The sequence below is a fragment of the Streptomyces malaysiensis subsp. malaysiensis genome, from assembly GCF_040653035.1.
Lineage (GTDB): Bacteria > Actinomycetota > Actinomycetes > Streptomycetales > Streptomycetaceae > Streptomyces > Streptomyces malaysiensis.
On the sequence record NZ_JBEZNG010000008.1, the window covers coordinates 216,634 to 274,304 of the forward strand.

Genomic DNA, 57,671 nt, shown 5'->3' on the forward strand with positions numbered 1-57,671 from the left:
GGGCCCCGGACCCCGCTCTTCGCGCCGGAGGGGTTGGGTGGCGGGGCTTGGCCCCGGACCCCGCTCTTCGCGCCGGAGGGGTTGGGTGGCGGGGCTTCGCCTCGGACCCCGCTCCTCGCGCTGGAGGGGCTGGGTGGTGGGGCTTCGCCCCGGGGGCCGGGGGCGGAGTCCCTGCCGCGCGGCGGAGCCGCATATCGGTGCTGCGGGAAGGGGCGGGGAGGGGGGAGTATCGATATGCGGCTCCGCCGCGTGGTCCGCCGGCCACCCGTTGGAGGGTCGCTCGTTAGAGGGAACAACGGGGCGGAGGAGCTCAGCGGTGCTCCTCCGCCTCGTTAGGCGAGGTCGTGAGTCAGAGAAACCGTGAGGGAAAGCGCGGCGCCCGAGAGCGCCTGCGGGAACAGCGCGAACGGGACCGGGCGCGCGCGAAGCGCAAGCGGACGCTGGGCGTCGTGGGGGCGGCGGTGGCCGTCCTCGCCGGGGCCGTCGGGGTGGGCATGGTCGCGTCCAGGACCGAGGACGACTCGGGGAAGTCGGGCAGCGCCCTGGTGCCGCCGCGCGGAGCGGTCGGCAAGGGACGTCTGGTGATCCCCTCGGGGCAGCACGGGAAGGACGGGAAGGCGGAGCAGGAGGGCAAGGCGGGGAAGGCCGCGAAGGCCGCGAAGGCCGCCCCGGTGACCCTGACGGTCTACGAGGACTTCCGCTGCCCCGGCTGCAAGCAGTTCGAGGACGTCTTCCGCAAGACCGTCCACCAGCTCCAGGACGAGGGCCGGATGAAGGTCGAGTACCACCTGGTGACGATCATCGACCGAAACCTCGGCGGCACCGGTTCGCTCCGCGCCGCCAACGCGGCGGCCTGCGCCCAGGACAAGGACCCCGCGATGTTCCGGGCGTACCACGATGTGCTCTACCGCCATCAGCCCCAGGAGACCCGGGACACCTACGCGAACAACAGCAGGCTGATCAAGCTCGCGGACCAGGTCCCTGGGCTGGTCACGCCCGCCTTCCGCACATGCGTCGAGGACGGCCGGCACGACACCTGGGTGCGCAAGTCCAACGATGTCTTCGCCCACTCCGGCTATGCCTCCACGCCGACCGTGCTGCTCGACGGGAAGTCCGTGTACGGCGATCCCAAGAAGCCGCTGAGCCCCAACAAGCTCAAGCGCATGGTCCTCGCGGCGGCCCGGGACTGATCCTTGTTACGCAGCCGTTGCCGGGTGGGTTGCCGTATCTCCCGCCCGGCACGGTAGCGTCGGTCCTGTCATGGACCTCCTCGCTTATATTCCCAGCCCGTCGTCCGGCGTGATCCATCTCGGTCCGGTCCCGCTGCGCGGCTATGCGTTCTGCATCATCATCGGCGTCTTCGTCGCGGTCTGGTACGGCGGACGGCGCTGGGTCGCCCGGGGCGGCCAGGTCGGCACCGTCGCCGACATCGCCGTCTGGGCGGTGCCGTTCGGCCTGGTCGGCGGCCGCCTCTACCACGTCATCACCGATTACGAGCTGTACTTCACCGACGGCCGTGACTGGGTGGACGCCTTCAAGATCTGGCAGGGCGGCCTCGGGATCTGGGGAGCCATCGCGCTGGGTGCGCTCGGCGCCTGGATCGGCTGCCGCCGCCGTGGGATCCCGCTCCCGGCGTACGCGGACGCCATCGCGCCCGGGATCGCCTTCGCCCAGGCGATCGGGCGCTGGGGCAACTGGTTCAACCAGGAGCTGTACGGCAAGGCGACCACACTGCCCTGGGCGCTGAAGATCGACGGCGACGCCGACGCGGGCCGGGTGGCCGGCACGTACCACCCGACCTTCCTGTACGAGTCGCTGTGGTGCGTCGGCGTGGCGCTCCTGGTGATCTGGGCGGACCGCCGCTTCAAGCTGGGGCATGGCCGGGCGTTTGCCCTCTACGTCGCGGCTTACACCGTGGGCCGCTTCTGGATCGAGTACCTCCGGGTGGACGACGCCCACCATGTGCTGGGGCTGCGGCTCAACAACTGGACGTCCGTCGTGGTCTTCCTGGCCGCGGTGGCCTATCTGGTGATCTCCGCGAAGAGGACCCCCGGCCGCGAGGAGATCGTGGAGCCCGCCGCGGTCGAGGACGGCGCGGCCGGAAGCGGCGCCGCACCGGCCACGGCCACCGAGGCGGGCCACGGCACCGCGGCCGAGAGCAAGGCCGGGAGCGGTGGCGCGGACGATGCCGCGGTGGCCGCCGAGGCGGAGTCCGCCAAGAAACCCTGACGCGCGCCCTGACGCGCGCCCTGGCGCGTCCACTGGGCCGCCGAACCCCTCGGGGTTCGGCGGCCTCTTCGCGTTTCCGCAGGTCAGCGAGGTAAGTTCGGCCTTCCTTGCTGGCGGAGCAGGGGAATTCGTGCGTACCTTCGAACCGTTGGGGTGAGGGCCGCATCGCCACACCCTTCTCGAAGGGAGCACATCTTCATATGTCCGTCATCGACACCGCCGAGTCCCCGCACATCGCCCACCGCGACAACCACACCCACCGTGATGTGAACGGCGGCTGGCTGCGGCCCGCCGTCTTCGGTGCCATGGACGGACTGGTCTCCAATCTCGCGCTGATGACCGGTGTGGCCGGCGGCGCCGTGGACCGGCAGACCATCGTGATCACCGGTCTGGCGGGCCTCGCGGCCGGTGCCTTCTCCATGGCCGCCGGTGAGTACACCTCCGTCGCCTCCCAGCGCGATCTGGTCCAGGCCGAACTGGAGGTGGAGCGGCGTGAGCTGCGCAAGCACCCCGTGGACGAGCTGGAGGAGCTGGCGGCACTCTACGAGTCGCGCGGGGTGGAGCCGGCCCTGGCCCGTGAGGTGGCCGAGCAGCTCTCGCGCGACCCCGAGCAGGCGCTGGAGATCCACGCCCGCGAGGAGCTGGGCGTGGACCCGGACGATCTGCCGTCGCCGCTGGTGGCGGCGGTGTCCTCGTTCGGCTCCTTCGCACTGGGCGCGCTGCTGCCGGTGCTGCCGTATCTGCTGGGTGCCACGGTGCTCTGGCCGGCCGTGCTGCTGGCGCTGATAGGGCTGTTCGGGGCCGGTGCGGCGGTGGCGCGGGTGACCGCCCGCAGCTGGTGGTACAGCGGGCTGCGGCAGCTGGTGCTGGGCGGTGCGGCGGCGGGTGTGACCTATGCCCTGGGCGCTTTGTTCGGAACGGCCGTAGGATGACACACATACGGCGAGCCGCATAATCACGCCGTTACCCCTCGGTTTCGATCCTTTTACAGGCGGGCATAAGCCCGAAGCGCTTGGGCAGTGTCGCCCGGTCAGCGCCATGGCGATGTCGGTCGCCCAGTGAACAATTGCCCGTACTGCCTGATGTCAGCCCACCCCCAGGGGCGTGATGTCACCCCACCCCGCCCTGGGGTGTCCGCATGGTGGAATGGAACTTCCGCTTCCCGAGATTCCGCCCATCATGTAACCTGCACGAAATTTCGCGGAGGGCCAACGTCGTCCCTCGGCACACGCAAGATGCCATGACGACGACGGGAGAGCCGATGCGTTCCGCATCCCACCCCGCCCGACTGGGGATGTACGACCCGCGCAATGAGCACGACGCCTGTGGCGTCGGCTTCGTGGCGACCCTCACCGGCGAGGCCAGCCATGAGCTCGTGGAGCAGGCTCTCACCGTGCTGAGGAACCTCGAGCACCGCGGAGCCACCGGTTCGGAGCCCGACTCCGGCGATGGCGCGGGCATCCTCGTCCAGGTTCCGGACGCCTTCCTGCGGGCCGGTGTGACCGGCTTCGAGCTGCCCGAAGCCGGTGCCTACGCGGTGGGCATCGCGTTCCTCCCCGAGGGCGGGACCGAGGGCGCCGCCGCGGCGGAGCACATCGAGCGGCTCGCCGCCGAGGAGGGCCTGACCGTCCTCGGCTGGCGCGAGGTGCCCGTCGCCCCCGAGCTGCTGGGCAATGGCGCCCGGTCCACCATGCCCGTCTTCCGCCAGCTCTTCGTCGCCGACGGCACCAGCACCGGTGTGGCCCTGGACCGCAAGGCGTTCGTGCTGCGCAAGCGCGCCGAGCGCGAGGCGGGGGTCTACTTCCCCTCGCTGTCCGCCCGCACCCTGGTCTACAAGGGCATGCTGACCACCGGTCAGCTGGAGCCGTTCTTCCCCGACCTCTCCGACCGCCGCTTCGCCACGGCCGTCGCGCTGGTCCACTCCCGGTTCTCCACCAACACCTTCCCGAGCTGGCCGCTGGCCCACCCGTACCGCTTCGTCGCCCACAACGGTGAGATCAACACCGTCCAGGGCAACCGCAACTGGATGCGCGCCCGGGAGTCCCAGCTGGTCAGCGATCTGTTCGGGGAGAAGGGCCTGGAGCGGATCTTCCCCGTCTGCACCCCGGACGCCTCCGACTCGGCGACCTTCGACGAGGTTCTGGAGCTGCTCCACCTCGGCGGCCGCTCGCTGCCGCACTCGGTGCTGATGATGGTCCCCGAGGCGTGGGAGAACCACCCCTCCATGGACCCGGCCCGGCGCGCCTTCTACCAGTACCACTCCACGATGATGGAGCCCTGGGACGGCCCGGCCTGTGTCACCTTCACCGACGGCACCCAGGTCGGCGCCGTGCTGGACCGCAACGGCCTGCGGCCCGGGCGCTACTGGGTCACCGACGACGGTCTGGTGGTGCTCTCCTCCGAGGTCGGCGTCCTGGACATCGACCCGGCCAGGGTGGTCCGCAAGGGCCGGCTCCAGCCGGGCCGGATGTTCCTGGTCGACACCGCCGAGCACCGCATCATCGAGGACGACGAGATCAAGGCCGAGCTGGCCGCCGAGGAGCCGTACGGCGAATGGCTCGAGGCCGGTCTGATCGGCCTGGCCGACCTCCCCGAGCGTGAGCACATCGTGCACACCCACGCCTCGGTCACCCGCCGTCAGCAGACCTTCGGCTACACCGAGGAGGAGCTGCGGGTCCTGCTCGCGCCGATGGCCAAGGCGGGCGCCGAGCCGATCGGCTCGATGGGCACCGACTCGCCGATCGCCGCCCTCTCCGAGCGGCCGCGGCTGCTGTTCGACTACTTCACCCAGCTGTTCGCGCAGGTCACCAACCCGCCGCTGGACGCGATCCGCGAGGAGCTGGTCACCTCGCTGATCTCCTCGCTGGGCCCGCAGGGCAATCTGCTGGAGCCGACCTCGGCCTCCTGCCGCAGCGTCACCCTGCCCTTCCCGGTGATCGACAACGATGAGCTGGCCAAGCTCATCCACATCAACGCCGACGGGGACATGCCCGGCCTCAAGGCCGCGAACCTCTCGGGTCTGTACCGGGTCGGTGGCGGCGGTCAGGCGCTCGCCGCCCGGCTGGACGAGATCTGCGCGGAGGCCGACCGGGCCATCGAGGACGGCGCCCGGCTGATCGTGCTCTCCGACCGGCATTCGGACGCCGAGCACGCCCCGATCCCCTCGCTGCTGCTCACCTCGACGGTCCACCACCACCTCATCGGCACCAAGCAGCGCAGCCAGGTGGGGCTGCTGGTCGAGGCGGGCGATGTCCGCGAGGTGCACCATGTCGCGCTGCTGATCGGCTTCGGCGCCGCGGCCGTCAACCCGTATCTGGCCATGGAGTCGGTCGAGGACCTGGTCCGGGCGGGGACGTTCCTGCCCGGTGTCGAGGCCGAGACCGCGATCAAGAACCTGATCAAGGCGCTCGGCAAGGGCGTCCTGAAGGTCATGTCCAAGATGGGCATCTCGACCGTGGCCTCCTACCGGGGTGCGCAGGTCTTCGAGGCCGTCGGCCTGGACGAGTCCTTCGTGGACAGGTACTTCCACGGCACCGCCACCAAGATCGGCGGCGCGGGCCTGGACGTCATCGCCAAGGAGGTCGCCGCCCGCCACGCCAAGGCGTACCCCGCCTCCGGCGTCCCCTCCGCCCACCGCACGCTGGAGATCGGCGGCGAGTACCAGTGGCGCCGCGAGGGCGAGCCGCACCTCTTCGACCCCGAGACGATCTTCCGGCTCCAGCACTCCACCCGGTCGCGCCGCTACGACATCTTCAAGAAGTACACCGATCGGGTGAACGAGCAGTCCGAGCGGCTGATGACGCTGCGCGGCCTGTTCTCCTTCAAGGGGGAGCGGCCCTCGATCCCGATCGACGAGGTCGAGCCCACGAGCGAGATCGTCAAGCGGTTCTCCACCGGCGCCATGAGTTACGGCTCCATCTCCCAGGAGGCGCACGAGACCCTCGCCATCGCCATGAACCGGCTGGGGGCCAAGTCCAACACCGGTGAGGGCGGCGAGGACTCCGACCGGCTGCACGACCCGGCCCGGCGCTCGTCGATCAAGCAGGTGGCCTCCGGCCGCTTCGGGGTGACCAGCGAATACCTGGTCAACTCCGATGACATCCAGATCAAGATGGCGCAGGGCGCCAAGCCCGGCGAGGGCGGTCAGCTGCCCGGCCACAAGGTCTACCCCTGGGTGGCCAGGACCCGGCACTCCACCCCGGGCGTCGGTCTGATCTCCCCGCCGCCGCACCACGACATCTACTCGATCGAGGATCTCGCCCAGCTGATCCACGACCTGAAGAACGCCAACCCCCAGGCGCGTATCCACGTCAAGCTGGTCTCCGAGGTCGGCGTCGGCACGGTGGCCGCGGGCGTCTCCAAGGCCCACGCCGATGTGGTGCTGATCTCCGGCCACGACGGCGGCACCGGCGCCTCGCCGCTCACCTCGCTCAAGCACGCGGGCGGCCCCTGGGAGCTCGGCCTCGCCGAGACCCAGCAGACGCTGCTGCTCAACGGCTTGCGCGACCGCATCGTGGTGCAGACCGACGGCCAGCTGAAGACCGGCCGCGATGTGGTGATCGCCGCGCTGCTCGGCGCCGAGGAGTTCGGCTTCGCCACCGCGCCGCTGGTGGTCTCCGGCTGTGTGATGATGCGCGTCTGCCATCTGGACACCTGCCCGGTCGGCATCGCCACCCAGAACCCGGTGCTGCGCGAGCGCTACAGCGGCAAGGCCGAGTTCGTGGTGAACTTCTTCGAGTTCATCGCCGAGGAGGTCCGCGAGCTCCTCGCCGAGCTGGGCTTCCGCTCCCTGGACGAGGCCATCGGCCACGCCGAGCTGCTGGACACCGCCCGCGCCGTACAGCACTGGAAGGCCCAGGGCCTGGACCTGGCCCCGCTGCTGTACGTGCCCGAGCTGCCCAAGGGCGCCGTCCGCCACCAGGCGGTCGAGCAGGACCACGGCCTGGCCAAGGCGCTCGACAACCAGCTGATCAAGCTGGCGGCCGACGCGCTGAACGCCGAGAGCGCCGAGGCCGCCCAGCCGGTCCGCGCCCAGATCGCGATCCGCAACATCAACCGGACCGTGGGCACCATGCTCGGCCATGAGGTGACCCGTAAGTTCGGCGGCGCGGGCCTGCCCGACGACACCATCGACATCACCTTCACCGGCTCGGCCGGCCAGTCCTTCGGTGCGTTCTTGCCCAGCGGGGTCACGCTGCGGCTCGAGGGCGACGCCAACGACTACGTGGGCAAGGGCCTCTCCGGCGGCCGGCTCATCGTCCGCCCGGACCGGGGCGCGGACCACCTCGCCGAGTACTCCACCATCGCGGGCAACACCCTCGCGTACGGCGCGACCGGCGGTGAGATGTTCCTGCGCGGCCGGGTCGGCGAGCGGTTCTGCGTCCGCAACTCCGGCGCCACGGTCATCTCCGAGGGCGTGGGCGACCACGGCTGCGAGTACATGACCGGCGGTCACGCGGTCGTCCTCGGCCCCACCGGGCGGAACTTCGCGGCCGGTATGTCCGGCGGAATCGCCTATGTGATCGACCTCGATCCGGACAATGTCAATGTCGATCTGCGGGACGCGGTCGGTGCGCTGGACGACACCGACCAGCGGTGGCTGCACGACGCGGTGCGCCGCCACCACGAGGAGACCGGATCCACCGTCGCGGGTGCGCTGCTCGACGACTGGGAGACCGCCCGTACCCGCTTCAGCAAGATCATCCCCGCTACGTACCAGGCCGTGCTCGCCGCCAAGGACGCCGCCGAGCGTGCCGGGCTCTCCGAGTCCGAGACCCACGAGAAGATGATGGAGGCGGCGATCAATGGCTGACCCCAAGGGCTTCCTGACCACCGGCCGTGAGGTGGCCGAGACCCGCCCGGTGGAGACACGCGTCAAGGACTGGAACGAGGTCTACGTCCCGGGCTCGCTGCTGCCGATCATCAGCAAGCAGGCCGGCCGGTGCATGGACTGCGGCATTCCGTTCTGCCACAACGGCTGTCCGCTGGGGAACCTCATCCCCGAGTGGAACGACTACGCCTACCGGGAGGACTGGCGCGAGGCCAGCGAGCGGCTGCACGCGACCAACAACTTCCCGGAGTTCACCGGGCGGCTGTGCCCCGCCCCGTGCGAGTCGGCCTGTGTGCTCGGCATCAACCAGCCGCCGGTGACCATCAAGAACGTCGAGGTCACCATCATCGACAAGGCGTGGGACGCGGGCGATGTCACCCCGCAGCCGCCCGAGCGGCTCAGCGGCAAGACCGTCGCCGTGATCGGCTCGGGACCGGCGGGTCTGGCCGCCGCCCAGCAGCTGACCCGGGCCGGTCACACGGTCGCCGTCTATGAGCGGGCCGACCGCATCGGCGGGCTGCTGCGCTACGGCATCCCCGAGTTCAAGATGGAGAAGCGGCACATCAACCGCCGTATCGAGCAGATGCGCGCGGAGGGCACCAAGTTCCGCACCGAGACGGAGATCGGCCGCGACATCGACGCCGCCAAGCTGCGCAAGCGGTACGACGCCGTGGTCATCGCGGCCGGCGCCACCACCTCGCGCGATCTGCCGGTCCCGGGCCGCGAGCTGAACGGCATCCACTTCGCGATGGAGTACCTGCCGCTGGCCAACAAGGTGCAGGAGGGCGACCTCACCACCGCCCCCATCACCGCCGAGGGCAAGCATGTCGTGGTCATCGGCGGCGGCGACACCGGCGCGGACTGCGTCGGCACCGCCCACCGGCAGGGCGCCGCCTCCGTCACCCAGCTGGAGATCATGCCGAGGCCGGGCGATGAGCGGAACGCCAACCAGCCCTGGCCGACCTTCCCCATGCTCTACAAGGTCACCTCGGCGCACGAGGAGGGCGGTGAGCGGCTCTACTCCGTCTCCACCAGCCACTTCGAGGGCGATGAGGACGGCAATGTCCAGTGGCTGCACCTGATCGAGGTGGAGTTCAAGGACGGCAAGCTGGAGCAGAAGCCGGGCACCGAGCGCAAGATCCCGGCCCAGCTGGTCACCCTCGCCATGGGCTTCACCGGCACCGACCAGAAGAACGGCCTGGTCGAGCAGTTCGGCCTGGAGCTGGACCAGCGCGGCAACATCGCGCGCGATGCCGACTTCGCCACCAATGTGCCGGGTGTCTTCGTGGCCGGTGACGCGGGCCGCGGCCAGTCGCTGATCGTCTGGGCCATCGCCGAGGGCCGCTCCGCGGCGCGCGGCGTGGACCGCTATCTGGCCGGGGCCAGCGAGCTGCCCGCCCCGATCCGCCCCACCGACCGGGCCCTCGTGGTCTGACCTCCAGCCCCTTCTCCCTGCCTTCCGGGTTTCCCGGATCTCCGCCCGTACAACGGCGTACGGACCGGCCGCGCGGCGCCTTCCCCCTCCCGACCGGGGGAAGGCGCCGCGTGGCGTTTCGGCCGTCCCTCGGGCCGGCCGACGTTCCTCGGGCCGGTCGTCACAGCCTCGGGTTGACATTCCCTCAGGTGCGTTCCACCATCATTCCACTAACTGATTAGTGAAAGGGTGGTGAGGCGGATGGTCGAGTACCGCATCGACCGGCGCAGTGGCGTCGCCACCTATCTACAGATCGTCCAGCAGACCAAGCAGGCGCTCCGCCTCGGACTGCTGGAGCCCGGGGACCGGCTGCCCACGGCCAAGGAGGTCGTCGCGGCCACCGCCATCAACCCCAACACCGTCCTGAAGGCATACCGCGAGCTGGAGCGCGAAGGGCTGGTCGAGCCCCGGCCGGGCCTCGGCACCTTCGTCCGCCGGTCGCTGGCACGGCCCGGCGCCGCCGCGGACTCACCGCTGCGCGCGGAGCTCGCCGACTGGACCGACCGGGCCCGCGCCGCCGGGCTCGACCGCGAGGACGTGACGGCGCTGGTGGCCTCGGTCCTCGAAGAGCGCTTCGGCAAGACCGCCGCCCCTGGCGAGCGTGGACACGAGGAGAACGGGTGACCGACGAGATCGACGCGTCCGGCGCGCTGGAGGCGTCCGGGCTGGGCAAGAAGTACCGACGCGGCTGGGCCCTGAGAGATGTCGCCTTCCGGCTGCCCGCCGGGCGGATCTGCGCCCTGGTGGGCCCCAACGGCTCCGGCAAGAGCACCCTGCTCTCCCTCGCCGCCGGTCTGCTGACCCCGACCACCGGCACCCTCCGGGTCTTCGGCCGGTCCTCCGACGCCCCCGGGGCCCGTGCGCGCATCGCCTTCGTCGCCCAGGACAAGCCGCTCTACCCGCGCTTCTCCGTCGCCGACACCCTGCGCCTGGGCCGGGAGCTCAACCCCCGCTGGGACCAGAAGGCCGCGGAACGGGTGGTGGCGGAGGGCGAGGTGCCGCTGTCCGCCCGCGTCGGCTCGCTCTCCGGCGGCCAGCGCACCTGTGTGGCCCTCGCCATGGCCCTCGGTAAACGTGCCGATCTGCTCCTCCTGGACGAGCCGATGTCCGACCAGGACCCGCTGCGCCGCCACCGGATGATGGGTGTGCTGATGGCCGAGGCCGCCGAGCGCGGCACCGGCGTGGTCATCTCCACCCATGTGCTCGCCGAACTCGACGGCGTCTGCGACTACCTGCTGCTGATGGGCGGCGGCCGGATCCGGCTGGCGGGCGAGGCGGACGCCGTCCAAGCCGCTCACCGTCTCGTCACCGGCCCCCGCGCGGCCGACGGCGGAACACCGGACGCGCTCGCCCGCCACACCGTGGTCGAGACCCGTACGACGGGCCGTCAGCTCACCGCGCTGATCCGCCCGGCGGACGCCCCGGCCGGAGACGGCTGGATCGTCACCGAACCGTCCCTGGAGGACGTCCTGCTCGGCTATCTGCGCGCTCCCGACGCCCCGCCGCTGTTCACGGCCGACGCCCGGGAGACCGGTACGGAGGTGGAGGCATGAGCGCGATCGGCATACGGATCCGGGCGTCAGCCGGCACCCGGCCCCGCGTACGCGGGCTGGTGTGGCTGGTGGCGCGGCAGCACCGGGCCGCCCTCTGGGCGGGCCTGGCCGTGGTCGTGGCGATTGCCGCGTACATCGTCTGGCAGCGCGCCGAGATGATGGGCTATATACGGGCGCACGACATCCAGGGCTGCGCGGAATGGAACTGGAAGGAGCTCTGCCACGGCAGGGAGATCGATCCCCGCGACGGAACCAGCCCGACGGCCGAGGCGCTCCGCCACCTCAGCGACGCCTACCGCACACCGCTGCTCAACACCGGACGGCTGCTCATCGCCCTGCCGGCACTGATCGGCGTCTTCATCGGCGCGCCCCTGTTCGCCCGGGAACTGGAGACGGGCACCCACCGGTTGGTGTGGACCCAGTCCGTCGGCCGGACCCGCTGGCTCATCGCCAAACTCACGCTCCCGCTCATCGCCGTCACAGCCGGCACCGCGGTCCTCGCGGCGCTGTACACCTGGTGGTGGCGGGCGGCGCGGGCCCAGCTCCAGGACATCGCCTGGGGCACCGCCGTGCCGTTCGACGCGACCGGCCCGGCGGCGGTCGCCCTCGCCCCGCTGTCCTTCCTGCTCGGCGCGACGGCCGGGCTGCTGCTGCGGCGCACCGTGCCCGCCATGGTGGTCACGCTGGGGGCCATCGCCGGTGTCCAGTACGAGCTGGGCGCCCTGCGCCCCCATCTGATGACGCCGCGGACGATCGTCTCCGAACCCGACGCCTCCGGCCAATTCACCGTCACCCCTGTTCGGGTCTACTTCAACTCATGGCGTGGCATGGGCGACGGCTATCTGACCCGGACCGGCGAGAAGATCCCCTTCGACCGCTGTGCGTCCGCCACCGGCGAGGACTCCTGGAACCGCTGCTTCGCCCGGCTCGGCTCCACCGGCAGGTGGTACCAAGAGCTGCACCCGGCGAGCCACTACTGGCCCATGCAGTGGATGCAGACCGGGATCTGCCTGGCCGCGGCCGTCGCGCTCGCCGCGGTCTGCCTGTGGTGGATCAGGCGCAGGCGGGCCTGACCGCGCCCATCCCGGTCCGTTCACTCCTCCGCGGTCCCTCACCTCGCCGCGGCCCCCCACCTTTCAGCTCCGATCGGAGTTCCCCCACCCATGTCCCTCTCGCCTGCCCTCGACACCGCCGGGGCCGCCCCACGCACCCGCCCGGCGTCGCCGGAGCCCCCGGCGTCACGACGCACGGGGCGCGCCGGGCGGGCCGCGGTCTGGCTCGCCCCGGCCGGGCTGGCGCTGGCGCTCGGGCTGTGGGGGATCCGCCGGGGGAACAGCATGTGGCGGGACGAGTCGACGACGTATCAGGTCGCCCATCGGAGCGTCGGCGAGATCCTGCGCCTGCTCGGCAACGCCGATGTGGTGCACGGCCTCTACTACCTGTTCATGCACGGCGTCTTCGCCCTCTGGGACGGCGGGCTGGTCGCCCTCCGGCTGCCCTCGGTGCTGGCCATGGCCGCCGCGGCCGCCGGGGTCGGACTGCTCGGGCAGCGGCTCGCCGGGCCCCGCGCCGGACTCGCCGCCGGGCTGGTCTTCCCGCTGTTCCCGGCGGTGCAGCGGTACGAGCAGGAAGGGCGGTCGTACGCCCTGGTCTGCGCCGCCGTCGTCGCGGCCACGCATCTGCTGCTGAGCGCCGTGGCCAGGCCCCGCAGACGCACCTGGGCCGGATACGCCGTCGTCGCCTCGCTGGCCTGTCTGCTGCACGAGTTCGCGGTGCCGGCCGTTGCCGCGCACGGTGTCGCGCTGTACCGGGCCCGGGCGGGCGCGCGGTCCGGCTGGGCCTGGGGGCAGTCGGCGGCCGTGGCGGCGGTGGTGCTGACCCCGCTGGTGATCGTCAGTCAGCAGCAGGCGGCGCTGGTCGGCTGGATCTCCCCGCCGGGCCCGCCCGAACTGCTCGGCTTCGGCGCGCTCGCCCTGACGGGCCTGGTCTGCGCCCGGGGGCCGCTGCCCGCGCGGGGCGCCGTACCGCTGCGCGATCTCGCGGTGGCGCTGCTGATCCTGCCGCCCGCCGCACTGCTGGCGGTGTCGTATCTCCATCCGCTCTACGTCGACCGGTACGTGCTCTATGCCCATACCGGTCTCGCGCTGCTGATCGGGGCCCGGCTGGACGCGCTCTCGCACACCGTCACCGCCCCGAGGGCGCTCGCCGGGGCACTGGCGGTGGTCGCCGGGGCGGCTCTGCTGCCGTACTCCCTCCACCTGCGGACTCCGGAGAGCCGGCTCGACGACCCGCTCGCCGCGGCGCGCGCCGTACGGGAGCTCAGCCGCCCCGGCGACGGGGTGCTCTTCATGCCCGCCCGGCGCCGGGAGCCGATCATGTCCAGCCCGCAGGACTTCCGGGGTCTGCGGGAGCCGGCACTGGCCCGGCACGCGATCCCCTCGGGCACGCTGCACGGCATCGAACTGCCCGCCTCGCGGATCCGGGCCCGGATGCTGACGGCCGGGCGGATCGTCACGGTGAACGACCCGCCCGGTCAGCCGCTGGACGACACCCCTCAGGAGCGGGTGAAGCGGGAGGTGCTCGCGGAGCACTTCCACCGATGCGCCGTCAGGGACGTCACCGGAATGCGGATCGTGCTGTACGGCCGCCCCGGCGCCTGCTGATCCGGCGCCCCGTCAGCCCTCGCTCTCCACCAGCCGGGCCGGGAAGCCGCCCGTGGCGATCGGGCCCCAGCGCTCGGGGGTGACCCGGATCAGCGACTTGCCCTGCTTGCGCATGGCCGCGCGGTACTCGTCCCAGTCCGGGTGCTCGCCCGCGATATTGCGGTAGTACTCGACCAGCGGCTCGATGGACTCCGGGACGTCGATCACCTCGGCGGCGCCGTCGATCTGCACCCAGGCGCCGTTCCATTCGTCGGACAGCACCACGAGGCTCACGGCCGGGTCGCGCTTGGCGTTGCGCACCTTGGCGCGCTCGGGGTAGGTGGACATGACGATACGGCCGGAGTCATCGACTCCGCAGGTCAGCGGGGACGCCTGGGGCGAGCCGTCCGTCCGGCGGGTCATCAGCAGCGCACGGTGGCGCGGGCGTACGAACTCCAGCAGCTCATCGAGGGAGACACGGGTGTTGGTGGCGATGGAGGGGCTCATGCAGGCGAGCGTACGACGTCGAGCGCACTCCAACCCCGTACGGCCACGGCCCGGCCCGGCGTCATGTGTCGCACTCCAGGACCGTACGGCACAGCGCACAGCGGGCCCGCAACCGCCCGCGCACCGGGACCCGGATGCGCTGACGGCACGTCGGGCAGGGGAAGGAGACGCTCAGCGGAGGGCCGCCGTCGAAGACGTAGTCGCCTCCGGTGGCGGGGGAGGGGTGGCCGGACTGGGCCGAGCGGCGGTCCTTGGCATAGCGGCGGCGGCCGGTCCAGCCGGCCGCGGCGAGCGGCGGCCGGGCCTGGTCGTGGCGGGCCAGCTCCAGCCCTTTGGCGTATGCCTCGTACGCCTGCGGGGAGGTGAACCAGGGGGAGGGGTCCTCGTTGAAGAGCAGCGCCCGCTTGGCCAGGACGTACCCGAACTCCTCCGGTGTCAGATAGCCCAGTTTCTGGCTGGAAACCGCGTCCTGGCGGTAGGCGTCGAGCAGCAACCAGCCCGTGCCGAGATAGGCGGCGGTGGTGTCGGTGAGGATCTCGTTGTCGCGTGTGCCGGGGAGCCACAGGTCGAGTCGGTGCAGATACACATGAGTGACCTCGTGGGCGAGGGCCGCCCCGATGTCCCGACGGTGGGTCTTGAAGCGGGAGTTGAGCTCGATGAAGTACTCCGGGCCCGCGGCGAGCTCCACGTTTCCCGCGTGCCGCATCTCCCGGAAGCTCACGATCATCCGGGCGTCGGGCAGCCGCAGATGCTGCACCATGACCCGGGCGACCCGCTGAACGCCCAGGTAGAGGTCGTCCTGGTCGGAGAAGGCCACATCGCCGGGGACCACGCTGAGCCCGAAGGTGTCCACCGTGTCGCGGGACAGCCGGCGGTAGAGCGCGGTGATCGCGTCCCGGACGGTGTCCAGGTGGGGATAGCCGTGTTCGATGTCGCTGCCCGGTGCCGCCACGCCGTCACCCCGTGCCCGTCGCCAGCCGTGCGCCCTGTCTCACTTCAACCTTACGGTCGTTCGGCCGGGCGGTGGGTAGGCCGCGCTGGCTTGAAACCGACCCTTGTCACCCCGTTGACCCGCTCCACATAATCACAGGGCGTTTTACCGGCTCATCCATGGGATTTCGGAGAGGTTTCCGGATTTTTGGCGTGCGGCGCAGCCGCATTTCGAGCTTGGCATGAGCCTGACATGCGCACCGAACCCCCCACGAAAGGACAGTCCGTTGCGGAAGACCCTGAAGCACATCAAGAGAGCCTCGGCCCTCGGCGCGGTCGCCCTCACAGCCTTCAGCCTCACCCCCGGCAGCGCCAACGCCCAGCCCACCGGCCCCGAGCCGAGCCCCTCCGTCGTCGGCGGCACCCGCGCCGCCCAGGGCGAATTCCCCTTCATGGTCCGGCTGTCCATGGGCTGTGGCGGCGCGCTCTACACCCAGGACATCGTGCTCACCGCCGCCCACTGTGTGGACGGCAGCGGCGCCGACACCTCCATCACCGCCACCGCGGGCGTCGTCGACCTCCAGAGCTCCAGCGCCATCAAGGTCAAGTCCACCCGGGTGCTCCAGGCCCCCGGCTACAACGGCACCGGCAAGGACTGGGCGCTCATCAAGCTGGCCAAGCCGATCGACCAGCCCACCCTGAAGATCGCCGAGACCACGGCGTACAACAAGGGCGACTTCACCGTGGCCGGCTGGGGCGCCGCCGTCGAGGGCGGCGGCCAGCAGCGCTACCTCCTCAAGGCCAGCGTGCCGTTCGTCGACGACGCCACCTGCAAGTCCGCGTACGACGAGCTCGTCACCGGCGAGGAGATCTGCGCCGGGAAGATGGCCGAGGGCGGCGTGGACACCTGCCAGGGCGACTCCGGCGGCCCGATGTTCCGCAAGGACGACAGCGGCCAGTGGATCCAGGTCGGCATCGTCAGCTGGGGCGAGGGCTGCGCACGGCCCGGCAAGCCCGGTGTCTACACCGAGGTGAGCACCTTCGCCAAGGACATCAAGGCGGGCGCGACCCAGCTCGGCGGCTGACCCCTCCTCAGCCTCGACTCCACCGAGAGCCGACCGGGGCCCGGCCATCGGGCCGACCCCGGTCGGCTCTGCCGGGTCTGTCGGCTGGGTCGGCTCGCCTGGTTTCATGAGCGCTGTCAGCCCGATCAGCCCGATCAGTTCTGTTCCGTCTGCCCGTAGCAGATGCAGAACGGGTGTCCGGCCGGATCCTGGAAGACCTGGAAACCCGAGCGCTCCCCGCCGCTGTCGCGCAGAAACGTCGCGCCGAGCTCGATCAGCTCCCGCCGCGCGCGCTCCGCGTCCTCGCGCGTGTCCACGTCGAAGTCCAGATGGATCTGCTGCGGATAGGCCGGATCCGGCCACTGCGGCGGCTGGTGGTCCGGCGCCAGCTGAAAGGCCAGCCGCCGGCCGTCCTCGGCGGTCAGGGTCGCCCACTCGGGATCGCTGTCGTTCACCCGCCAGCCCAGGATCCGCCCATAGAAGGCGGCCAGCGCGGCGGGGTCGGGACAGTCGATGACGGTGCACTGGAGCGTCGCGATCATATGGGGACCCTATGGGGTGTCCGGCGGATCTCTCCCCTCCCCGCCCCTTCCCGTTACAGGGGCTCCGCCCCCAGACCCCGGGGTCCAGGGGCGGAGCCCCAGCCGTGGGAGGGGGCGGGAAGGGGAACGGCCCGCCGCAGGCACCGATCCGCCGAACACCCCCCGGCCCGGAACGGCTCCGCCCGGAACGGGCCATGGGGATGGCCGGGCCGGAGGCCGTCAGGAAAGCCCGGCCGGAAGCCATGGGGAACAGCCCGGGCGGAGGCCGGAGAGAAATCCGGGCCTGGACCCCGGGGTCCAGGGCGGAGCCCCGCATGTCGCGGGCCCCTCATGTCGCGGAGGCGCATATCGATGCCGTCCGAGGAACCGGGCTGGAAGCCAGAGGCAAAGCCCGGTCTGAAGCCGCGCTGAAGGCCGGGCCGGAAACCCCGAAAAGCCGGACCGGAAGTGGAACCTCCCCCCGCCCAGGCGACTCCTCATCGGTGGAGGCGCCGTACCGGGACAGGCCCTCATGACCGCCCCGCCCCCTTCCGGCCCCTCGAGGGCCGGATCCGAAACCCCCCACAGGGGTCGGGGCGGTCCGGGGCCCGGGGCCGAAGCGCCCCGGAGGGGAACCGGGCGCCGGGGAAAAGTACTCTCGGGAGACATGACGCACAGCACGAGTGACCACACCGCCGGGCAGCCGGTGACGCCGGGAGAGACCGAGGCCATCGACCCGGCCGTCCTCGACGAGCTGACCCGGTTGCGCGACAGCATCGACAACATCGACGCGGCCGTGGTCCATATGCTTGCCGAGCGCTTCAAATGCACCCAGCAGGTCGGCCACCTCAAGGCCGCCCACCGGCTCCCCCCGGCCGACCCGGCCCGGGAGGCGCGCCAGATCACCCGGCTGCGGCAGCTCGCCGAGAGCGCCAAGCTGGACCCCGGCTTCGCCGAGAAGCTGCTCAACTTCATCATCGCCGAGGTCATCCGGCACCACGAGACCATCGCCCGCTCCGACAAGGGCTCCGAGGGCGCACTCCGGTAGTGCGCCCGACGACTCCGGTAGTGCGCCCGGGCGGCCGTCCGCGCCGGGGAACCACTTCCCACGCGTGTGCGGCCCACCGCACGTAGGGCAGCATGTCCCCATGTCCGTACTGACGCGCGAGGAAGCGCAGATCCGAGCCCGCCTGATCGAGGTCCACCGCTACACCATCGACCTCGACCTCACCCGCGGGGAGGAGCTCTTCGGCTCCACCACGACCATCCGCTTCAGCGCGCGCCAGGCGGGCGCGGACACCTTCGCCGAGCTCATGCCGGCCGCACTCCACCGCGCCGTACTCGACGGCCGCGAGCTCGACCTCACCGGCGAGACCGCGGAGGCGCTCGCGGGCGGCCGGCTGCCGCTCACCGGCCTCGACGAGGGCGAGCACGAGCTGCGCGTCGAGACGGATATGCGCTACTCCCACACCGGTGAGGGTATGCACCGCTTCACCGACCCCGCCGACGGCGAGACGTACCTCTACACCATGTGCTGCATGTCGGACGCGAACGACGTCTTCGCCGCGTTCGACCAGCCCGACCTCAAGGCCGTCTTCGACGTCCGCGTCACCGCCCCGCCCGAGTGGACCGTCCTCGGCAACGGCGTCGCCACCCGCGTCGGCGCCCCCGCCGAGGGCCGCTGGCAGCTCGCGCCCACCCCGCCCATCAGCACCTATCTGATGGCCCTGGCCGCGGGCCCGTACCACTCGGTGCGCACCGAGCACGCCGGACTCCCCTTCGGGCTGCATGTCCGCCGCTCGCTCGCGCCCCACCTGGAGGCCGACGCCGACGAGCTCTTCGAGATCACCCGGCGCTGTTTCGACCGCTACCACGAGATCTTCGAGGAGCCCTACCCCTTCGACTCCTACGACCAGGCGTTCGTCCCCGAGTTCAACTCGGGTGCCATGGAGAACCCGGGCCTGGTCACCTTCCGTGATGAATTCGTCTTCCGCTCCGCCGTCACCGACGCCGAGCGCCAGACCCGCGCCATGGTCATCGCGCATGAGATGGCCCATATGTGGTTCGGCGACCTGGTCACCATGAAGTGGTGGGACGACATCTGGCTGAACGAGTCCTTCGCCGAGTACATGGGCTACCAGATCCTCACCGAGACCACCCGCTACACCGACACCTGGGCCGACTTTGGCGTCCGCCGCAAGAACTGGGGCTACGACGCCGACCAGCGCCCCTCCACCCACCCGGTCGCCCCCGCGCCCGAGCTGGTCCCCGACACCGCCGCCGCCCGCCTCAACTTCGACGGCATCTCCTACGCCAAGGGCGCCTCCGCGCTGCGCCAGCTCGTCACCTGGCTCGGTGAGAAGACCTTCCTCGACGGCATCAACGACCACTTCACCCGGCACCGCTTCGGCAACGCCACCCTCGCCGACTTCATCGACTCCCTCGCCCGCTCCTCCGGCCGCGACGTCCACGCCTGGGCCGACCGCTGGCTGCGCACCACCGGCGTCGACACCCTCGCCCCCGTCGTCACCGCCAACGGCGACCGCTGGAGCGCCGAGATCCGCCACCAGGGCGGCGGCCCGGACGGGGACGCTCCCACCCGGCGCCCGCACCGCATCGCCATCGGCCTCTACGACCACGCGCCCGCCGCCCCGCACCAGCTGGTCCTGCGCGAACGCGTCGAGGCCGAACTCGACGGCGCCGAACCCGGCCTCAGCCTCTCCTTCACCGGGCCCCGCCCCGATCTGCTGCTGCTCAACGACGGCGACCTCACCTACACCAAGATCCGGCTCGACCCCGGCTCCTGGAAGGCCGTCCACCGCGCCCTGTCCGGCCTCCCCGACGCCGTCGGCCGCGCCGTGGTCTGGAACGCCGCCCGCGACATGGTGCGCGACGGCGACCTCCCGCCCACCGACTACCTCGACGCCGCCCGCGCCCATCTGCCGCACGAGACCGACATAGCGATCGTCCAGGGCGTCCTCGCCTTCGCCCGCACCCAGATCGCCGACCACTACCTCCCCGCGGAGCGCCGCCCCGCCGCCCTGGCCACCATCAGCGCCACCTGCCGCGATCTGCTGCGCCGCACCGAGGACGGCTCCGGGGACGGGCTGCGGCTCGCCGCCGTACGCACCTTCATCGGCAGCGCCACCGCGCCCGCCGAGCTCAGCGACTGGCTCGACGGCGACACCGTCCCCGGTGGCCCCGCCCTCGACCCCGAACTGCGCTGGCAGATCCTCGGCCGCCTCGCCGTCCTCGGCGCCGTCGGCCCCGCCGACATCGACGCCGAACTCGCCCGCGACTCCAGCGCCACCGGCCAGGAGGGCGCCGCCCGCTGCCGGGCCGCCCTGCCGGACGCCGCCGCCAAGGAGGCCGCCTGGCGGATCCTCTTCGAGGCCGAGGAGGACGGCCGGGAGGGCGAGGAGCAGCCGGGCGAGCTCTCCAACTACCTGGTCACCGCGACCGTCGCCGGGTTCTGGCAGCCCGAGCACCATGACGTCCTCGCCGACTATGTGCCGCGCTACTTCCCGGCCGCCGTCGCGCTGGGCGCCCGCCGCGGCCCCGCCATCGCCGACACCGTCGCCCGCTTCGGCTTCCCGAGCACCGTGGACGCCGAAACCCTGCGTCTGGGCGAGGAGTGCCTCGCCTCCCCCGACGCCGTACCCTCCCTCCGACGCCGACTCGCCGACCAGATCGACGACCTGCGGCGCGCCCTGCGCGTACGGGAGAAGCAGGGGGAGTAGCCACCCCGGGCGTGGGGCGGCGGGGCGCCTGCTCGCCCCGCCACCCCGCCGTCGTCCGGGCCGCCCACCGACGCGACCCGGACGACACCGGGGCAACGGCGGCCCGGGGCGGGTCGGCAGGCTACGTCACGGAATGGCCAGGACGAGTGGTCGGCTCGTGCCGCAGACTGATGGGCATGGAACGAGGAACGCGCCGGTGGACACTGACAGTTGACGGGGAGGGGTTCGACGTCCATGAGCGCCCCGGCGAACCCGGGACGTACGACTTCACCTGGCTGACCGGGCCCAACCCCGGATACGGCTTCACCACCGGTGTGCACGGAGCCGACTCCTTGAGCACGCGGGAACTGGAGGCGGCCGCACGGGACTTCCTCGGCCAGGTGGACCCCGAGACCGGGCACATCGAGTAACCGATCGGGCCGGACGAGGCGGCGAGCGAGGGGTGGCCCGGCCGCGCGGATCAATCCGCGCGGCCGGGCTGTACCACGTATGGGTGCACTTCCCGCCGACCCCGGATCCGACGGTTGGCGCGCGAAGTAATTTAGGCAGCCCTGACCGCCGCCCGACCGCTTCCACCTGCCCGACTCCCAGACACCCCCTAGGGGCACACCCATGCCCGTGCCCGCATCCGGAACCGCCCGCCTCCTCGCCGGGGGCCATGACGGACCGGGGGCGCTCCGCCCGATGGTCGACACCGTCCTCGACGCCCTCGCTCACGGCGCCGCCGACCGCGGTGGGCCGCTCCCGTCCGGGGGGCCGGCCGCGGTGGCCCGGCGGATACGAGATGCGGCCCGGCCGCTCATCCCCGAGGAGGGGGAGGGGCCCGACCACGCGCTGCGCACCCTCGTCCGTGCCCTCGCCTACGGCGCCGCCGACCCCGCCGACCCCCGCTGCACCGCCCATCTGCACTGTCCGCCGCTCGCCGTCGCCACCGCCGCCGACCTCGCGGTCTCCGCCCTCAACCCCTCACTCGACTCCTGGGACCAGGCCCCGGCCGCCTGTGCGCTGGAGGCACTCACCTGCCGCGCCCTGGCCGAACTCGTCCACCCCCACGGCCCCGCCCCCGACGCCCTCGTCACCACCGGCGGCACCGAATCGAACCATCTCGCCCTGCTCTTCGCCCGGGAACAGGCCCGCGCCCGCGACACCGCCCGCCCTCACGACACGGCCCGCCCTCACGAGACCACCCACCCCCGTGACACCGCTCACCCTCACGACACCGTCCCCGCCCGCGAAACGGCCCATGCTCCGGACGCCGCCCCGGCCGCCCGCGGTGCGGCCCCCGGCGTACGCGAGGCCGGGCCGCGGCGTATGGGCGGGCCGGGGACGCTGCGCGTGGTGTGCGGCGGCAACGCCCACCACAGCATCCACCGCGCCGCCTGGCTCCTCGGGCTCCCCGCGCCGCACACCCTCCCCACCCCCACCGGCGTCCTCGACCCGGCCGCGCTCCATACCGCCCTCGACCGGCTGCCGGACGCCCCCACCCTCGTCGTCGCCACCGCCGGTACCACCGACACCGGAGCCATCGACCCGCTCCCCGAGATCGCCGACGTATGCGACCACCACGCCGCCACCCTCCACATCGACGCCGCCTACGGCGCGCCCCTGCTCTTCAGCGACACCCTCCACAAGCGGCTCCATGGACTCGACCGCGCCCATACCGTCGCCCTCGATCTGCACAAGCTCGGCTGGCAGCCGGTCGCCGCGGGCCTCCTCGCCGTCCCCGACGGCGCCGCGCTCGCCCCTCTGGCCCACCGGGCCGACTACCTCAACGCCGACGACGACACCGAAGCGGGCCTGCCCGATCTGCTCGGCCGCTCCCTGCGCACCTCCCGTCGACCCGACATCTTCAAGATCGCCGTGACCCTGCGGGCGCTCGGCCGACGCGGCCTCGGCGACCTCGTCGACCATGTCTGCGCGGCCGCCCAGCACCTCGCCGATCTCATCGAGACCCGCCCCGGGCTCCAGCTCTACGCCCGCCCCACCCTCAGCACCGTCCTCTTCCGCCCCACCGGGGCAGGGCCCGCCGCCGTGGCCGCGCTGCGCCGCCGCCTGCTCCACCACGGCGCGGCCGTCCTCGGCCGCGCCACCACCCCCGAGGGGCTGTGGCTGAAGGCCACCGTTCTCAACCCGCATATCCAGCTCGGCGATCTGCGCGGGCTGCTCGAACTCGTGGAAGGCAACACCACCCCATGAGCACCGCACAACCCCCCAGCCCCGCCGCCGATCCCGCCCCCGCCGCGGGGTCCACCCCTGACACGGAGCCCACCGCCGCCGACCGGCCCGCGGACCTGGTCGGTATCGGCGTCGGCCCGTTCAACCTCTCCCTCGCCGCCCTCGCCCACGGCGTCCCCGCCCTGCGCACCGCCTTCTACGAACAGCGGCCCGCCTTCCACTGGCACCCCGGCCTCCTCATCGACGGCGCGACCGTCCAAGTCCCCTTCCTCGCCGATCTGGTGACCCTCGCCGACCCCGGCAGCCCCTGGACCTTCCTCCAGTACCTCAAGGCCCATGAGCGGCTCTTCCCCTTCTACGTCGCCGAGCGCTTCCACATCGAGCGCGCCGAGTACGACGCCTACTGCCGCTGGGTCAGCCAGCAGCTCCCCGGGCTCCACTTCGACCACCGCGTCGACGCCGTGCGCTGGGACCACGAATACGAGCTGTTCGAAATCGACTTCACCCGGCTCGGCCCGGCCGGGGCCGCCGACGCCCACCCCCATGCGCCCGCCACCGCCGGGACCGACGAGGAGGGCCGGACCCTCGGCCGCGCCTACGCCCGCAACCTCGTCCTCGGCGTCGGCACCGAACCGTATGTCCCCGAGCCCCTGCGCCCCCTGGCCGACGCCCCCAACGTCCCCGTCCTCCACTCCTCCGACTACCTCGAACACCGCGAGCGGCTCCTGGCCACCGGCCATGTCACCGTCATCGGCTCCGGCCAGTCCGGCGCCGAGGTCTTCCTGGACCTGCTGCGCAATCGCCCCCTCGGCGCCGAAGGGCTCCACTGGCTGGCCCGCACCCCCGCCTTCGCACCCATGGAGTACGGCAAGCTGGGCCTGGAGCAGTTCAGCCCCGACTACACCCGCTACTTCCACACCCTGTCCGAGCCCGTCCGCGATCAGCTGCTGCCCCGCCAGTGGCAGCTCTACAAGGGCATCGCCCACGAGACCCTCGACGCCATCCACCACGAGCTCTACCGCCGCGCCCTCCACTCCGACGGCTGGCCCGGCGCCGTTCTCACCCCCGGTGTCAGCGTCCGGACCGCCGGCCGTATCGCCGCCGCCCGCCTCGAACTCCACCTGGAACACATCGAGCAGGGCACCCGGGCCCGGCACACCACCGAGGCCGTCGTCCTCGCCACCGGCTACCGCGAGCGCCGTGTCGACACCCTCCTCGCCGCCCTCGACCCCTACATCCGCCGGGACGCCTCCGAGCGCCCCCGCGTCGACGCCGACCACCGCCTGGTCCTGGACCCCATGATCAAGGGCGCGGTGTACGTCCAGAACGCCGAGCGCCACACCCATGGCGTCGGCGCCCCCGACCTCGGCCTCGCCGCCTGGCGCTCCGCCACCATCCTCAACTCGCTGCTCGCGAAGCCCGCTTACCCGCTGCCGTCGCGCACCGCGTTCACCGCCTTCGGCCTCCAGCCGTCGGGGCGGTGCGGGAGCGTCATCGGCAGCCCGCACCTCCCCGACCAGCGCACCCCCCTCAACGCCGGAAGGAACTAGAACAACTGGAATAACTGGAATAACTACGACAACTAGAACACCGGAGCGCCGTCGCGGGTCAGCTTCCAGTCCACCGTCCCGAACCGCGACACATCGATCGTCCCCTTCGCCTGCACCCAGGCGATGATCGTGTTCCGGATCTCCTCCGAATTGGCCCACACCTGCTTCGCGGTGGCCACATGCGGGAAGTTGCCGCCCCCGCTCGCCCGGTAGTTGTTGACCGCCAGCACGAACTGCGCCTTCTCGTCGATCGGCTTGCCGTCGAAGCTCAGCCCCGCGATCCGCGAACCCGGCGCCTTCGCGATGTCGATCTCGTAGGTGAGGCCGCCGACCGCGTCGTAGTTGTAGTCCGGGGTGCCCGAGGCGTTCGTCAGCTTGGCCGGGTCCACATCGCCGCCGGCCGGGGTCTGTACGTAGTAGCGGGCCGAGAACTCCAGATAGTCCTTGAGCTGGGCGCCGGTCAGCACCCGTGCCTCCAGGGTGTTCTCGAACGGATACAACCCCGCCACCTGCCGGATCGTGACCTCCCCGGCCGGGATCGCCGCCGTACGGGAGAAGCAGGACGCCTGCGAGAGCACCGGCAGCGCCGCGTACTCCGTCCCCGCCAGCGCCGCCTTCACCGTCTCCGACTGCACATGGTTGATGAAGTCGACGATCGGCGCGTCCTTGTAGGGCGCCTCGGTCGCCGCCATCGCCTCCGAGCAGGTGCCGATCACCTGGTTCACATAGCCGACGACCTTCTCGTGCTCATCGCCGAGCAGCCGCACGATCCGCGGGTCCTCCTCGGCCGTGCTGGAGTTCAGCACCTTCGCCGACACCGACGCCACCTGCCAGCGGCCCCGCTCCCACTCCAGCTCGAAGTCGAAGAGGGTGAGCCGCTGACCCCACTTGAGCGGCTCGGACAGCACGACCTCGCGTCCGGTCTCCTTGTTGACCACCCGCGACTCGGGTATCTCCAGATGCGCGTGGCCCACCAGGATCGCGTCGATCCCCGCCACCTGCTCGGCCACCAGCGCCGCCGCGTTCTCCACATGGGGCACCTGGTCGCCGTAGCTGGAGGTGCCGCTGGTCCCCGAATGCGCCGAGACGATCACCACGTCCGCGCCCATCGACCGCAGCCGCGGCACCCACTTCGCGGCCTGCTCCTCCAGGCCCGGGAAGGTCATCTTCCCCTGCACATTGACCTTGTCCCAGATCGCGATGCCCGGATTGGTCAGCCCCAGCACCGCCACCTTCACATCCCGTCCGAACGGGGTGCGCAGCCGGGTCATCCAGTACGGCGGGAAGGCGGGCCGCAGCGTCTTGGCGTCCAGCGCGTTCGCCCCCAGCAGCGGGAAGTCGCACTGCTCCTCGAACTTCCGCAGCACCGGGATGCCGTAGTTGAACTCGTGGTTGCCCAGCGCCGCCGCGTCATAGCCGATCGCGTTCATGGCCTGCGCCATCGGGTGCACCGGGCCGTTCGCTCCGGTGATCGGGTCCACCCTGGCGTAGTAGTACGACAGCTGGGTGCCCTGGATGGTGTCGCCCGCGTCGATCAGCAGCGTATTGCGGCGCCCCTTCTCCTTCCGGACCTGGTCGACCAGTGTGGAGATCTTCGCCAGGCCCACATCGTTGTGCGCCGAGTCGTCGAACTCGGCGTCGGTGAAGTAGTCCCAGTTCAAGACGTTTCCGTGCAGATCGGTGGTGCCCATCACGGTGAAGGCGTACCGCCGCGGGGGCCGCTCCTGGCCCCTCGCCTCGGCCGGGACGGTGGCCGCGGCGGCGGCGAGGGCGGCCCCCGCGCTGGTCGCCGCGGTGCGGCCGAGGAACTTCCGACGGTTGAGCGGCATGGCTGATCTCCCCTGAGATACCTGCGAAATGGGCACAACGCGCGTAGATTCTGGCCCAGCCGCACCGCTCCGCACCACCCCCGGCAGGTTGCGATCGGGTTGCCGGCCGGCTCCGCCCGTCGCCCGCCCGGCATCCTTGAGGGATGGTCAAACGACATCTGCGCGTCGGCGCGTACGCCGTCTGCGTCGAGGACGGAAAGATCCTCCTCGCCCGCTGGGCCGGTGGCGAGGGCAAGCAGTGGACGCTGCCCGGCGGCGGCCTCCAGCACGGCGAGGACCCCTACGACGCGGCGGTGCGCGAGGTCGAGGAGGAGACCGGCTACACCGTCGAGATCGAACGGCTGCTCGGCATCGACACCCTCCACCAGCGCCACCCGCGATGGCTGACCCACGACGCGGACTTCCACGGGGTGCGGATCGTCTACGCCGCCCGGGTCACCGGCGGCGAACTGCGCCATGAGGTGAACGGCTCCACCGACCTGGCCGCCTGGATCGAGCTGGACCGGATGGCCGACCTCGACCGCTCACGGCTCGTGGACACCGCGCTCGCCCTCGACGCCGAGCGCCCGCCCCACGGCCGGGTCATCCCACCCCGCTGACGGCCGGGTCATCCCACTCCGCCGAGGGGCCGGGCGCCGTACGCTCCGAGCACCACCCCTCGTACATCCGGACCAGGAGCCGCCATGGACCAGCCCGCCGAGTCCGCCCAGCCCGCCGAGTCCGCCCAGCCCGGCCCGCCGCCGCGGCCCGGCGCCGCCTCCGTGCCCTACGGCACCCCCGACACCCCGCGCGTCGCCGTCCGGGGCGAGGCGGTCCTGGAGGTCGACCCCGAGATCGCGCGGCTCACCATCACCGTCAGCGCCCGCGGCGTCGACCGGCGCGCCGCGGTCGACGACCTCACCCGCCGTAACAACCAGGTGCTCGCGCTGGTGAAGCCCTACGGCGAAGCGGTCGAGAAGCTGGAGACCGGCGCCTTCTCGGTCACCCCCGAGATCAGCCCCAAGGGCCGCCATGAGCGCGTACGGGCCTACCACGGCCGGGTGCACCTCACCGCGACCCTCGGCGACTTCACCGCCCTCGGCGAGCTCACCAGCCGCCTGGCCGACCTCGACCTCACCCGTGTCGACGGCCCCTGGTGGGGGCTGCGCCCCGACTCGCCCGCCTACGGCAGGGCCCGGCAGCAGGCGGTGCGCGAGGCGGTGCAGCGGGCCCGGGAGTACGCCGGGGCGCTCGGCGCCCGGCTGGTGGCGCTCACCGAGCTCGCCGATCTCGAGGCCGAGCAGGGCCCGCTCCAGCCCGTGGCCGTCGCCGCCCCGCGCACCCGGTCCGGCTACGGCGGCCCCGCCGAACGGGAGCCCGCCGCGCTCGACCTCGAACCGCAGCGCCAGACGGTGTACGCGCATGTCAACGCGCGCTTCACCATGACCCCTCCCGAGCTCTGAAAACGCCCTCCGTTCGAGCCCTGAAGCCACCCTCCGGAACGCTCATCGGAGCACCCCTGCGCACGTTTCATTAGTTGTCAATAACTTGCCATCCAAAGGCCATGGAGGAGTGTGAAGTTCTCGGTTCTTTACTCACCGGTAAGTCATAGGCTCGACATCATGCGCCGAGCAAAAATCGTCTGTACTTTGGGACCCGCCACCGACTCGTACGAGCAGATCAAGGCACTCATCGAGGCCGGAATGGATGTGGCCCGCTTCAACCTCAGCCACGGCACCTATGCCGAGCACGAGGAGCGTTATCGGCGAGTGCGCAAAGCCTCGCTGGAGACCGGCCGCAGCGTCGGCATCCTCGCCGACCTTCAAGGCCCGAAGATTCGGCTCGGCCGTTTCCGTGAAGGCCCCGTGCTCCTTGAACGCGGGGACGAGTTCATCATCACCGTCGAGCCCATCGAGGGCGACCGGTTCCGCTGTGGCACCACCTACGAGGGGCTGGCCGGCGACGTCAGCAAGGGTGAGCGGATCCTCGTCGACGACGGCCGGGTCACCCTCGAGGTCGTCGACATCGACGGCCCCCGGGTGCACACCATCGCCATCGAGGGCGGGATGATCTCCGACCACAAGGGGCTCAACCTCCCCGGTGTGGCCGTCTCCGTCCCCGCGATGTCCAAAAAGGACATCGAGGACCTGCGCTGGGCGCTGCGCATCGGCGCCGACGTCATCGCCCTCTCCTTCGTCCGCAACGGCAACGACATCGTGGATGTCCACCGGGTGATGGACGAGGAGGACCGCCGGCTCCCCGTCATCGCCAAGATCGAGAAGCCGCAGGCGGTGGAGAACCTCGAAGGGATCGTCGACGCCTTCGACGGCATCATGGTCGCCCGCGGCGACCTCGGCGTGGAGATGCCGCTGGAGCAGGTGCCGATCGTCCAGAAGCGCGCGATCAAGCTGGCCAAGCGGAACGCCAAGCCGGTGATCGTCGCGACCCAGATGCTCGACTCGATGATCGAGAACTCCCGTCCCACCCGGGCGGAGGCGTCCGACGTCGCCAACGCGGTCATCGACGGCACGGACGCGGTGATGCTCTCGGGCGAGACCAGCGTCGGCAAGTACCCGATCGTCACGGTCAAGACGATGGGCCGCATCGTCGCCGCGGCCGAAGAGGACATCCTCGCCAAGGGCCTGCCCCCGTTGACCGAGCGCAGCAAGCCCCGCACCCAGGGCGGCGCGGTGGCCCGCGCGGCGGCCGAGATGGGCGACTTCCTCGGCGCGAAGTTCCTCGTCGCCTTCACCCAGTCCGGCGACACCGTGCGCCGCCTCTCCCGCTACCGCTCCCCGATCCCGCTCCTGGCCTTCACCCCGGAGCCGGGCACCCGCTCCCAGCTCAATCTGACCTGGGGCGTGGAGACCTTCCTCGGTCCGATGGTCGACTCCACGGACGAGATGGTGGCCCAGGTGGACGAGGAACTGCTGCGCCTCGGCCGCTGCCGCAAGGGTGACCTGGTCATCATCACCGCGGGCTCCCCGCCCGGTGTCTCCGGCTCCACCAACCTGGTCCGCGTCCACCACATCGGCGCGGACGACCTGAGGTAGCCGAGCCTCGCTCCTCGGGGCCGAAGTACTGGGCTCAGTACTTCGGCCCGACGTGCTTGTCCATGAGGGCGACGGAGGCGCGGCGGGCGACCGAGATGTTGAACGGATCGCTGCCTCGGGCGAGGGTCGTCCACTCGACGCCGACCTTGGTGAGGGTGTCGGAGCAGAGCTTGCGGATGTCGTCGGACTTGTTGGTGAAGAAGTACCTGGGGTACTCGTAGCGCTTGCGCTCACCCGCGACGAGGCGGGTGGTCCAGTTGGTGATGCGGCAGCCGTCGGAGTGGAAGAGCCCACGGATGAACTTCCACGGGTGTGCGTCCACGATCGACTGTTGCCAGGGCTCCAGCGCTATGACGCGGTCATGCTTCTTCCCCGGTCCATGCTGCGGGAACACGCACCACAGGTGTTTGGAGAAGACCTTCACATTGCGGCAGCCTGGTCTGCGTGCCTGGCAGACTGAGTTGTCAGGGAAGACCCTACGCATCGCTGCTTTGCACTCATCTATGAGCCCTGGCCATGATTCGCTACACGCGATCATGAGGCTTGGTGCGCGATGCTGGGAGTACTGGATGATGTGGCCATCCCCGAGATATAAGCCGAGTAGATACGCGTAGGCCGCGTGATCGAGTTCCCGGCCGTCGCAGCGCGGACATGGTCGGTGGGTTTTGCCGGGGAGCGTGCCGTGTCGCGCACGATCGAGATGGAGCCAGTGGCCGATCGTCCCTACTGGTACGCCGAGTTCTCGGGCAACGTCCGCGTTCCTGACCCCCGACCGCAGTAGCATGATTGCCTTCTGCCGGACTTCAGTGCCATGCGTATGCATGGCATAACTCTGTGCTACAGCATCCAGTCAGGGAGTCGAATGCCCAAGGTGCACGCGAAGGTGGAAGTCCGCTTAGTGTGATTTGTGCCGGGTGCGGGATTCGAACCCGCATGTCCTTTCGGACAGATGTGTTTGAGACATCCGCGTAAGCCATTCCGCCAACCCGGCGAGGTTGCTGATCAGCAGTGTACCGGGTGACCGCCGGGCGTTGCAGCTAGGTAGGCTCAGTGTGCAGCACCTGCCAGGAACGAGGAGCCCCGTGAGCGCCACCGAGCCCGTCGACGAGCAGTCGCACATTCCGCCGCACACTACTCGCGTCGTCATCGCCGAGGACGAGGCGCTCATCCGCCTCGACCTGAAGGAGATGCTCGAAGAGGAGGGGTACTCCGTCGTCGGCGAGGCGGGCGATGGTGAGACGGCTGTCGCGCTCGCCCAGGAGCACCGCCCCGACCTCGTCATCCTCGATGTGAAGATGCCGGTTCTCGACGGCATCTCCGCCGCCGAGCGGATCGCGGCCGACCGTATCGCCCCCGTTCTGATGCTGACCGCCTTCTCCCAGCGTGAGCTGGTCGAGCGGGCCCGGGACGCCGGGGCGATGGCGTATCTGGTGAAGCCGTTCAGCAAGAGCGATGTGGTCCCGGCCATCGAGATGGCCGTCTCCCGCTTCACCGAGCTGAAAACCCTGGAGCTGGAGGTCGCCGACCTCTCCCAGCGGCTGGAGACCCGCAAGCTGGTCGACCGGGCCAAGAGCATTCTCCAGACGCAGTACGGGCTGACCGAGCCCGCCGCGTTCCGTTGGATCCAGAAGACCTCGATGGACCGCCGGCTGTCGATGCAGCAGGTGGCCGAGGCCGTCATCGAGGACGCGGCGGAGAAGAAGGCCGCCAAGGAGCAGTAGGAAGAGGTAGGGGAACGAAGGGGCCCGTACCGCCGTCTCGGCGGTACGGGCCCCTTCCGTTCGCGTAAGCCATTGGCCAAGCCATCGGCTCCCGGCCCTCAGTCCTCGCCGAGGTATGCCTTCCGCACCGACTCGTCGTGCAGCAGCGCCTCGCCCGTCCCGGACAGCACGATATTGCCGATCTCCATCACATGGCCCTGGTCGGCCAGCGACAGGGCCGCCTGGGCGTTCTGCTCGACCAACAGGATCGTGGTGCCTTCGGCCTTGAGCTCGGCGATGGTGTGCATGATCTTCTGCATCATGATCGGCGAGAGGCCCATCGAGGGCTCGTCGAGCATCAGCAGCTTGGGACGGGACATCAGCGCCCGCCCCATCGCGAGCATCTGCTGCTCACCGCCGGAGAGGGTGCCGGCCGCCTGGTTGCGGCGTTCGCCGAGGATGGGGAAGAGGTCGTACGCCTTGCGGATATCGGCGGCTATGCCGTCCGCGTCCTTTCGGAGAAACGCTCCGAGCTGGAGGTTCTCGGCGATCGACAGCCGCGGGAAGATATGCCGTCCCTCGGGCGAGTGGGCCAGACCCAGGGCGACGATCTTGTGTGCGGGGACGCCCCGCAGCGGTTTGCCGTCGAAGCGGATCTCCCCGCCGAGCGGCTGGAGCAGACCGGACAGGGTGCGCAGTGTGGTGGTCTTGCCCGCGCCGTTGGTACCGATGAGGGTGACGACCTGGCCGGCCTCGACGCTGAACGAGATTCCCTTGACGGCCTCGATCTTGCCGTAGGCGACCCGGAGGTCCTCGACCTCGAGCAGTGCGGTCACTGTCCGTCCTCCGTACGTGCTGTGGTGCCCCGCTGGGCTTCGTCCGGCGTCGCCCCCGTCGTGGCCCCGGCCTCCGCGGCCTCGACCTCGGCGGCCTCCTCCGCGCCCGGTGCGCCCTCGAAGGGGGTGCCGAGGTAGGCGGCGACGACGCGTTCATCGCTCTGGACGACGTCCGAGGTGCCCTCGATGAGCTTCTCGCCCTGGACGAGCACGGCGACCCGGTCGCAGAGGTTGAAGATGAAGCGCATGTCGTGCTCGATGACGAGCACGGCGGTGCCCAGGTCCCGGATGGCGAAGACCAGTTCCTCGGTGGCGCGGGTCTCCTGGGGGTTCATTCCGGCGGTGGGCTCGTCGAGCAGCAGCAGCCCGGGGTCGCTGGCGAGGGCGCGTGCGATCTCCAGCTTGCGCTGTTCGCCGTAGGGGAGGTTGCGGGAGAGGTGGTCGGCCTTGTCGGCGAGGCCGATGAACTCCAGGAGCTCCATGGCGCGGGTCTTGGAGGCGGCCTCGGCGCGCTTGAAGCCGGGACCGCGCAGGAGGGCCGACCACAGGCCCTCCTTGGTGCGGGTGTGGCGGCCGACGAGGACGTTCTCCAGGACCGTCATATTGGCGAAGAGCCGGATGTTCTGGAAGGTGCGGGCGATGCCGGCCTGGGTGACGAGGTGGGGCTTGGGCGGCAGCACGGTGCCCCGGTAGGCGACGCTGCCCTCGGTGGGCACGTAGAGACCGGTGAGGCAGTTGAAGAAGGTGGTCTTGCCCGCGCCGTTGGGCCCGATGAGGCCGACGATCTCACCGGGGTGGACTTCGAGGTTGACGGAGCGTACGGCCGTGAGCCCGCCGAAGCGCATGGTGACGCCGGTGGCGGTGAGCACGGGGGAGGTCGTGGTGGTGGTCATCTCTGTCATGCCTCCGCCTTGGTGACGCCGACGGCACCGTCCTTGAGTCCGGTCGCGCCGGGGACGTCGAGCTGACCGGTCTCGTGGTACTCGAGCTGCTGCCGCCGGTTGGGGACGATTCCCTCGGGGCGGAAGCGCATCAGCAGGATGAGCGCGATACCGAAGGCGAGGAGCTGGTAGTCCTGGAGGAATTCCAGTTTCTTGGGGATCAGGTAGAGCAGGGTGGCGCCGAGCAGCGGGCCGCCGATGGTGCCCATGCCGCCGAGGATGACGGCGGCGACCAGGAAGGTGGAGTTGGGCGGTACGGGGCCGGCGAAGACGTACTGCTCGGGCACGACGGTGGACTGGAAGTGGGCCCATACGGCGCCGGCGACTCCGGCGAGGGTGGCGCCGAGCGCGAAGGCGATGAGCTTGACCCGGAATCCGTTGATGCCCATGGCGGTGGCGGCGGTCTCGTCCTCGCGGATGGCGACCCAGGCGCGGCCGATACGGGAGTTGCCCGCACGGCTGAAGATCAGCACGACGAGGATGGTGACCAGCAGCATCAGCAGGTAGTAGTTGCCGTTGGAGTCGAGGTTGAGCCCGGCGAAGCTGTGGTCGTCGTTGAAGTTGAACCCGAAGATCTCCAGCGGGGGGATGTTCGGGATGCCGTCGGGGCCGTTGGTGACCGACGGACCGGAGGTGCCGTCCAGGTTCAGCATGGCGAGGCGGAAGATCTCCCCGAACCCGAGGGTGACGATGGCGAGATAGTCGCCGCGCAGCCGCAGGGTGGGGGCGCCGATGACCACGCCGAAGATCAGGGAGACCACGCCACCGGTGATCACGGCGGCCCAGAAGGGGAACCTGACGTCGAGGGTCGAGGCGGTGGAACCGGAGACCAGGGCGGCGGTGTAGGCGCCGACGCCGAGGAAGGCGACATAACCGAGGTCGAGCAGGCCCGCGAGGCCGACGACGATGTTCAGGCCGAGGGCGACGGTCGCGAAGATCGCGATGTTGACGCCGAGTTCGGTGAAGCTGGACTTGTCCTGGAAGAACGGGAAGACGATCGCGGTGATCAGCGCGGCGACCAGGGTGGTGGAGCGGTAGGCGCTGGTGAGCTCGCTGATCCGGCTGACCAGCCCGGCCTTGACGAGCGCCACGGCGGCGAACCCGACGGCGATGAGATAGCCGATGAACGGCTCGGGGTGGTCGGCGTCGGTCTGGATGCCGTAGTTGACCACATAGAGGCCGAGGGCGAAGACCGCCGCGATGATCAGGATCTCGGCCCAGGAGGGCAGCTCCTTGGGGCGGCGCAGCGGTCGGCTGTCATCCGGGAGCAGAAAGGTGGTGGCCACCGGGACGGCGGTCACCACGGCGGCGATCCAGCCGCCGGGTTCGAGGTTCACCAGGCCGTCCAGGTCGACGGCGATGGAGATGACGGTGAACCAGGTGACGGCGAAGGTGCCGAAGGCCAGCATCCGCAGGGCCTGGGTGGAGCCACTGGGGGTCAGCCAGCGCAGGCCCTTCAGGTCCAGGGCGGCCAGCGCGAAGACGCCGGTGGCGATTCCGAGGACGAGGGTGAGGAGCTGGAGTCCGCCGGGGTAGCCGTAGACGGTCAGATCGCCGGGGAATTCGGCGGTCCAGGTCCAGGCGAGGAAGGTGGAGGCGACCGCGGCGGCGCCGCCGGCCGCGGTGAGGACGCGGAGCGGAGTGGTGCGCGGGGCGGTGGCGCCGCCCTGGGCCTCGCTCACGGCGGTGGGCTGGGTCTTGTCGGTGGTCATCGGTTCACTCCCTCAGGCCCGGTCCGCTACGCGTTCGCCGAGCAGACCCTGTGGCCTGACCAGCAGGACGACGATGAGCAGGGTGAAGGCCCATACGTCCTTCCAGGCGCCGCCGCCGAGCTGGTCCATCCCGGGGATGTCCTGGATGTACTTGATGGCCAGGGCCTCGACGATGCCGAGGACGACGCCGCCGAGCATGGCGCCGTAGATGTTGCCGATACCGCCGAGCACGGCGGCGGTGAACGCCTTCAGACCGGCGATGAAGCCCATCTCGAAGTTGATCTGGCCGTACTTGAGCCCGTGGGAGAGGGCGGCGACGGCGGCGAACGCACCGCCGATGGCGAAGGCCATCACGATGATGCGGTCGGTGTTGATGCCCATGAGCTTGGCGGTGTCGGGGTCCTGGGCGGTGGCCTGCATGGCACGGCCGGCACGGCTCTTGGAGACGAACAGCCCGAGGGCGAGCATGCACAGCGGGGCGGCTATGAGCAGGAAGGCATCGCCGCGCTGGATCTGGAGATTGCTGAAGATCTCGAACGAGGAGCCTTCGAACTGCGGGAAGCTGCGGGGCTTCTTGGCGTCGGGGTAGAAGGCCCAGACCGCCTGCTGGAGCGCGATGGACAGACCGATCGCGGTGATCAGGGGCGCCAGCCGGGGGCCGCCGCGCAGGGGCCGGTAGGCGAAGCGTTCCGCCGCGGTGGCGATGGCGACCGAGGCGATCACGCCGCCGATGAGCATCAGGGGCAGTGCGAGGGAGAGCGCGGTGCCGCTTGGCAGCCAGATGTAGATGGTGAGGGCCCCGAAGCCCCCGATCATGAAGATCTCGCCATGGGCGAAGTTGATGAGCTGGACGATGCCGTAGACCATGGTGTACCCGATGGCGATCAAGCCGTAGAGGGCGCCAAGGGTCAGGCCGTTGACCAGCGTTTGCGGCAGTTCGTGCACCGCAGGGCCTCCGATGAGCGTGTCGGATATGACGCCGCGCGAGGGCGATGGTGTACGCCCTCGCGCGGATTCGTTTCGTGGGTATGGATCGCTGCCGGGGGTCAGTCCTTGAAGGTTTCGCTCTTCACGGACTTCCAGGCGCCCTTGGTGACCTTGTAGACGGTCAGCTGCTTGTTGGTGGTGTCGCCGTACTGGTCGAAGGAGACCTTGCCGGTGACGCCGTCGAAGGAGACCTTGCCGAGCGCCTCGGTGACCTTGGCGCGGGCGTCGTCCGGGAGCTTGCCGTCGTTGTCCTCGACGACGGCCTTGACGGCCTGGATGATGGCCCAGCCGGCGTCGTAGGAGTAGCCGCCGTAGGCCGCGTACGGGTCCTTGTAGTGCTGGTCCCCGTAGTTCTTCACGAACGTCTTGGCGGAGTCGAGCTGCTCCACCGGGTAGCCGACGGAGGTGGCGAGGTCGCCGTCGTTGCTGGTGCCCGACGCCTTGATGAAGGCGGGGTCGTAGATGCCGTCGCCGCCCATGACCGGGACCTGTGCGCCGGCCTGCTTGACCTGGTCGGAGAGCAGCCCGCCCTCGGGGTACTGACCGCCGAAGTAGACCGAGTCGGCACCGGAGGACTTGACCTTGTTGGAGATGCCGGAGAAGTCGGTCTCCTTGACGGTCAGGTGGTCCCGGCCGACGACCTTGCCGCCCAGGCGCTTGAACTCCTGGGCGAAGATGGTGGCGAGGCCGTTGCCGTACGCCTGCTTGTCGTCGATGACGAAGACCTTCCGCTTCTTCGCGTCTTTGTAGTAGTACTGCGCGGCGAAGCGGCCCTGGATGATGTCCGTGGTCGCGGTGCGGAAGTAGGTCTTGAAGGGGCGCGACTTCTTGCCCGAGGCCCAGTCGTCGCCCTGGCTGAGGGCCGGGTTGGTATTGGCGGGGGAGACCTGGGCGAGGTCGGCTCTGTCGAAGACGCCCTGCATGGACTGGGCGACGCCCGAGTTCAGCGGCCCGACCGCCCCGAGGATCTCCTCGTCGTCGACCATCGAGGTCGCGTTCTGCTTGCCGGAGGAGGGCACCGCCTGGTCGTCGAAGGACTTGACCTTGAAGGTGACCCCGTCGACCTCGTTGTTCTTGTTGGCTATCTTCGCCGCGAGGTCGACGGAGTTCTTGATGCCCTGGCCGAGAGCGGACAGCGAGCCGGTGAGCGGAGCGTCGACACCGATGACCACGGTCGTCTTGCTGTCCTTGCCGCCACTGTCGTCTTTGTTGTCCCGCGACCCGCAGGCGCTGAGGGTGAGGGCTCCCGCAGTGATCGCGGTCGTCATGATGAGCAAGGAACGGTGTCGCACGAGGAATCCTTTCGCTGGCCCGGCACCCGGCGTTGAAGGGGTGCCGTGTCCTCGCCGGATGAACCTGGATTGCCGTGCGGGTGCGGCGTACACCCCACGGGGCCGTGACTGGCTGTGACTATAAGCGCGGGGTGCGACCGGGGGCAGAGGTCTAGACGATGATGTGACTGTCTTGTTATGACGCGCGTCACCCCGGCATGTCCGTGTAGCGGAACGTAAGGGACGAATAGGGTGGGTACGGGCCAATCGTTAAGTCCGGATCCTGAGAAGGTGCAGTTCCGCTAAGGAGTGCGGGGGAGCGGTGAGAAATGCGCGGGGTGCCCTGCGCGGATGAGCGCGAAGAGATCATCTTCGGCGATGCCGCGGGTGCCGAAAACGCAATCTTATATTGCGTCAGTGTTACGGAGTGTTACATCCGCCCATGCCCGTTCGGGCATCGGTCCGGGCCCGGGGCAGGCGTCACGGGCGGGGTTGCGCCCGGTGCGGCTCGGGTCGGCTCAGGTCGGCGGGCGCCAGTTCTCGGAGCTGTGGGTGGCGCCGTTCGCGGCCGCGCAGCGGCGCTCGGCCAGGCGCTTGATCAGCGCCTTGGCGGCCGGAGCGCCATGCCGTCTCCGCTCGGAGCGCGCGGCCTGGACGATCTCGTCGTAGATCTCGTACTGCTCGTTGGAGAGCCCCTTCTGCTCCCAGTCGAGCCCGGCCCAGCGGCTGCCCGCGAGGTCCTGTTCGGCCCAGTAGGAGATGAGGTCGGCACACATCCGCACGGGTGAAGGCGTCCGTGACGCAGGGCTGCTGGGGCGGCGGTGGGGCGCGGAGCCGTCGCTGGAACGGCCGGGCCCGCCGGAGTCATGGGGGCCGCCGGAACCGGAGCCGCCGCATCCGGTCAGTGTCACGGCGAGTACGAGAGCGCATCCATAGGCGGCGGGCCATGAACCCGCCCGGGTCGTTGCCCCCATGGGCGGTCACGGTAGACCCGGCCCACCGGGGGGACAACGGCTCGGTGGCGCCGGGCGTCAGCCCTCGTGGCGCGCCTTGGCCTCGGTGACCTCGGCGACCGTCCTGGCCCGGCCGTCGCCGTCGATCTCGCGCAGCAGGCAGGTGAGGCGGGCGGTGCACACCCGCCGGTCCTGCTCATCGCTGATGACGATCTCGTAGGTGGCGGTGGAGCGGCCCCGGTGGACGGGGGTGGCGACGCCGGTGACCACACCCGAGCGGACGCCCCGGTGGTGGGTGCAGTTGAGGTCGACGCCGACCGCGAGCCGCCCGCTGCCGCCGTGGAGCATCGAGCCGACCGAACCCAGGGTCTCGGCCAGCACGGCGGAGGCCCCGCCGTGCAGCAGCCCGTACGGCTGGGTGTTGCCCTCCACGGGCATGGTGCCCACGACGCGCTCGGCAGAGGCTTCGAGGATCCGCACGCCCATACGGGTGCCGAGGTGCCCGGCGGAGAACAGCGCGGCAAGATCCACGCCGAGCGCCGTGTACTCGTCGAGTACCTCTTGCGGGAACTTCACGCTGGTCTGCTCGCCCATCGGGACCGGCTCCGTTCAGTTGCTTGTGGTGGCCACCTTCTTAGCAGGCAACTGAGCGAACGCTTAGGCGGGGGGTGTCTGTTCCAGGCGGACCACCACGGACTTGCTCGCCGGGGTGTTGCTGGTGTCGGCGGTGGCGTCCAGCGGGACCAGGACGTTGGTCTCCGGGTAGTACGAGGCGGCGCAGCCGCGCGCGGTCGGGTAGTGGATCACGCGGAAGCCGGTGGCGCGCCGCTCGGTGCCGTCCGTCCACTCGCTGACCAGGTCGGTGTAGCTCCCGTCGGCCAGCCCGAGCTCCTGGGCGTCCTCGGGGTGCACCAGCACCACCCGGCGGCCGTTCTTGATGCCGCGGTAGCGGTCGTCCAGGCCGTAGATGGTGGTGTTGTACTGGTCGTGGGAGCGGAGGGTCTGAAGCAGCAGCCGCCCCTCGGGCACCTTCGGGTACTCGACCGGGGCCGCGGTGAAGTTGGCCTTACCGGTGGCGGTGGGGAAGCTGCGGCTGTCGCGCGGGGCGTGCGGCAGGGCGAAACCGGCCGGGTCGCTCACCCGGTCGTTGAAGTCCTCGAAGCCGGGGATGACGGCCGCGATGCGGTCGCGGATGCGCGCGTAGTCCTTCTCGAACTCCTCCCAGGGGGTGTGGCTCTCGGGCCCCAGCACCCGGCGGGCCAGCCGGCAGACGATGGCCGGTTCGGAGAGCAGATGGGAGCTCGCGGGCTCCAGCCGCCCGCGGGAGGCGTGCACCATGCCCATGGAGTCCTCGACGGTGACGAACTGCGGGCCGTCGCCCTGGAGATCGTGCTCGGTGCGGCCGAGGGTGGGCAGGATCAGCGCCCGGGTGCCGGTGACCGCGTGGGAGCGGTTGAGCTTGGTGGAGACATGGACGGTCAGCCGCGCGGCGCGCATCGCGGCCTCGGTGACCTCGGTGTCGGGCGAGGCCGCCACGAAGTTGCCACCCATGGCGAAGAAGACCTTGGCCTGGCCGTCGCGCAGGGCGCGGATGGCCCGGACGACGTCGAAGCCGTGCTCACGGGGCGGGGCGAAGCCGAACTCGCGCTCCAGGGCGTCGAGGAAGGCCGGCGCGGGGCGCTCGAAGATGCCCATGGTGCGGTCGCCCTGGACATTGCTGTGGCCGCGCACCGGGCAGACCCCGGCGCCGGGGCGGCCGATGTTGCCGCGCAGCAGCAGGAAGTTGACGACCTCACGGATGGTGGGCACCGAGTGCTTGTGCTGGGTCAGGCCCATCGCCCAGCACACGATGGTGCGCTTCGAGGCGAGGACCATGGCCAGCGCGCGGTCGATGTCGGCGCGGTCGAGACCGGTGGCGCGCAGCGTCTCGTCCCAGTCGGCGGCGCGGGCCGCGGCGGCGAACTCCTCGAAGCCGTGGGTGTGCTCCCGGATGAACTCCTCGTCGATGGCGCCTTCCCCCGCGCCGGAGGCGCTGTCGGACGCTTCCAGGACGAGCTTGTTGAGGAGGCGGAAGAGGGCCTGGTCGCCGCCGAGCCGGATGTGCAGGAAGAGATCGGTGAGCGAAGTGCCGCCGCCGGCGATGCCGCGTGCGTTCTGCGGGTTCTTGAACCGCTCCAGCCCGGCCTCGGGCAGCGGGTTGACGGAGATGATCTTCGCGCCGCCGGCCTTGGCCTTCTCCAGGGCGGAGAGCATGCGCGGGTGGTTGGTGCCCGGGTTCTGCCCGGCCACGATGATCAGGTCGGCCTTGTAGAGGTCCTCCAGCAGCACGCTGCCCTTGCCGACGCCGAGGGTCTCGGTGAGCGCCGAGCCGGAGGACTCATGGCACATGTTGGAGCAGTCGGGCAGGTTGTTGGTGCCGAATTCGCGGACGAAGAGCTGGTAGAGGAAGGCCGCCTCGTTGCTGGTGCGGCCCGAGGTGTAGAAGACCGCCTCGTCGGGGGAGTCGAGCGCGGTCAGCTCGTCGGCGACGATGTCGAAGGCCCGGTCCCAGGACACCGGCTCGTACCGCTCGGCGCCCTCGGCCAGATACATGGGCTGGGTCAGCCGGCCCTGCTGACCGAGCCAGTAGCCACTGCGGGTGGCGAGGTCGGCCACCGGGTGGGCGGCGAAGAAGTCGGGGGTGACCCGGCGGAGGGTGGCCTCCTCGGCGACGGCCTTCGCGCCGTTCTCACAGAACTCGGCCGTGTGGCGCTTGTCCGGCTCGGGCCAGGCGCAGCCGGGGCAGTCGAAGCCGTCCTTCTGATTGACGCGCAGCAGGGTGAGCGCGGTGCGGCGCACACCCATCTGCTGGTGGGCCATGCGCAGCGAATGCCCCACGGCCGGCAGCCCGGCGGCGGCACGCTGTGGGGGTGTGACCTCGGGGGCGTCCTGGATCGGATCGCCTGCGGGCGGCTTGGCTGCCATGTCGCTCCCCTTGGGCTCGAACGGTGCGGGACCTGTGATGGACCTCTGGGGCCGATCCTGTCACGGGCCACCGACACCCTGAGCGGCGGCCCGGTCCGCCGCCGGTGGCCGGGGCCGGTGTACGGCCTGTCCGATCTTGTGCCCGATGCCGTGCCCGATCTTGTGCTCGGCTTGTGTCCGGCCCGGCTCGGCCCCGTGCTGTCCGGTCCGATGGCCGGGGCGGGCGGCATTGTCGGTGGGGCGTGGCAGGATCGGGGGCGTGGCAGAGAAAGCATCGAAGAAGACCGCAGCGCCCGCGCCCGACCGCACGGGGGAGGACCGTCCCCGCCTGCTCCTGCTGGACGGGCATTCCCTGGCATACCGGGCATTCTTCGCGCTGCCGGCGGAGAACTTCAGCACGACCACCGGTCAGACCACCAACGCGATCTACGGCTTCACCTCGATGCTGGCGAACACGCTCCGTGATGAGCGGCCCACGCACCTCGCCGTGGCGTTCGACGTCTCGCGCAAGACCTGGCGCTCCGAGCAGTTCACGGAGTACAAGGCGAATCGCTCCAAGTCCCCCGATGAGTTCAAGGGCCAGGTCGAGCTGATCGGTGAGCTGCTCGACGCCATGAAGATCACGCGCTTCGCGATCGACGGCTTCGAGGCCGACGACGTGATCGCCACCCTCGCCACCCAGGCCGAGGAGCAGGGCTTCGAGGTGCTGATCGTCACCGGCGACCGGGATTCCTTCCAGCTGATCACCGAGCATGTCACGGTGCTCTACCCCACCAAGGGCGTCTCCGAGCTGACCCGGTTCACCCCCGAGAAGGTGCAGGAGAAGTACGGCCTCACCCCGAGCCAGTACCCCGACTTCGCGGCCCTGCGCGGCGATCCGTCGGACAACCTCCCCGGTATCCCGGGCGTCGGCGAGAAGACCGCGGCGAAGTGGATCAATCAGTTCGGCTCCTTCAAGGAGCTGGTGGAGCGGGTCGACGAGGTCAAGGGGAAGGTCGGCGAGAAGCTCCGCGACCACCTGGAGGCCGTCAAGCTCAACCGCCAGCTGACCGAGCTGGTGCGGGATGTGGAGCTCACCGCGGGCCCCGAGGGGCTCGAGCGCGCGCCGTACGACCGCGAGGCGCTCTCGGTGATCCTGGACGCCCTGGAGTTCCGCCACCAGAACTTCCGTGACCGGATCATGGCCGTCGACCCGGGCGCGGCGGCGGACGAGCCCGTGGCCGCCGAGCCGGGTGTCGCCGTCGAGGCAGTGGCGCTGGGCGCGGGCGACCTCGCCCCCTGGCTGGAGAGCCACCGGGACACCCCGCTGGGCCTGGCCACCGTCGACACCTGGGCGCTGGGCAGTGGCAGCGTCAGCGAGATCGCGCTGGCCACCGGCTCAGGCCCGGCCGTGTGCTTCGACCCCGCGGGGCTGGACGAGGCCGACGAGCGGGCGTTCGCCGAGTGGATCGCGGGCCCGGACCGCCCCAAGGTGCTGCACAACGCCAAGGGGACCATGCGGGTCTTCGCCGAGCACGGCTGGTCCGTCGCGGGCGTCACCATGGACACCGCCCTCGCCGCCTATCTGGTCAAGCCCGGCCGCCGCTCCTTCGAGCTGGACGCCCTGTCGGTGGAGTATCTGGGCCGTGAGCTCTCCCCGGCGGCGGCCGCGGACGGGCAGCTGGCCTTCGGTGTCGATGAGGAGGCCGAGCGGGACGCCCTGATGATCAAGGCGCGGACCATCCTCGACCTGGGCGAGGCGTTCGGCGGCCGGCTGAAGGACGTGGGCGCGGCCGGGCTGCTGCACGACATGGAGCTGCCCGTCTCCGAGCTGCTGGCCCGGATGGAGCGGTCGGGCATCGCCGCCGACCGCGGCTGGCTGGAGCGCATGGAGCAGCAGTTCGCGGCCGCCGTGCAGCACGCCGTGAAGGAGGCCCACGCCGCGGTGGGCCATGAGTTCAACCTCGGCTCCCCCAAGCAGCTCCAGGAGGTGCTCTTCGGCGAGCTGGGCCTGCCCAAGACCAAGAAGACCAAGACCGGGTACACCACGGACGCCGACGCGCTGGCCTGGCTGGCCGCGCAGACCGACCACGAACTCCCGGTGATCATGCTGCGCCACCGTGAGCAGGCGCGGCTGCGCTCCACCGTCGAGGGTCTGATCAAGACCGTCGCCCCCGGCGGCCGCATCCACACCACCTTCAACCAGACCGTGGCGGCCACCGGCCGGCTCTCCTCCACCGACCCCAACCTCCAGAACATCCCGGTGCGCACGGACGAGGGCCGGGCGATCCGGCGCGGCTTCGTCGTCGGCGAGGGCTTCGAGTCGCTGATGACCGCCGACTACAGCCAGATCGAGCTGCGCGTCATGGCCCATCTCTCCGAGGACGAGGGCCTGATCGAGGCGTTCACCTCCGGTGAGGACCTGCACACCACGGTCGCCTCCCAGGTCTTCGCCGTCGACAAGTCGGCCGTCGACCCGGAGATGCGCCGCAAGATCAAGGCCATGTCCTACGGGCTGGCGTACGGCCTGTCGGCGTTCGGCCTCTCCCAGCAGCTGGGCATCAACCCCGATGAGGCCCGCAAGCTGATGGATAACTTCTTCGAGCGGTTCGGCGGGGTGCGCGACTATCTCCAGCGGGTCGTCGAGGAGGCGCGCGCCACCGGCTATACGGAGACCATGCTCGGCCGCCGCCGCTATCTGCCGGACCTCACCAGCGACAACCGCCAGCGCCGTGAGATGGCCGAGCGGATGGCGCTCAACGCCCCGATCCAGGGCACCGCCGCCGATATCGTGAAGATCGCGATGCTCAAGGTGGACGCGGCGTTGACGAGGGAGAAACTCTCGTCCCGGATGCTGTTGCAGGTCCACGACGAAATCGTGCTGGAGATCGCGCCCGGTGAGCGGGAGCGGGTCGAGGAGCTGGTGCGCCGGGAGATGACGGGGGCCTTCCAACTCAGCGCTCCGCTGGACGTATCGGTAGGATCCGGTGCCGACTGGGAGTCCGCGGCTCACTGAGGGATCACCCGATGCGGTGTTTGCACCGGTAGCTCCGCGCCATAAGTTGTCGTAGTGTCACCAGAGTTGACGCGCCGGGGGAGCGCGCCGTGTTCGACGGGAGGGACACACGGATGGCACCGCTTATCGGCCGACGACTGCGCAAGGGGGCGGCCACGACGGCGGTGGCGGCGGCCGCGATGGCCGCCCTCACCGCGTCCCAGGCGCCCGGATTCGCCAATACCGACCATGGCGACCGGAACCGGGAGCAGCGGGCGGAGGAGGCACCGGCGCCGGAGGACACCCCCATAGACGGTGGCTCGTCGTATCACACCGATCTGCCGCCCCTGGTCACCCCCGACAAGCCGGGCTCCTCGATCGATCTGCCCGGGCTCCCCGGGGGGAGCAACACCAAGCCCGAGGCGGGCATACCCGCGAGCGTCCTCGCCGCCTACAAGAAGGCGGAAGCGGCCCTCAAGGATTCCAACCCCGGCTGCAATCTGCCCTGGGAGCTGCTCGCCGCGATCGGCAAGGTCGAGTCCGGCCAGGCCGGCGGCGGCAATGTGGACGCCGACGGCACGACCGTCTCGCCCATCCTCGGCCCGGTCCTCAACGGCGACGGCTTCGCCCTGATCAAGGACACCGACGGCGGTGCCTACGACGGCGACAGCACGCACGACCGGGCGGTCGGCCCCATGCAGTTCATCCCGTCCACCTGGGCCAGCTGGGGGCGGGACGGCAATGGTGACGGCGAGAGGGACCCCAACAACATCTATGACGCCGCCCTCGCCGCGGGCAGCTACCTCTGCGCGGACGGCCGCGATCTGTCGGTCAAGGCCGATCTGGACCGCGCGATCCTCGGCTACAACCACTCGCAGGAGTATCTGAACACCGTCCTGTCGTGGTTCGAGTACTACAAGCGCGGCATCCATGAGGTCCCCGACGGCACCGGTGTGCTGCCCTCGGGAGACGGCTCGGGCGGCTCGGGCTCGCGCGACAAGGGCAAGGACTCGGGGAAGAACCCGGGGAAGGACGGCGGCAAGGACACCGGGAGGGGCGAGGAGCAGGACGCCCACACCCTGCCCAAGCCCGACCCCGAGCCCGACAACTCCACCCCGACCCCGCCGGCCGGGGACGACGGCTCCCCGACTCCGACCCCCACCCCGACCCCGAAGCCCCCCACCACTCCGCCGTCCACCCCGAGCGGCACCAGCAAGCTCACCACCGTCGGCGCGAAGGAGCTGTCCACCACCGCGGGCACCGGCTTCGCCCAGTCGCCGCGCGTCAAGGCCGTGGACACCGCGGGCAAGCCGGTCGCCGGTGCGCGGGTGCGGTACGAGATCCTCGGCGAGACCGACACGCGCTTCCTCGGCCTCGTCAAGTCCGCCACCGTGCTGACCGGCCTGGACGGCACCGCCACCGCGCCGAAGCTGCTCGCGGGCGAGAAGACCGGCGCCTTCACCGTGCGCGCCACCGCCGTGGGGCGGGAGGCGGCCCCGGTCGAGTTCACCGCGACCGTCAAGGCCCGTCCCGTGCCGAAGGCCGACGCGCTGGCCCGGCTCGACGACAAGAAGCTCACGGCCGAGACCGGTGGCTCCTTCGCCGATCCGCTCACCGTCACGGCCACCAACAAGGGCAAGGCCACCGAGGGTGTGCCGATGACCGCCACCATGATCACCACGGCGAAGGACCCCGAGCTCAACGACAAGGGGCCCTACTTCCTGGACGACAAGGGCAAGCCGGTGCGCACCCTGACCGCCCTGAAGACCAACGCCCTCGGGCAGTTCACGCTGCCGAAGATCCTCACCGATGACCACGCGGGCACCTTCCTGCTCCGCCTCACCGCCGAGGGCGGCGCCGTCCTGGACATCGAGCTGACCGTCACCCAGCCGGCCGCCTCGTAACCGAACACCGCCGCGGATCCCGCGGTTCGCCGCACCGCCCCTGAGCCCACCGGGTTCAGGGGCGGTGCGGCGCTTTCACGCCTTCGTGTTCTCATCTGCGGCCCCCGTTGCTACGGTGCCCCATCCCTGACGAAGCGTCAGACAGCGCCTCGTACCGGACCACGAGGAGGCCCGTATGCGCGCCCTCGCCGCCGCAGCGATCGGACTCGCCGCCGCCCTCGCCATCGTCCTCACGGTGACGGCCATCGGCGCCCCCGCCGGTGAGACCTCCCCGGAACCCCTGCTCACCACCGTCCCCAAGCACCCCTGAGGGAGGGACATCCGCCATGCGCCGCAGAGCAAGCCTGGTGCTGCTGGCCTTCGCCGTCTTCTTCGCCGCCCTCGCGCCGCTGCTGCGCTGGTACGCCTATCCCCGGCTGGCCAAGATCCCGCCCAGCGAGTACCAGACGGCGGTCCTGGAGGCCGGTCCGGCCACCCTGATCGACTACGGCACCATGAAGCCCCGCACCGTCCCCAAGGTCAGCATCGTGCAGACCCTGCGCGGCAATGTGTCCGCCGCCGAGAAGGTCGGGAAGGAGACCGGGCGCGATGTCGTCGTCTGGGACGCCCTGTCCTATGTGGCCGGGCCCGACGGCAAGATGGTCTCCAAGATCCCCGAGCGCTATGTCTTCGACGCGCACTCGCAGGACCCGGTGCACGCGGGCGGGGAACATGTCGACGGGGACGCGGTGCGCCGCGACGGCATCGAGTACAAATGGCCGTTCCTCACCGAGAAGCGCGACTACCGCTACTTCGACGCCCAGACCCGCACCTCCGCCCCCATCCACTACAAGGGCACCCAGAACTTCCGCGGCCTGGAGGTCTACTACTTCGAGCAGACGATCCCCTGGACGAAGGTGAAGCTGCCGAAGACCATGCCGGTCGAGGGCATCACCCCCGAGACCGTCCGCAAGGCCGGCACCACCCGCTGGTACAGCACCAAGCGGATGTTCTGGGTCGAGCCCACCACGGGCGCCCCGGTCAACGGGCAGGAGATCCACAAGGAGGAGCTGCGCGGCGGCACGCTGCTGGGCGACCGCGACCGGGTGACCGTCTTCGCCGGCCATGTGAAGATGCGCGAGGACTACATCCGGCACACGGTGGACCTGGTGAAGTCCCAGCGCCAGCTGGTCCTGCTGCTCACCGCCTATCTGCCGTGGGGGTTCCTGATCCTCGGGATGGGCCTGCTCGCCCTCGCGCTGCTGCTGGAGGCCCGCGGCCGCGCGGCGCGCCCGCCGTCGGCCCCCGCGCTGCCGACCGCGTTGTCAGTGGCGGGCCGTAGCGTATGACCATGCCAGTGAACAGCTGCGTCCCCGGTCCCGAACTCGTCGGCCACATCGTCGAATTGGCGCGCCTGGAATGGACCTCGGGCGCCACGGCGGCCGCCGCCGAGCGCTTCGGCTGGGTGCCCGACGGCTCCCGCTTGTCCTCCTACGCCACCACCACCGGGCACCACGTCCTCCCGGAGTGGTTCGGCGGGCCAGGCGACGCGGACACCGAATGCATGATCCCGTTCTGTTACTTCTACGAACCGGACGACTTCGACGCGGAGTTGCAGGCCGACGGGCTCAGCGGCAATGTCGACTGGCTCGCCGGGTACTACTCCGGCGAGCCCGGCTGGATCTTCGACCGCGAGGCCGGCCGCTCCGCCTTCGACGGCCGGTGGCGCGCCGCGGTGGACGCCTTCGGCGAGCGCCTGGGCGAGCCGGAGACCGTGGTGCCGGACGAGAAGGGCGACCACCCGTGGAACTACGCGGCATGGCGCTGCGGCGGCAATGCGGTGGTGGTCGGCCAGTGTGTCGACAACGGCTCGTATATGACCTTTGAGCAGGCGCTCATATGGGTCGGACCGCAGCCGTCGGACGAGCCGTTCCCGACGGGGGAGCAGTTCGCCCTGAGACTGGAGTGCTGAGCGGCACCGCCGTCGCGTCAACCTCCGTCCCACGATTCGCTCGTGGTGGTCAAGCCGGTAGTGATCAGCGTGAGGGCGTGGCTACCATTCCGCCCATGCCTGGCATCACGATTGAGTTCACCGAGCAGGAGCTGGCCGAGCTGCGTGCCGAGGCGAGGGAGAAGGGCGTCGCGATCAAGCGGCTGGCGCACGACATACTGACCGAGGACGTGGTGCGGCGGCGTCAGAAGCAGCGCTTCGTCGAGGGCGCCGTGAAGTTCGCCCTGGAGTACAAGGCTGAGTTCGAGCGGGAGTTCCCGCACGGCATGCGGTGATCCTGTACGTCGATGCCGGCTGGGTGCTGAACGTCCAGGTCGAGGTCTCCCCGGTGAACACCCCGGTCCGCGACTGGGGTGCCCTGCACTGCATGACCGAACGCCACCGCTATGAACGCTTCGCGGGCGAGCCCTATTACGAGGAGGCCGCCGCCCGCGCCGCGACCTTTCTGCACACCTCACTGATCCTCGAGCCGTTCTCCGACTACAACGCCACGATTGGCGCGGCCTGCGCGCAGATGTACATAGAGGAGTCCGGAGAGCCGATCACGCCCCCACCGGGCGCCATGGTCAAACTGATCCGCGACATACGCGAGATCACCGGCTTCCGCCTGGGCGAGACCGCCCGCCGACTACGCGCCTGGGCCGACTGACCCACGGCAGAACCGATTGGCCGCCTTGCGGCCGATTGGCCGCCATGTGACGGATTGGTCGCCATGCGACGGGTTGCCGTCTTGCGGCCGACTGAGCGGTGTGGCCTGCTGCGGTACGGGTTCCGCTGGATGGCGTGGCCGACCGAATGGCGTGGCCGACTGAGCGGTGTGGCCTGCTGCGGTACGGGTTCCGCTGGGCGGTGCGGCCGACTGGGTGGTGTGGCTGTCTGGCTGGGTGGCGTGGCCCGCTGGGCGGTGTTGGCTGAGCGTCGTGGTTCACCGCGCGGTGTGGCCAATGGGCGTCGCGCCCGACTGAACGTCTGGCTGACCGGGCGTCGTGGCTGACTACGCGTCGTGGCCGACTGGGTGGCGTGGTTCACTGTGTGTCGTGGCCGACCGAATGGCGCGTCTCAGTGCGTCACGCATCCCGATGAGCGTCGTGGCCGACTGAGCGGCGTGGCTGACCGGGCGTCGTGGTTCACCGCGCCGTGTGGCCCGCTGAGCGTCGTGTCCGACTACGCGTCGTGGCCGACCGAATGGCGTGTCTCAGTGCGTCACGCATCCCGCTGAGCGGCGTGGCTCACTGAGTGTCCCGGTCCACTGGGCGGTGTGGGCGACTACGCGTCGCGGCTCGCTGAGCGGCGCGTGCCACTGCGTCACGCGTCCCACTGCACGGCGTGCCCGACTGAGCGACGAGTTTCACTGCTAGGGGCGTCCCACTGCGCGGTGTGGCCCGCCGAGCGGCCCGAGCGGTTTGCGGAAGTCGCCGCGGTTTCGAAAGGTGAGGCGTCCCGAAGGGGCGCGGGGCTGCGTTGGCGTGCGGCTCCGTCGCGTGGGCGCGACCGACCACGACGGTGCCGCAGACGATCGACGGCAGGTCGGGGCACCTCCAGCGGAGCGCTTAGCGGCCGCGGCGGGTGTTGGTCCGCCGGGTCGGCTCGGCCGTCGTTGGGTCCTCCGGCCATGGATGCTTGGGATAGCGGCCGCGCAGTTCGGCCCGCACCGAGCGGTAGCCGTCCTTCCAGAACGACGCCAGATCGGCGGTGACCGCGGCCGGACGGCCCGCTGGGGACAGCAGATGCACCAGCAGCGGCACCCGCCCGCCCGCGATCCGGGGCGCCTCCTGCCAGCCGAACAGCTCTTGGAGCTTCACCGCCAGCACGGGCCGGTCCGCGCCGTAGTCCAGCCGCACCCGCGAACCGCTCGGCACCTCGATCCGTTCCGGCGCCAGTTCCTCGAACCGCGCGGCCTCGCCCGTGGCCCACGGCAGCAGCCGGGCCAGTGCCTGCCCCGCGTCCACCCGTCCCAGATCGGCCCGCCCGCGGGCCCGCGCCAGCTCCGACCCGAGCCACTCGTCCGCGCGGTCCAGCAGCGCCGCGTCCGAGACGTCCGGCCAGGCCCCGCCCAGCTCCCGGTGGAGAAACGCCATCCGCTGCCGGACCGCCGTGGCCTGCGCCGACCAGCGCAGCAGCCCCGTCCCCTCGCGGCGCAGCCCCTCCAGCAGCGCCCGCCGCACCTGCTTCGGATCGGGGTCGGCCAGCGGCCGGGAGACCAGCTCGATCGCGCCGAGCCGGGCCACCCGGCGCGCCAGGACGTCCCCGTCGGCCCAACGCACCTCCTCACCCTCCGAGGCCAGTGCCGCGGCCGCCGCCCGGGCGGTGCCCTCGTCGGTCACCGCCGCGAGTCGCACCCGCGCCGACGCGGCGGCCACCGGCCGGTCCGCGACGGCCACCGCAAGCCATGGCGCACCGCCCAGCCGCGAGCCGTCGGCCAACTCCGCGCCGGTCCCGGCGGCCATGAGATACGCCCGCTCGCCGCGCCGCCGGGCCACCCGCTCCGGAAACGCCAACGCGGCCATCAGCCCGGCCACGGCATCGTCGCCGTGCGGACCGCCACTGCCGCGTGCCGGAAGGCTGTCGCCGCCGTGCGGACCGCCGCCGCGTGCCGGACCGTTGTCGCCGCCGCGTGGGCCGTCTCCGCCCCGGGCGGTGCCCCGCCGGGCGCTTGTCTCGGGGGTCAGGGCGTGTTCGAGTCGGCGGGCCTCTTGGCGCCAGCGGGTGGCGTAGGGGTCTCCGCCGTGGCGGGCGGTGCGCCAGGCGGCGGCCAGGTCGTCGCCGTACTCTCGCGGGGGCTCCTCGCTCAGCAGGGCCACCACCTCGGCCGCTCGGCGTGCGCCAACCTCCTTCGCGCCGTCGATGAGCGCCCGCGCGAGGCGGGGGTGGAGGCCGAGGCGGGCCATCCGGGTGCCGCGTTCGGTGGCCCGTCCGGCGGTGTCCACGGCGCCGATCGCGGTCAGCGTCTCGCGTGCGGCTGTCATCGCCCCGGCGGGCGGCGGATCGAGCAGGGCCAGTCCCGAGGCGTCCGGATCACCCCAGCACGCCGTCTGGAGCGCGAAGGCCGTAAGGTCCGCACCGGCGATCTCCGGGGACGGGAAACGCGGCAGCCGGGCGTCCTCCGCCTCCGGCCAGCAGCGGTAGACCACCCCGGGTGCCTCGCGCCCCGCACGGCCCGCGCGCTGCCGCGCGGCGGCCCGTGACGCCCTTACGGTCGTCAGCGCGCTCAGCCCGCGTGCGTGGTCCATCCGGGGCTCACGGGCCAGCCCGCAGTCCACGACGATCCGCACGCCCGGCACGGTCAGGCTCGACTCGGCGACCGAGGTGGCCAGCACCACCCGCCGCCGTCCGCCGTCCGTGCCCGAGAGCACCGCCTCCTGGACGGCGGCGGGCGCCCGCCCGTGCACCTGTAGGACCTCCGCCCCGTCGAGCCCGCCCAGCTTCCCGGCCACCCGGGCGATCTCCCCGACGCCCGGCAGGAAGCACAGCACATCGCCCTCCCGCTCGCGCAGCGCCCGCCGTACGACGGCCGCGACATGGTCGAGGAGGGCCGGGTCCACCCGCATCCCGTGCGGCGGCCTTACGGGGCGCTCGGGCGGCGCCCACACCACCTCCACCGGATGGGACACACCCGGCGCCGAGACGACCGGCGCGGGCTTCCCGGGGCGGCCGTCCCTGCGGTCGGAACCGCTGCCGTCCGCCCCGCCGCCCCCGCCGTCCGCCCCGCTGTCCTCGCTGCCCCCGCCGTTCACCCCGCCGTCCTCGACGCCCCCGCCGTCCGTCCCGCCGTCGCCGAGCAGTCGTGCCCAGCCCTCCGCGTCCGTAGTCGCCGAGGCGGCGATGAGCCGCAGATCGGGGCGCAGGGTAGCGCGGACGTCCAGCAGGAAGGCGGCGGCCGTGTCCGCGTCCAGATGGCGCTCATGGCATTCGTCGAGAACGACCACATCGACGCCGGCCAGTTCCTGATCGCGTTGCAGCCGCTGCAACAGCACTCCGGTGGTGACCACCTCGACCACGGTCCCGCGGCCCGCCTGGCGCTCCCCGCGCACGGTGAAGCCGACCTTCCCGCCCGGCCGCTCGCCCAGCAGCCATGCCATCCGGCGCGCGGCGGCCCGTGCCGCGATCCGCCGCGGCTCGGCGACCAGCACCCGCCGCACCGGGCCGCCGCCCACCAGCCCGGCCAGCACCAGCGGCACCAGTGTCGTCTTACCGGTCCCCGGGGGCGCGCACAGCACGGCCACCCCACGGTCGTCGAGCGCGCGCAGCAACTCCGGCACGGCTTCGCGTACCGGAAGGCGGTCGAGGGCCTCGGCGCGCGGGTCCGTGGAAATGGTCAACGCCTCCGTCTCGGTTCCGTTCAGTCCCGTGGTCCGGCAGTCCCGCACGGCCCGCGTCCCGTGGTTCGGCAGTCCGGCAGTCTCGTGGTCCGGCAGTCCGGCAGTCCGGCAGTCCGGCGGTCCGGCGGTCCGGCAGTCCGGCAGTCCCGCAGTCCCGCAGTCCGGCGGTCCCGTGGTTCGGCAGTCCCGCAGTCCGGCAGTCCCGCGGTCCCGCAGTGCCGCTGGCCCGCTCGTCCGCTCGTCCGTTCAGTCCCGTTCGCATACGAAGATCGCCGTGCCCGGGATGAGGTTCCCCCGCAGGGGGGACCAGCCGCCCCACTCCTGGTGGTTCCACGCGGGCCATTCCGGTTCGACCAGGTCGACCAGTCGGAAGCCCCCGGCCACCACGTCCCGCACCCGGTCGCCCAGCGTCCGGTGGTGCTCCACATAGACGGCCCGGCCCGACTCGTCCTGCTCCACATAGGGCGTGCGGTCGAAGTAGGAGGCGGAGATGGACAGCCCCTCGGGCCCGGGTTCGTCGGGGAAGGCCCAGCGGATCGGATGCGTCACCGAGAAGACCCATCGCCCGCCCGGCCGCAGCACCCGGCGCACCTCACGCATCACCTGTACGGGCTCGGCCACGAACGGCACCGCCCCGTACGCCGAACACGCGAGGTCGAACGAGCCGTCCCGGAAGGGCAGGGCCGTGGCGTCGGCCTGCACCAGCGCGACCCCGGCCGCGTCGCCGGCCCCCGAGGCCCGGGAGCTGGCCACCTCGGCAGCCCACGAGGTCCCTGAGGCCCCCGAGGCCCCGGCCCCGGCGGCGGCCAAGGCCGCGGCCGCCGCCGCGTCGATCCGCCGCGCGTGCCGCAACTGCCGGTGGGAGAGGTCCAGCGCCACCGGCCGCGCCCCCTGGGCGGCCAGCCAGCGGGCGCACTGCGCGGCGCCCGCGCCCACCTCCAGCACATCGCGCCCCTTGAGCGCCTCCACCGGGCCCAGCAGCCCGGCCTCCGCCTCGTCCAGCCCTTCCGGGCCCCATATGAACCGGTCGTCGCCCAGGAAGGCGCCGTGCTCCTCCTGGTACTCGTCCGCGTTGCGGTCCCACCATCCCCGGCTGGCCCGGCTGCTCTCCGCCTCGTCGGCTGTCCGGCGGGTGGCCGTCGGCTCGGTGTCCTCGCCGGGGGTGCCGGGCTCGTGTTCTTGGACCATCGCGCGCGTCGTCGTACTCTCTGTATCGACCTGTGGCTGCGGGGCGCGGTGAGAGCCGCGTCGCAGTACGGACCATGCAATTTGCCGGGTTAGGGGAGTTAATCCCCGCGTGTGCTCTTCGTGCATTGACCATGCCCGGCTGCCCCCGTATGCTACAAGTTGCGCTGCGGGCCTGTGCGCCTCGGACGGAGCAGGCCGCACTCGCATCTGTTGTATGTCCCCTCGGTTGTCGAGGTGCTTGGGCTTTTCGATCCCTCGAAATCGGAAAGATTCGGTGCCTCCAAGGCTGTCCGGCTTCGGCAGTGCGATAAGGGCTCCCGGCGTAGCAGTACCTACGACTTCATGTCCGTACCGGAGCCCTTTTCCACATGACGAGCAGCACCGAGGCAACCCGCACCACCCCGCAGGTGGCGGTCAACGACATCGGTTCCGAGGAAGCCTTCCTCGCCGCGATCGACGAGACGATCAAGTACTTCAACGACGGCGACATCGTCGACGGCGTCATCGTGAAGGTCGACCGGGACGAGGTCCTGCTCGACATTGGTTACAAGACCGAAGGCGTCATCCCCTCACGGGAACTGTCGATCAAGCACGACGTCGACCCGAATGAGGTCGTGGCGGTCGGCGACGAGATCGAGGCCCTCGTTCTCCAGAAGGAGGACAAAGAAGGCCGACTGATCCTCTCGAAGAAGCGCGCCCAGTACGAGCGCGCTTGGGGCACCATCGAGAAGATCAAGGAAGAAGACGGGATCGTCACCGGTACCGTCATCGAGGTCGTCAAGGGTGGTCTCATCCTCGACATCGGCCTCCGTGGCTTCCTTCCGGCTTCCCTGGTCGAGATGCGCCGCGTCCGCGACCTCCAGCCCTACGTGGGCAAGGAGCTCGAGGCGAAGATCATCGAGCTCGACAAGAACCGCAACAACGTGGTCCTGTCCCGCCGCGCCTGGCTGGAGCAGACCCAGAGCGAGGTCCGCCAGACCTTCCTCACCACCCTCCAGAAGGGCCAGGTGCGCTCCGGCGTCGTCTCCTCGATCGTCAACTTCGGTGCGTTCGTGGACCTGGGCGGCGTCGACGGTCTCGTCCACGTCTCGGAGCTGTCCTGGAAGCACATCGACCACCCGTCCGAGGTTGTCGAGGTCGGCCAGGAGGTCACGGTCGAGGTCCTGGACGTCGACATGGACCGCGAGCGCGTCTCCCTGTCGCTCAAGGCGACCCAGGAGGACCCGTGGCAGCAGTTCGCCCGGACCCACCAGATCGGTCAGGTCGTCCCGGGTAAGGTCACCAAGCTCGTTCCGTTCGGTGCGTTCGTCCGCGTGGACGAGGGCATCGAGGGTCTGGTCCACATCTCCGAGCTGGCCGAGCGCCACGTGGAGATCCCGGAGCAGGTCGTCCAGGTCAACGACGAGATCTTCGTCAAGGTCATCGACATCGACCTCGAGCGCCGCCGCATCAGCCTCTCGCTGAAGCAGGCCAACGAGGCGTTCGGTGCCGACCCGTCCGTGGTCGAGTTCGACCCGACCCTGTACGGCATGGCCGCGTCCTACGACGACCAGGGCAACTACATCTACCCCGAGGGCTTCGACCCTGAGACCAACGACTGGCTCGAGGGCTTCGAGACCCAGCGGGAGGCGTGGGAGACCCAGTACGCCGAGGCGCAGCAGCGCTTCGAGCAGCACCAGGCGCAGGTCATCAAGTCCCGCGAGGCCGACGAGCAGGCCGCTGCCGAGGCGGGCAGCGCCGCTCCGGCGCCCGGCGGGCAGGCGGCCGGTGGCGGTTCGTACTCCTCGGAGTCGGCCGACAACTCCGGCGCCCTGGCCTCGGACGAGGCGCTGGCCGCGCTTCGCGAGAAGCTGGCCGGTGGCCAGAGCTGATCAGCTGACCACCCGCCGCTAGCGGGCATCGGCTGAGCCGGTAAGGCCCGCTCCCCTTGGGGAGCGGGCCTTACGCATGCCCGGGTCGCCGTACGCTGACCGAAACGGAGTCCACGGTCACGTTCCGGGCACCGTCGATCCTGATGCCCTCCTTGCCGCCGCGGACCGTGATCCCCCTCACGGTCCAGTAGGAGGCGCCGTTCAGACGCAGCCCATAGCCGCCGCTGGCGGTGAGGACCGCCCTCGACGAGCCGGTGAGGGTGATCCGCGAGCCGGAGGTGCCGGAGGCGCTGATCTCGAAGCTGCCCCGGTACTCGCCATCGGCGAGCCGGATCGTATCGCCGGGCCGGGCCCCGGCGAGGGCCTCCCTGAGCCCGTCCGCGTCGTGCACGGGGATCGGGGCGGGGGCGGCGGTGGCGGGGGCGTCCCGTCCGGTCGTGCCCGCCGCGATCAGGCCACCGGCGGCGATCAGCCCGGCGGCGGTGGCGGTGACGAGGATCCGTAAGCGGGTGGGGGTGCGGCCGGGGGAGTGCATAGGGGGCTGCCTTCCTGTGCCGTGGCCAGAGGTGAAACGCTGGATTCTGGTCAGTGAACGCCGGATGACATGATGAACCGCTGACGGCTCGCGAAGATAGGCGCGCCCCATATGCGCGTCAACCCCGCGAAGTGCGCCGACGTCGAGATCGGGCCGTGTGCCGTTCGCCCAAGTGGGCCCCTCCGGAACGCGTTTCACGGCCACGGAGCCGGCCAAGATCCCGCTCGGGGAATGACCCCGCCTCCATTCGGTGTTATTCGGTGCGAACACAAGGAGGAGCGGTCACAGTGCATGATCCGCAGGAGTTGTACACATGGGAACCGAGCGGGCTGGCGGAGGTCGACGCGATAGCCTCGCGGGACTCGGCCGGGCTGGTGCTGCTGTACCACTTCGACGGCTATATCGATGCCGGCGAGACCGGGGACCAGATCGTCGAGCGGCTGCTCGACGGCCTGCCACGCAAGGTCGTCGCCCGCTTCGACCATGACCGGCTGGTCGACTACCGGGCCCGCCGCCCCCTGCTCACCTTCCAGCGCGACCGGTGGACGGCGTACGAGACCCCGAAGATCGAGCTGTATCTGGTGCGCGACGCGACCGCGGCCCCGTTCCTGCTGCTCGCCGGGCCGGAGCCGGATGTGGAGTGGGAGCGGTTCGCGGCGGCCGTGAGCCAGATCGTCGAGCGGCTGGGCGTACGGCTCGCGGTGAACTTCCACGGCATCCCGATGGGCGTGCCGCACACCCGGCCGGTCGGCATCACCCCGCACGGCAACCGCACCGACCTGACGCCGGGTCACCGCGGCTACTTCGACGAGGCCCAAGTGCCCGGCAGCGCGGAGTCCCTGATCGAGTACCGGCTCGCCGAGGCGGGCCGCGATGTGCTCGGCATCGCCACGCATGTGCCGCACTATCTGGCCCGGTCGGCCTATCCGGACGCGGCGCTCACCGCGCTGGAGGCCATCACCGCGGCCACCGGTCTGGTCCTGCCGGGGCCGACACACGTCCTGCGCAACGAGGCCCTCAGGACACAGGAGGAGATCGAGCGGCAGATCTCGGAGGGCGACGAGGAGCTGGTCGCGCTCGTACGGGGCCTTGAGCACCAGTACGACGCGGTGGCCGGGGCCGAGAGCCGCGGCAATCTCGTGGCGGAGTCGGCCGAACTGCCCTCGGCGGATGAACTGGGGGCGGAGTTCGAAAGGTTCCTCGCCGAGCGGGAGGGCGAGGGCGGAGCCTGAGCGATGACCCCGCCGACACGCCGTATAGCGTGGGCCCCATGCTGAACCTGGGGCTCACTGGCGGAATCGGCGCGGGCAAGAGCGAGGTCTCACGGATCCTGACCTCCCTGGGAGCGGTGCTGATCGACTCCGATCGGATCGCTCGCGAGGTGGTCGAACCGGGCACGCCGGGGCTGGCCGCCGTCGTCGCCGAGTTCGGCCCCGAGGTGCTGACCGGCGAGGGCCGGCTGGACCGGCCGAGGCTCGGCGCGATCGTCTTCAACGACCCGGAGCGGCTGAGCGCGCTGAACGCGATCGTCCATCCCCTGGTCCGGGACCGCTCCGCCGAACTCCAGTCGGCGGCCGCCCCCGACGCCGTCGTCGTCCATGACGTCCCGCTCCTGGCCGAGAACAACCTGGCCCCGCTCTATGACCTGGTCATGGTCGTGGACGCCACCCCCGAGACCCAGCTCGACCGGCTGGTACGGCTGCGCGGTATGGCCGAGGACGAGGCGCGGGCCCGTATGGCGGCGCAGGCGACCCGCGCGGAACGGCTGGCCATCGCCGATGTCGTGATCGACAACAATGGCCCGATCGAGGCGCTGGAGCCCCAGGTCGGAAAGGTCTGGGCGGATCTGGTGCGACGGGCGGCCGACGCGGAGGGCTGAGCTTTCCGGGACCGGCCGGGACGCGGCATGGAGCCTTCCCGGAGCGTACGGGCGCGCCGTGGATCTTTCCCGGACCGTACGGGTGCGGCGCGGAGCCTGGCGGAGCTGACCGGCGCGCGTTGCGCGCCAAGCATGGCGGGGCCGAGCCGGGGCGCCGCGCGGAGCGTGCGGGGGCCCGTGGCGGGGAATGCGGCGTGGGGGGCGATTGTTGTGCCCCGGTAGCGAACGATCATCCGTGACGGTTCATCCCATCCCCTCACCCGATCCACCGCCTCATCACCGAGCACGTACCCGGGGAAGGAAACGGCTGTGCCCGAGCCCACGCCCGAGACTCATGTCATCGACTACCGCGCCGCGGAGCAGCTGCTCGCCGCCCGAGACCCGCGGGGCGCCGTGAAGCTGCTCGACTCGGTCATCAGCGCCCATCCGGAGAACACGGCGGCCCGGCTGCTCCGGGCCCGCGCGTTCTTCCTCGCGGCGCAGTTGCGCGCGGCGGAGCTGGAGTTCCAGCTCGTCCTGGAGCGGGAGCCGGACAACGCCTTCGCCCACTTCGCCCTGGCCCGCACCCTGG

At 70.9% G+C, this 57,671-nt stretch carries 46 protein-coding genes and 1 tRNA gene (1 of these 47 running past the window's edge); 30 read left to right on the top strand and 17 right to left on the bottom strand.

The window, feature by feature from the left end:
• Positions 1–344: 344 nt before the first annotated feature.
• The 9 genes from AB0E24_RS18785 to AB0E24_RS18825 all read left to right on the top strand — a co-directional run bounded on the left by AB0E24_RS18785 (position 345) and on the right by AB0E24_RS18825 (position 13,749).
• Entirely contained in the window at positions 345–1,190 is an 846-nt protein-coding gene (locus AB0E24_RS18785) for a DsbA family protein (protein WP_359378284.1), read from the top strand.
• A gap of 70 nt (positions 1,191–1,260) precedes the next feature.
• Complete coding sequence (lgt, locus tag AB0E24_RS18790) at positions 1,261–2,229, top strand: prolipoprotein diacylglyceryl transferase (RefSeq protein ID WP_079257253.1); 969 nt, start codon at positions 1,261–1,263, stop codon at positions 2,227–2,229.
• A 200-nt stretch (positions 2,230–2,429) separates the two neighbouring features.
• On the top strand, positions 2,430–3,161 hold the full coding sequence (locus AB0E24_RS18795; protein WP_069870077.1) for a VIT1/CCC1 transporter family protein: 732 nt from the start codon (positions 2,430–2,432) through the stop codon (positions 3,159–3,161).
• A gap of 329 nt (positions 3,162–3,490) precedes the next feature.
• The gene (gltB, locus tag AB0E24_RS18800; RefSeq protein WP_359378288.1) at positions 3,491–8,041 is read left to right on the top strand and encodes a glutamate synthase large subunit; all 4,551 of its coding nucleotides are present in this window, start codon (positions 3,491–3,493) and stop codon (positions 8,039–8,041) included.
• Positions 8,034–9,494 (top strand): glutamate synthase subunit beta, encoded by a 1,461-nt coding sequence (locus AB0E24_RS18805; RefSeq protein WP_147968060.1) that lies wholly within the window; start codon positions 8,034–8,036, stop codon positions 9,492–9,494. The genes gltB and AB0E24_RS18805 overlap by 8 nt, the downstream gene beginning before the upstream one ends.
• 240 nt (positions 9,495–9,734) lie before the next feature.
• A complete protein-coding gene (locus AB0E24_RS18810) occupies positions 9,735–10,157 on the top strand; it encodes a GntR family transcriptional regulator (RefSeq protein WP_069870071.1) in 423 nt (140 codons plus the stop codon).
• Positions 10,154–11,086 (top strand): ABC transporter ATP-binding protein, encoded by a 933-nt coding sequence (locus tag AB0E24_RS18815; RefSeq protein WP_351374397.1) that lies wholly within the window; start codon positions 10,154–10,156, stop codon positions 11,084–11,086. The genes AB0E24_RS18810 and AB0E24_RS18815 overlap by 4 nt, the downstream gene beginning before the upstream one ends.
• Positions 11,083–12,159, top strand: coding sequence for an ABC-2 membrane transporter-related protein (locus tag AB0E24_RS18820; protein WP_359378292.1), 1,077 nt, complete (start codon positions 11,083–11,085; stop codon positions 12,157–12,159). Before AB0E24_RS18815 ends, AB0E24_RS18820 begins: the two co-directional genes overlap by 4 nt.
• 90 nt (positions 12,160–12,249) lie before the next feature.
• Entirely contained in the window at positions 12,250–13,749 is a 1,500-nt protein-coding gene (locus tag AB0E24_RS18825) for a glycosyltransferase family 39 protein (RefSeq protein WP_359378294.1), read from the top strand.
• 12 nt (positions 13,750–13,761) lie between these two features.
• On the opposite strand, the gene AB0E24_RS18830 is transcribed toward AB0E24_RS18825, so the two are convergent.
• A complete protein-coding gene (locus tag AB0E24_RS18830; protein WP_069870063.1) occupies positions 13,762–14,235 on the bottom strand; it encodes a PPOX class F420-dependent oxidoreductase in 474 nt (157 codons plus the stop codon).
• A gap of 61 nt (positions 14,236–14,296) precedes the next feature.
• Positions 14,297–15,187 (bottom strand): hypothetical protein, encoded by an 891-nt coding sequence (locus AB0E24_RS18835; RefSeq protein WP_079257246.1) that lies wholly within the window; start codon positions 15,185–15,187, stop codon positions 14,297–14,299.
• Positions 15,188–15,452: 265 nt separating this feature from the next.
• Between AB0E24_RS18835 and AB0E24_RS18840 the strand changes: the two genes are divergently transcribed.
• Complete coding sequence (locus AB0E24_RS18840; RefSeq protein WP_069870059.1) at positions 15,453–16,250, top strand: S1 family peptidase; 798 nt, start codon at positions 15,453–15,455, stop codon at positions 16,248–16,250.
• A gap of 134 nt (positions 16,251–16,384) precedes the next feature.
• Here AB0E24_RS18840 and AB0E24_RS18845 read toward each other — a convergent pair whose 3' ends face one another.
• Positions 16,385–16,771, bottom strand: a complete 387-nt coding sequence (locus tag AB0E24_RS18845; protein ID WP_069870056.1) for a VOC family protein — start codon at positions 16,769–16,771, stop codon at positions 16,385–16,387.
• A gap of 646 nt (positions 16,772–17,417) precedes the next feature.
• Between AB0E24_RS18845 and AB0E24_RS18850 the strand changes: the two genes are divergently transcribed.
• From AB0E24_RS18850 to AB0E24_RS18870, 5 genes are all read left to right on the top strand, one after another.
• The gene (locus AB0E24_RS18850; RefSeq protein ID WP_173963311.1) at positions 17,418–17,798 is read left to right on the top strand and encodes a chorismate mutase; all 381 of its coding nucleotides are present in this window, start codon (positions 17,418–17,420) and stop codon (positions 17,796–17,798) included.
• Positions 17,799–17,898: 100 nt separating this feature from the next.
• The gene (pepN, locus tag AB0E24_RS18855; protein WP_069870054.1) at positions 17,899–20,490 is read left to right on the top strand and encodes an aminopeptidase N; all 2,592 of its coding nucleotides are present in this window, start codon (positions 17,899–17,901) and stop codon (positions 20,488–20,490) included.
• A gap of 176 nt (positions 20,491–20,666) precedes the next feature.
• Positions 20,667–20,900 (top strand): hypothetical protein, encoded by a 234-nt coding sequence (locus AB0E24_RS18860; protein WP_232564430.1) that lies wholly within the window; start codon positions 20,667–20,669, stop codon positions 20,898–20,900.
• Positions 20,901–21,102: 202 nt separating this feature from the next.
• Positions 21,103–22,686 carry a pyridoxal phosphate-dependent decarboxylase family protein gene (locus AB0E24_RS18865; RefSeq protein WP_359378301.1) on the top strand — a complete coding sequence of 528 codons (1,584 nt, stop codon included), beginning with the start codon at positions 21,103–21,105 and terminating at the stop codon, positions 22,684–22,686.
• The gene (locus tag AB0E24_RS18870) at positions 22,683–24,215 is read left to right on the top strand and encodes a lysine N(6)-hydroxylase/L-ornithine N(5)-oxygenase family protein (RefSeq protein WP_359378304.1); all 1,533 of its coding nucleotides are present in this window, start codon (positions 22,683–22,685) and stop codon (positions 24,213–24,215) included. The genes AB0E24_RS18865 and AB0E24_RS18870 overlap by 4 nt, the downstream gene beginning before the upstream one ends.
• Before the next feature lie 32 nt (positions 24,216–24,247).
• Here AB0E24_RS18870 and AB0E24_RS18875 read toward each other — a convergent pair whose 3' ends face one another.
• Positions 24,248–26,044 (bottom strand): bifunctional metallophosphatase/5'-nucleotidase, encoded by a 1,797-nt coding sequence (locus AB0E24_RS18875; protein ID WP_069870047.1) that lies wholly within the window; start codon positions 26,042–26,044, stop codon positions 24,248–24,250.
• A 143-nt stretch (positions 26,045–26,187) separates the two neighbouring features.
• Here AB0E24_RS18875 and AB0E24_RS18880 point away from each other — a divergent pair, with 143 nt between their 5' ends.
• The 3 genes from AB0E24_RS18880 to pyk all read left to right on the top strand — a co-directional run bounded on the left by AB0E24_RS18880 (position 26,188) and on the right by pyk (position 29,076).
• Positions 26,188–26,643: an NUDIX hydrolase gene (locus AB0E24_RS18880; protein ID WP_069870045.1), complete on the top strand. Its 456-nt coding sequence runs from the start codon at positions 26,188–26,190 to the stop codon at positions 26,641–26,643.
• Positions 26,644–26,727: 84 nt separating this feature from the next.
• Complete coding sequence (locus AB0E24_RS18885) at positions 26,728–27,486, top strand: SIMPL domain-containing protein (protein WP_359378307.1); 759 nt, start codon at positions 26,728–26,730, stop codon at positions 27,484–27,486.
• Between the two features lie 159 nt (positions 27,487–27,645).
• A complete protein-coding gene (gene pyk / locus AB0E24_RS18890) occupies positions 27,646–29,076 on the top strand; it encodes a pyruvate kinase (RefSeq protein ID WP_069870043.1) in 1,431 nt (476 codons plus the stop codon).
• Between the two features lie 34 nt (positions 29,077–29,110).
• Here the strand turns inward: pyk and AB0E24_RS18895 are convergent, their stop codons facing one another.
• Together AB0E24_RS18895 and AB0E24_RS18900 are read right to left on the bottom strand one after the other, a co-directional pair.
• Positions 29,111–29,899 (bottom strand): sigma-70 region 4 domain-containing protein, encoded by a 789-nt coding sequence (locus AB0E24_RS18895; protein ID WP_359378311.1) that lies wholly within the window; start codon positions 29,897–29,899, stop codon positions 29,111–29,113.
• Between the two features lie 85 nt (positions 29,900–29,984).
• Positions 29,985–30,067 (bottom strand) — tRNA-Leu (locus tag AB0E24_RS18900).
• A gap of 91 nt (positions 30,068–30,158) precedes the next feature.
• Here AB0E24_RS18900 and AB0E24_RS18905 point away from each other — a divergent pair.
• Positions 30,159–30,797: an ANTAR domain-containing response regulator gene (locus AB0E24_RS18905; protein WP_347235090.1), complete on the top strand. Its 639-nt coding sequence runs from the start codon at positions 30,159–30,161 to the stop codon at positions 30,795–30,797.
• A 98-nt stretch (positions 30,798–30,895) separates the two neighbouring features.
• On the opposite strand, the gene AB0E24_RS18910 is transcribed toward AB0E24_RS18905, so the two are convergent.
• The 8 genes from AB0E24_RS18910 to AB0E24_RS18945 form a co-directional block, all read right to left on the bottom strand.
• Positions 30,896–31,612 carry an ABC transporter ATP-binding protein gene (locus tag AB0E24_RS18910; RefSeq protein WP_069870037.1) on the bottom strand — a complete coding sequence of 239 codons (717 nt, stop codon included), beginning with the start codon at positions 31,610–31,612 and terminating at the stop codon, positions 30,896–30,898.
• Positions 31,609–32,514: an ABC transporter ATP-binding protein gene (locus tag AB0E24_RS18915; protein ID WP_102934287.1), complete on the bottom strand. Its 906-nt coding sequence runs from the start codon at positions 32,512–32,514 to the stop codon at positions 31,609–31,611. The genes AB0E24_RS18910 and AB0E24_RS18915 overlap by 4 nt, the downstream gene beginning before the upstream one ends.
• On the bottom strand, positions 32,511–34,265 hold the full coding sequence (locus AB0E24_RS18920) for a branched-chain amino acid ABC transporter permease (protein WP_359378315.1): 1,755 nt from the start codon (positions 34,263–34,265) through the stop codon (positions 32,511–32,513). Before AB0E24_RS18920 ends, AB0E24_RS18915 begins: the two co-directional genes overlap by 4 nt.
• Before the next feature lie 12 nt (positions 34,266–34,277).
• Positions 34,278–35,210 (bottom strand): branched-chain amino acid ABC transporter permease, encoded by a 933-nt coding sequence (locus AB0E24_RS18925; RefSeq protein WP_069870033.1) that lies wholly within the window; start codon positions 35,208–35,210, stop codon positions 34,278–34,280.
• Positions 35,211–35,311: 101 nt separating this feature from the next.
• On the bottom strand, positions 35,312–36,544 hold the full coding sequence (locus tag AB0E24_RS18930; protein ID WP_079257237.1) for a branched-chain amino acid ABC transporter substrate-binding protein: 1,233 nt from the start codon (positions 36,542–36,544) through the stop codon (positions 35,312–35,314).
• A gap of 497 nt (positions 36,545–37,041) precedes the next feature.
• Positions 37,042–37,497 (bottom strand): hypothetical protein, encoded by a 456-nt coding sequence (locus tag AB0E24_RS18935; RefSeq protein WP_359378319.1) that lies wholly within the window; start codon positions 37,495–37,497, stop codon positions 37,042–37,044.
• 57 nt (positions 37,498–37,554) lie between these two features.
• Entirely contained in the window at positions 37,555–38,070 is a 516-nt protein-coding gene (locus AB0E24_RS18940) for a hotdog fold thioesterase (protein ID WP_093700404.1), read from the bottom strand.
• A gap of 63 nt (positions 38,071–38,133) precedes the next feature.
• Positions 38,134–40,440 carry an FdhF/YdeP family oxidoreductase gene (locus AB0E24_RS18945; protein ID WP_359378323.1) on the bottom strand — a complete coding sequence of 769 codons (2,307 nt, stop codon included), beginning with the start codon at positions 40,438–40,440 and terminating at the stop codon, positions 38,134–38,136.
• A gap of 259 nt (positions 40,441–40,699) precedes the next feature.
• On the opposite strand from AB0E24_RS18945, the gene polA reads away from it, so the two are divergent.
• The 7 genes from polA (at position 40,700) to AB0E24_RS18980 (ending at position 47,957) form a co-directional block, all read left to right on the top strand.
• Positions 40,700–43,435 carry a DNA polymerase I gene (gene polA / locus AB0E24_RS18950; protein ID WP_359378325.1) on the top strand — a complete coding sequence of 912 codons (2,736 nt, stop codon included), beginning with the start codon at positions 40,700–40,702 and terminating at the stop codon, positions 43,433–43,435.
• Between the two features lie 113 nt (positions 43,436–43,548).
• Positions 43,549–45,318, top strand: a complete 1,770-nt coding sequence (locus AB0E24_RS18955; RefSeq protein ID WP_102934282.1) for a lytic transglycosylase domain-containing protein — start codon at positions 43,549–43,551, stop codon at positions 45,316–45,318.
• Between the two features lie 175 nt (positions 45,319–45,493).
• On the top strand, positions 45,494–45,628 hold the full coding sequence (locus AB0E24_RS18960; RefSeq protein WP_107440256.1) for an SPW_0924 family protein: 135 nt from the start codon (positions 45,494–45,496) through the stop codon (positions 45,626–45,628).
• Positions 45,629–45,644: 16 nt separating this feature from the next.
• On the top strand, positions 45,645–46,646 hold the full coding sequence (pgfA, locus tag AB0E24_RS18965; RefSeq protein ID WP_359378330.1) for a cell envelope lipid trafficking protein PgfA: 1,002 nt from the start codon (positions 45,645–45,647) through the stop codon (positions 46,644–46,646).
• Positions 46,647–46,648: 2 nt separating this feature from the next.
• Positions 46,649–47,269: a hypothetical protein gene (locus AB0E24_RS18970; protein ID WP_359378332.1), complete on the top strand. Its 621-nt coding sequence runs from the start codon at positions 46,649–46,651 to the stop codon at positions 47,267–47,269.
• A gap of 95 nt (positions 47,270–47,364) precedes the next feature.
• On the top strand, positions 47,365–47,583 hold the full coding sequence (locus AB0E24_RS18975; protein WP_069870015.1) for a hypothetical protein: 219 nt from the start codon (positions 47,365–47,367) through the stop codon (positions 47,581–47,583).
• Positions 47,580–47,957, top strand: coding sequence for a hypothetical protein (locus AB0E24_RS18980; RefSeq protein WP_093700399.1), 378 nt, complete (start codon positions 47,580–47,582; stop codon positions 47,955–47,957). Before AB0E24_RS18975 ends, AB0E24_RS18980 begins: the two co-directional genes overlap by 4 nt.
• A 901-nt stretch (positions 47,958–48,858) precedes the next feature.
• Here AB0E24_RS18980 and AB0E24_RS18985 read toward each other — a convergent pair.
• Both AB0E24_RS18985 and AB0E24_RS18990 read right to left on the bottom strand, forming a co-directional pair.
• A complete protein-coding gene (locus AB0E24_RS18985) occupies positions 48,859–51,627 on the bottom strand; it encodes an ATP-dependent RNA helicase (protein ID WP_359378336.1) in 2,769 nt (922 codons plus the stop codon).
• 246 nt (positions 51,628–51,873) lie between these two features.
• Positions 51,874–52,815, bottom strand: a complete 942-nt coding sequence (locus AB0E24_RS18990; RefSeq protein ID WP_359378339.1) for a class I SAM-dependent methyltransferase — start codon at positions 52,813–52,815, stop codon at positions 51,874–51,876.
• 368 nt (positions 52,816–53,183) lie between these two features.
• Here AB0E24_RS18990 and rpsA point away from each other — a divergent pair, with 368 nt between their 5' ends.
• Positions 53,184–54,686 (top strand): 30S ribosomal protein S1, encoded by a 1,503-nt coding sequence (rpsA, locus tag AB0E24_RS18995; RefSeq protein ID WP_069870009.1) that lies wholly within the window; start codon positions 53,184–53,186, stop codon positions 54,684–54,686.
• Positions 54,687–54,756: 70 nt separating this feature from the next.
• Here rpsA and AB0E24_RS19000 read toward each other — a convergent pair whose 3' ends face one another.
• Positions 54,757–55,221 (bottom strand): right-handed parallel beta-helix repeat-containing protein, encoded by a 465-nt coding sequence (locus AB0E24_RS19000; RefSeq protein ID WP_435865296.1) that lies wholly within the window; start codon positions 55,219–55,221, stop codon positions 54,757–54,759.
• A gap of 287 nt (positions 55,222–55,508) precedes the next feature.
• On the opposite strand from AB0E24_RS19000, the gene AB0E24_RS19005 reads away from it, so the two are divergent.
• From AB0E24_RS19005 to AB0E24_RS19015, 3 genes are all read left to right on the top strand, one after another.
• On the top strand, positions 55,509–56,453 hold the full coding sequence (locus tag AB0E24_RS19005) for a PAC2 family protein (protein ID WP_359378343.1): 945 nt from the start codon (positions 55,509–55,511) through the stop codon (positions 56,451–56,453).
• Between the two features lie 38 nt (positions 56,454–56,491).
• Positions 56,492–57,100 (top strand): dephospho-CoA kinase, encoded by a 609-nt coding sequence (coaE, locus tag AB0E24_RS19010; RefSeq protein ID WP_069870255.1) that lies wholly within the window; start codon positions 56,492–56,494, stop codon positions 57,098–57,100.
• A gap of 309 nt (positions 57,101–57,409) precedes the next feature.
• Positions 57,410–57,671 carry the 5' portion of a tetratricopeptide repeat protein gene (locus tag AB0E24_RS19015; protein WP_069870003.1) on the top strand. The gene runs 107 nt beyond the window's last position, so the window shows 262 of its 369 coding nt (coding positions 1–262); it begins with the start codon at positions 57,410–57,412; its stop codon lies off the right edge, out of view.

What these genes read in the sequence shown, in the direction of transcription:
- lgt (WP_079257253.1), top strand. Translation starts at nt 1,261, where the DNA reads ATGGACCTCCTCGCTTATATTCCCAGCCCGTCGTCCGGCGTGATCCAT.
- AB0E24_RS18795 (WP_069870077.1), top strand. Translation starts at nt 2,430, where the DNA reads ATGTCCGTCATCGACACCGCCGAGTCCCCGCACATCGCCCACCGCGAC.
- gltB (WP_359378288.1), top strand. Translation starts at nt 3,491, where the DNA reads ATGCGTTCCGCATCCCACCCCGCCCGACTGGGGATGTACGACCCGCGC.
- AB0E24_RS18805 (WP_147968060.1), top strand. Translation starts at nt 8,034, where the DNA reads ATGGCTGACCCCAAGGGCTTCCTGACCACCGGCCGTGAGGTGGCCGAG.
- AB0E24_RS18810 (WP_069870071.1), top strand. Translation starts at nt 9,735, where the DNA reads ATGGTCGAGTACCGCATCGACCGGCGCAGTGGCGTCGCCACCTATCTA.
- AB0E24_RS18820 (WP_359378292.1), top strand. Translation starts at nt 11,083, where the DNA reads ATGAGCGCGATCGGCATACGGATCCGGGCGTCAGCCGGCACCCGGCCC.
- AB0E24_RS18825 (WP_359378294.1), top strand. Translation starts at nt 12,250, where the DNA reads ATGTCCCTCTCGCCTGCCCTCGACACCGCCGGGGCCGCCCCACGCACC.
- AB0E24_RS18830 (WP_069870063.1), bottom strand. Translation starts at nt 14,235, where the DNA reads ATGAGCCCCTCCATCGCCACCAACACCCGTGTCTCCCTCGATGAGCTG.
- AB0E24_RS18845 (WP_069870056.1), bottom strand. Translation starts at nt 16,771, where the DNA reads ATGATCGCGACGCTCCAGTGCACCGTCATCGACTGTCCCGACCCCGCC.
- AB0E24_RS18850 (WP_173963311.1), top strand. Translation starts at nt 17,418, where the DNA reads ATGACGCACAGCACGAGTGACCACACCGCCGGGCAGCCGGTGACGCCG.
- pepN (WP_069870054.1), top strand. Translation starts at nt 17,899, where the DNA reads ATGTCCGTACTGACGCGCGAGGAAGCGCAGATCCGAGCCCGCCTGATC.
- AB0E24_RS18860 (WP_232564430.1), top strand. Translation starts at nt 20,667, where the DNA reads ATGGAACGAGGAACGCGCCGGTGGACACTGACAGTTGACGGGGAGGGG.
- AB0E24_RS18865 (WP_359378301.1), top strand. Translation starts at nt 21,103, where the DNA reads ATGCCCGTGCCCGCATCCGGAACCGCCCGCCTCCTCGCCGGGGGCCAT.
- AB0E24_RS18870 (WP_359378304.1), top strand. Translation starts at nt 22,683, where the DNA reads ATGAGCACCGCACAACCCCCCAGCCCCGCCGCCGATCCCGCCCCCGCC.
- AB0E24_RS18875 (WP_069870047.1), bottom strand. Translation starts at nt 26,044, where the DNA reads ATGCCGCTCAACCGTCGGAAGTTCCTCGGCCGCACCGCGGCGACCAGC.
- AB0E24_RS18880 (WP_069870045.1), top strand. Translation starts at nt 26,188, where the DNA reads ATGGTCAAACGACATCTGCGCGTCGGCGCGTACGCCGTCTGCGTCGAG.
- AB0E24_RS18885 (WP_359378307.1), top strand. Translation starts at nt 26,728, where the DNA reads ATGGACCAGCCCGCCGAGTCCGCCCAGCCCGCCGAGTCCGCCCAGCCC.
- pyk (WP_069870043.1), top strand. Translation starts at nt 27,646, where the DNA reads ATGCGCCGAGCAAAAATCGTCTGTACTTTGGGACCCGCCACCGACTCG.
- AB0E24_RS18895 (WP_359378311.1), bottom strand. Translation starts at nt 29,899, where the DNA reads ATGCATACGCATGGCACTGAAGTCCGGCAGAAGGCAATCATGCTACTG.
- AB0E24_RS18915 (WP_102934287.1), bottom strand. Translation starts at nt 32,514, where the DNA reads ATGACAGAGATGACCACCACCACGACCTCCCCCGTGCTCACCGCCACC.
- AB0E24_RS18920 (WP_359378315.1), bottom strand. Translation starts at nt 34,265, where the DNA reads ATGACCACCGACAAGACCCAGCCCACCGCCGTGAGCGAGGCCCAGGGC.
- AB0E24_RS18935 (WP_359378319.1), bottom strand. Translation starts at nt 37,497, where the DNA reads ATGGGGGCAACGACCCGGGCGGGTTCATGGCCCGCCGCCTATGGATGC.
- AB0E24_RS18940 (WP_093700404.1), bottom strand. Translation starts at nt 38,070, where the DNA reads ATGGGCGAGCAGACCAGCGTGAAGTTCCCGCAAGAGGTACTCGACGAG.
- AB0E24_RS18945 (WP_359378323.1), bottom strand. Translation starts at nt 40,440, where the DNA reads ATGGCAGCCAAGCCGCCCGCAGGCGATCCGATCCAGGACGCCCCCGAG.
- AB0E24_RS18955 (WP_102934282.1), top strand. Translation starts at nt 43,549, where the DNA reads ATGGCACCGCTTATCGGCCGACGACTGCGCAAGGGGGCGGCCACGACG.
- AB0E24_RS18960 (WP_107440256.1), top strand. Translation starts at nt 45,494, where the DNA reads ATGCGCGCCCTCGCCGCCGCAGCGATCGGACTCGCCGCCGCCCTCGCC.
- pgfA (WP_359378330.1), top strand. Translation starts at nt 45,645, where the DNA reads ATGCGCCGCAGAGCAAGCCTGGTGCTGCTGGCCTTCGCCGTCTTCTTC.
- AB0E24_RS18970 (WP_359378332.1), top strand. Translation starts at nt 46,649, where the DNA reads ATGCCAGTGAACAGCTGCGTCCCCGGTCCCGAACTCGTCGGCCACATC.
- AB0E24_RS18975 (WP_069870015.1), top strand. Translation starts at nt 47,365, where the DNA reads ATGCCTGGCATCACGATTGAGTTCACCGAGCAGGAGCTGGCCGAGCTG.
- AB0E24_RS18990 (WP_359378339.1), bottom strand. Translation starts at nt 52,815, where the DNA reads ATGGTCCAAGAACACGAGCCCGGCACCCCCGGCGAGGACACCGAGCCG.
- rpsA (WP_069870009.1), top strand. Translation starts at nt 53,184, where the DNA reads ATGACGAGCAGCACCGAGGCAACCCGCACCACCCCGCAGGTGGCGGTC.
- AB0E24_RS19000 (WP_435865296.1), bottom strand. Translation starts at nt 55,221, where the DNA reads ATGCACTCCCCCGGCCGCACCCCCACCCGCTTACGGATCCTCGTCACC.
- coaE (WP_069870255.1), top strand. Translation starts at nt 56,492, where the DNA reads ATGCTGAACCTGGGGCTCACTGGCGGAATCGGCGCGGGCAAGAGCGAG.